Annotated in this window: 53 protein-coding genes, 1 pseudogene and 1 riboswitch (1 of these 55 running past the window's edge); of the genes and pseudogenes, 28 read left to right on the forward strand and 26 right to left on the reverse strand. The window is 63.8% G+C overall.

Translation table 11 applies throughout. From position 1 onward, the window contains the following. A pseudogene (locus tag EWV37_RS07665) lies at positions 1-122 on the forward strand (rRNA methyltransferase); the annotation flags it as partial. 364 nt (positions 123-486) lie between these two features. Then, on the forward strand, positions 487-2,730 hold the full coding sequence (gene helR, locus EWV37_RS07670) for an RNA polymerase recycling motor ATPase HelR (RefSeq protein ID WP_129700981.1): 2,244 nt from the start codon (positions 487-489) through the stop codon (positions 2,728-2,730). 81 nt (positions 2,731-2,811) lie between these two features. Here the strand turns inward: helR and EWV37_RS07675 are convergent, their stop codons facing one another. Then, entirely contained in the window at positions 2,812-3,993 is a 1,182-nt protein-coding gene (locus EWV37_RS07675; RefSeq protein ID WP_129700843.1) for a cytochrome P450, read from the reverse strand. Between the two features lie 124 nt (positions 3,994-4,117). Then, positions 4,118-5,077 (reverse strand): LysR family transcriptional regulator, encoded by a 960-nt coding sequence (locus tag EWV37_RS07680; protein WP_202976196.1) that lies wholly within the window; start codon positions 5,075-5,077, stop codon positions 4,118-4,120. Between the two features lie 157 nt (positions 5,078-5,234). Between EWV37_RS07680 and EWV37_RS07685 the strand changes: the two genes are divergently transcribed. From EWV37_RS07685 to EWV37_RS07705, 6 genes are all read left to right on the forward strand, one after another. Continuing rightward, positions 5,235-5,423 (forward strand): ferredoxin, encoded by a 189-nt coding sequence (locus tag EWV37_RS07685; protein ID WP_016997135.1) that lies wholly within the window; start codon positions 5,235-5,237, stop codon positions 5,421-5,423. A 29-nt stretch (positions 5,424-5,452) separates the two neighbouring features. Beyond that, positions 5,453-6,628 carry an NAD(P)/FAD-dependent oxidoreductase gene (locus EWV37_RS07690; protein WP_129700845.1) on the forward strand — a complete coding sequence of 392 codons (1,176 nt, stop codon included), beginning with the start codon at positions 5,453-5,455 and terminating at the stop codon, positions 6,626-6,628. Between the two features lie 63 nt (positions 6,629-6,691). After that, positions 6,692-7,273, forward strand: a complete 582-nt coding sequence (pyrE, locus tag EWV37_RS07695; RefSeq protein WP_095798783.1) for an orotate phosphoribosyltransferase — start codon at positions 6,692-6,694, stop codon at positions 7,271-7,273. Continuing rightward, the gene (locus tag EWV37_RS07700; protein ID WP_238663141.1) at positions 7,266-7,916 is read left to right on the forward strand and encodes a TrmH family RNA methyltransferase; all 651 of its coding nucleotides are present in this window, start codon (positions 7,266-7,268) and stop codon (positions 7,914-7,916) included. Before pyrE ends, EWV37_RS07700 begins: the two co-directional genes overlap by 8 nt. 324 nt (positions 7,917-8,240) lie before the next feature. Next, positions 8,241-8,483, forward strand: a complete 243-nt coding sequence (locus tag EWV37_RS15680; RefSeq protein ID WP_238663143.1) for a hypothetical protein — start codon at positions 8,241-8,243, stop codon at positions 8,481-8,483. A 39-nt stretch (positions 8,484-8,522) separates the two neighbouring features. Continuing rightward, positions 8,523-9,599, forward strand: coding sequence for a lipase family protein (locus EWV37_RS07705; RefSeq protein ID WP_238663144.1), 1,077 nt, complete (start codon positions 8,523-8,525; stop codon positions 9,597-9,599). Positions 9,600-9,714: 115 nt separating this feature from the next. Here the strand turns inward: EWV37_RS07705 and EWV37_RS07710 are convergent, their stop codons facing one another. Continuing rightward, on the reverse strand, positions 9,715-10,317 hold the full coding sequence (locus EWV37_RS07710; protein ID WP_165189321.1) for a TetR/AcrR family transcriptional regulator: 603 nt from the start codon (positions 10,315-10,317) through the stop codon (positions 9,715-9,717). A gap of 114 nt (positions 10,318-10,431) precedes the next feature. Between EWV37_RS07710 and EWV37_RS07715 the strand changes: the two genes are divergently transcribed. From EWV37_RS07715 to ald, 9 genes are all read left to right on the forward strand, one after another. Beyond that, positions 10,432-11,859 carry an FAD-dependent oxidoreductase gene (locus EWV37_RS07715; protein ID WP_193554309.1) on the forward strand — a complete coding sequence of 476 codons (1,428 nt, stop codon included), beginning with the start codon at positions 10,432-10,434 and terminating at the stop codon, positions 11,857-11,859. Positions 11,860-11,956: 97 nt separating this feature from the next. Beyond that, positions 11,957-12,595: a TetR/AcrR family transcriptional regulator gene (locus EWV37_RS07720; protein WP_238663145.1), complete on the forward strand. Its 639-nt coding sequence runs from the start codon at positions 11,957-11,959 to the stop codon at positions 12,593-12,595. Further along, on the forward strand, positions 12,592-13,368 hold the full coding sequence (locus EWV37_RS07725; protein WP_095798786.1) for a VC0807 family protein: 777 nt from the start codon (positions 12,592-12,594) through the stop codon (positions 13,366-13,368). The genes EWV37_RS07720 and EWV37_RS07725 overlap by 4 nt, the downstream gene beginning before the upstream one ends. Next, positions 13,365-14,075, forward strand: a complete 711-nt coding sequence (locus EWV37_RS07730; protein ID WP_129700851.1) for an alpha/beta hydrolase — start codon at positions 13,365-13,367, stop codon at positions 14,073-14,075. Before EWV37_RS07725 ends, EWV37_RS07730 begins: the two co-directional genes overlap by 4 nt. Positions 14,076-14,185: 110 nt before the next feature. Further along, entirely contained in the window at positions 14,186-15,208 is a 1,023-nt protein-coding gene (gene fbaA / locus EWV37_RS07735; protein WP_016995989.1) for a class II fructose-bisphosphate aldolase, read from the forward strand. A gap of 133 nt (positions 15,209-15,341) precedes the next feature. Continuing rightward, a complete protein-coding gene (locus EWV37_RS07740) occupies positions 15,342-16,730 on the forward strand; it encodes an amidohydrolase (RefSeq protein ID WP_380098137.1) in 1,389 nt (462 codons plus the stop codon). Between the two features lie 62 nt (positions 16,731-16,792). After that, complete coding sequence (locus tag EWV37_RS07745) at positions 16,793-18,427, forward strand: AbgT family transporter (RefSeq protein ID WP_095798789.1); 1,635 nt, start codon at positions 16,793-16,795, stop codon at positions 18,425-18,427. A gap of 91 nt (positions 18,428-18,518) precedes the next feature. Next, positions 18,519-18,941, forward strand: coding sequence for a DUF3151 domain-containing protein (locus EWV37_RS07750; protein WP_095798790.1), 423 nt, complete (start codon positions 18,519-18,521; stop codon positions 18,939-18,941). Positions 18,942-19,302: 361 nt separating this feature from the next. Further along, positions 19,303-20,391 carry an alanine dehydrogenase gene (ald, locus tag EWV37_RS07755; RefSeq protein WP_095798791.1) on the forward strand — a complete coding sequence of 363 codons (1,089 nt, stop codon included), beginning with the start codon at positions 19,303-19,305 and terminating at the stop codon, positions 20,389-20,391. Positions 20,392-20,495: 104 nt separating this feature from the next. On the opposite strand, the gene EWV37_RS07760 is transcribed toward ald, so the two are convergent. Beyond that, positions 20,496-21,905, reverse strand: coding sequence for an amino acid permease (locus EWV37_RS07760; protein ID WP_095798792.1), 1,410 nt, complete (start codon positions 21,903-21,905; stop codon positions 20,496-20,498). A gap of 251 nt (positions 21,906-22,156) precedes the next feature. On the opposite strand from EWV37_RS07760, the gene EWV37_RS07765 reads away from it, so the two are divergent. Further along, positions 22,157-23,446, forward strand: coding sequence for an adenylosuccinate synthase (locus EWV37_RS07765; RefSeq protein WP_129700855.1), 1,290 nt, complete (start codon positions 22,157-22,159; stop codon positions 23,444-23,446). A gap of 123 nt (positions 23,447-23,569) precedes the next feature. Here the strand turns inward: EWV37_RS07765 and EWV37_RS07770 are convergent, their stop codons facing one another. Beyond that, the gene (locus tag EWV37_RS07770; protein WP_095798794.1) at positions 23,570-23,833 is read right to left on the reverse strand and encodes a hypothetical protein; all 264 of its coding nucleotides are present in this window, start codon (positions 23,831-23,833) and stop codon (positions 23,570-23,572) included. A gap of 489 nt (positions 23,834-24,322) precedes the next feature. On the opposite strand from EWV37_RS07770, the gene EWV37_RS07775 reads away from it, so the two are divergent. Next, positions 24,323-25,750 carry an amino acid permease gene (locus EWV37_RS07775; protein WP_095796614.1) on the forward strand — a complete coding sequence of 476 codons (1,428 nt, stop codon included), beginning with the start codon at positions 24,323-24,325 and terminating at the stop codon, positions 25,748-25,750. On the opposite strand, the gene EWV37_RS07780 is transcribed toward EWV37_RS07775, so the two are convergent. Together EWV37_RS07780 and EWV37_RS07785 are read right to left on the reverse strand one after the other, a co-directional pair. Next, a complete protein-coding gene (locus EWV37_RS07780; RefSeq protein ID WP_095796170.1) occupies positions 25,747-26,079 on the reverse strand; it encodes a DUF202 domain-containing protein in 333 nt (110 codons plus the stop codon). The genes EWV37_RS07775 and EWV37_RS07780 overlap by 4 nt on opposite strands. Positions 26,080-26,082: 3 nt before the next feature. Then, complete coding sequence (locus EWV37_RS07785; RefSeq protein WP_095796171.1) at positions 26,083-26,475, reverse strand: YidH family protein; 393 nt, start codon at positions 26,473-26,475, stop codon at positions 26,083-26,085. Between the two features lie 170 nt (positions 26,476-26,645). Between EWV37_RS07785 and EWV37_RS07790 the strand changes: the two genes are divergently transcribed. Beyond that, positions 26,646-27,089 (forward strand): DUF4190 domain-containing protein, encoded by a 444-nt coding sequence (locus tag EWV37_RS07790; RefSeq protein WP_129700859.1) that lies wholly within the window; start codon positions 26,646-26,648, stop codon positions 27,087-27,089. A 60-nt stretch (positions 27,090-27,149) separates the two neighbouring features. Here the strand turns inward: EWV37_RS07790 and EWV37_RS07795 are convergent, their stop codons facing one another. Beyond that, a complete protein-coding gene (locus EWV37_RS07795) occupies positions 27,150-29,138 on the reverse strand; it encodes a M13 family metallopeptidase (protein ID WP_129700861.1) in 1,989 nt (662 codons plus the stop codon). Positions 29,139-29,213: 75 nt separating this feature from the next. Here EWV37_RS07795 and EWV37_RS07800 point away from each other — a divergent pair, with 75 nt between their 5' ends. Next, a complete protein-coding gene (locus tag EWV37_RS07800; protein ID WP_095796615.1) occupies positions 29,214-29,591 on the forward strand; it encodes an MmcQ/YjbR family DNA-binding protein in 378 nt (125 codons plus the stop codon). 49 nt (positions 29,592-29,640) lie between these two features. On the opposite strand, the gene EWV37_RS07805 is transcribed toward EWV37_RS07800, so the two are convergent. From EWV37_RS07805 to paaA, 7 genes are all read right to left on the reverse strand, one after another. Beyond that, complete coding sequence (locus tag EWV37_RS07805; RefSeq protein WP_095796616.1) at positions 29,641-30,510, reverse strand: formate/nitrite transporter family protein; 870 nt, start codon at positions 30,508-30,510, stop codon at positions 29,641-29,643. Positions 30,511-30,938: 428 nt separating this feature from the next. After that, a complete protein-coding gene (locus EWV37_RS07810) occupies positions 30,939-31,712 on the reverse strand; it encodes an enoyl-CoA hydratase/isomerase family protein (protein WP_095796174.1) in 774 nt (257 codons plus the stop codon). Between the two features lie 114 nt (positions 31,713-31,826). Continuing rightward, positions 31,827-32,996, reverse strand: a complete 1,170-nt coding sequence (gene paaE, locus EWV37_RS07815) for a 1,2-phenylacetyl-CoA epoxidase subunit PaaE (protein WP_095796175.1) — start codon at positions 32,994-32,996, stop codon at positions 31,827-31,829. 1 nt (position 32,997) lies between these two features. Next, a complete protein-coding gene (gene paaD, locus EWV37_RS07820) occupies positions 32,998-33,576 on the reverse strand; it encodes a 1,2-phenylacetyl-CoA epoxidase subunit PaaD (RefSeq protein ID WP_193554307.1) in 579 nt (192 codons plus the stop codon). A gap of 5 nt (positions 33,577-33,581) precedes the next feature. Continuing rightward, positions 33,582-34,418 (reverse strand): 1,2-phenylacetyl-CoA epoxidase subunit PaaC, encoded by an 837-nt coding sequence (paaC, locus tag EWV37_RS07825; protein WP_129700863.1) that lies wholly within the window; start codon positions 34,416-34,418, stop codon positions 33,582-33,584. Beyond that, positions 34,415-34,711, reverse strand: a complete 297-nt coding sequence (gene paaB, locus EWV37_RS07830; protein WP_016995969.1) for a 1,2-phenylacetyl-CoA epoxidase subunit PaaB — start codon at positions 34,709-34,711, stop codon at positions 34,415-34,417. The genes paaC and paaB overlap by 4 nt, the downstream gene beginning before the upstream one ends. Before the next feature lie 2 nt (positions 34,712-34,713). After that, on the reverse strand, positions 34,714-35,748 hold the full coding sequence (gene paaA / locus EWV37_RS07835) for a 1,2-phenylacetyl-CoA epoxidase subunit PaaA (RefSeq protein WP_129700865.1): 1,035 nt from the start codon (positions 35,746-35,748) through the stop codon (positions 34,714-34,716). Between the two features lie 202 nt (positions 35,749-35,950). Here paaA and paaI point away from each other — a divergent pair, with 202 nt between their 5' ends. The 3 genes from paaI to EWV37_RS07850 all read left to right on the forward strand — a co-directional run bounded on the left by paaI (position 35,951) and on the right by EWV37_RS07850 (position 38,444). Beyond that, positions 35,951-36,361: a hydroxyphenylacetyl-CoA thioesterase PaaI gene (gene paaI, locus EWV37_RS07840; RefSeq protein ID WP_129700867.1), complete on the forward strand. Its 411-nt coding sequence runs from the start codon at positions 35,951-35,953 to the stop codon at positions 36,359-36,361. A gap of 4 nt (positions 36,362-36,365) precedes the next feature. After that, positions 36,366-37,703 carry a phenylacetate--CoA ligase family protein gene (locus EWV37_RS07845; RefSeq protein ID WP_129700869.1) on the forward strand — a complete coding sequence of 446 codons (1,338 nt, stop codon included), beginning with the start codon at positions 36,366-36,368 and terminating at the stop codon, positions 37,701-37,703. 111 nt (positions 37,704-37,814) lie between these two features. After that, the gene (locus EWV37_RS07850; RefSeq protein ID WP_095796180.1) at positions 37,815-38,444 is read left to right on the forward strand and encodes a TetR/AcrR family transcriptional regulator; all 630 of its coding nucleotides are present in this window, start codon (positions 37,815-37,817) and stop codon (positions 38,442-38,444) included. Positions 38,445-38,692: 248 nt separating this feature from the next. On the opposite strand, the gene paaZ is transcribed toward EWV37_RS07850, so the two are convergent. Further along, entirely contained in the window at positions 38,693-40,804 is a 2,112-nt protein-coding gene (gene paaZ / locus EWV37_RS07855) for a phenylacetic acid degradation bifunctional protein PaaZ (protein ID WP_129700871.1), read from the reverse strand. A 167-nt stretch (positions 40,805-40,971) separates the two neighbouring features. Here paaZ and EWV37_RS07860 point away from each other — a divergent pair, with 167 nt between their 5' ends. Beyond that, a complete protein-coding gene (locus EWV37_RS07860) occupies positions 40,972-41,469 on the forward strand; it encodes a hotdog fold thioesterase (RefSeq protein ID WP_095796182.1) in 498 nt (165 codons plus the stop codon). A gap of 494 nt (positions 41,470-41,963) precedes the next feature. On the opposite strand, the gene aceA is transcribed toward EWV37_RS07860, so the two are convergent. Beyond that, positions 41,964-43,250: an isocitrate lyase gene (gene aceA / locus EWV37_RS07865; protein ID WP_129700873.1), complete on the reverse strand. Its 1,287-nt coding sequence runs from the start codon at positions 43,248-43,250 to the stop codon at positions 41,964-41,966. A 164-nt stretch (positions 43,251-43,414) separates the two neighbouring features. Here aceA and EWV37_RS07870 point away from each other — a divergent pair, with 164 nt between their 5' ends. Both EWV37_RS07870 and rraA read left to right on the forward strand, forming a co-directional pair. Continuing rightward, complete coding sequence (locus tag EWV37_RS07870) at positions 43,415-44,959, forward strand: XRE family transcriptional regulator (protein WP_129700875.1); 1,545 nt, start codon at positions 43,415-43,417, stop codon at positions 44,957-44,959. 138 nt (positions 44,960-45,097) lie between these two features. Continuing rightward, complete coding sequence (gene rraA / locus EWV37_RS07875; RefSeq protein ID WP_095796185.1) at positions 45,098-45,565, forward strand: ribonuclease E activity regulator RraA; 468 nt, start codon at positions 45,098-45,100, stop codon at positions 45,563-45,565. A 27-nt stretch (positions 45,566-45,592) separates the two neighbouring features. On the opposite strand, the gene EWV37_RS07880 is transcribed toward rraA, so the two are convergent. The 9 genes from EWV37_RS07880 to EWV37_RS07920 all read right to left on the reverse strand — a co-directional run bounded on the left by EWV37_RS07880 (position 45,593) and on the right by EWV37_RS07920 (position 56,217). Next, positions 45,593-46,870, reverse strand: a complete 1,278-nt coding sequence (locus tag EWV37_RS07880; protein ID WP_095796186.1) for a type II toxin-antitoxin system HipA family toxin — start codon at positions 46,868-46,870, stop codon at positions 45,593-45,595. Beyond that, positions 46,867-47,397 (reverse strand): helix-turn-helix domain-containing protein, encoded by a 531-nt coding sequence (locus EWV37_RS07885; protein ID WP_095796187.1) that lies wholly within the window; start codon positions 47,395-47,397, stop codon positions 46,867-46,869. The genes EWV37_RS07880 and EWV37_RS07885 overlap by 4 nt, the downstream gene beginning before the upstream one ends. Positions 47,398-47,620: 223 nt before the next feature. Then, entirely contained in the window at positions 47,621-48,406 is a 786-nt protein-coding gene (locus EWV37_RS07890; RefSeq protein ID WP_095796188.1) for a hypothetical protein, read from the reverse strand. A gap of 312 nt (positions 48,407-48,718) precedes the next feature. Beyond that, positions 48,719-49,585, reverse strand: a complete 867-nt coding sequence (locus EWV37_RS07895; RefSeq protein WP_129700877.1) for a 3-hydroxyacyl-CoA dehydrogenase family protein — start codon at positions 49,583-49,585, stop codon at positions 48,719-48,721. Next, positions 49,582-50,409 carry an enoyl-CoA hydratase/isomerase family protein gene (locus EWV37_RS07900; protein ID WP_095796190.1) on the reverse strand — a complete coding sequence of 276 codons (828 nt, stop codon included), beginning with the start codon at positions 50,407-50,409 and terminating at the stop codon, positions 49,582-49,584. Before EWV37_RS07900 ends, EWV37_RS07895 begins: the two co-directional genes overlap by 4 nt. 7 nt (positions 50,410-50,416) lie before the next feature. Continuing rightward, entirely contained in the window at positions 50,417-51,640 is a 1,224-nt protein-coding gene (locus EWV37_RS07905) for a thiolase family protein (RefSeq protein WP_129700879.1), read from the reverse strand. 232 nt (positions 51,641-51,872) lie between these two features. Further along, the gene (locus EWV37_RS07910; RefSeq protein ID WP_095796192.1) at positions 51,873-53,303 is read right to left on the reverse strand and encodes an MFS transporter; all 1,431 of its coding nucleotides are present in this window, start codon (positions 53,301-53,303) and stop codon (positions 51,873-51,875) included. A gap of 355 nt (positions 53,304-53,658) precedes the next feature. Next, entirely contained in the window at positions 53,659-54,639 is a 981-nt protein-coding gene (locus EWV37_RS07915) for a hypothetical protein (protein ID WP_129700881.1), read from the reverse strand. Positions 54,640-55,005: 366 nt separating this feature from the next. After that, a complete protein-coding gene (locus EWV37_RS07920) occupies positions 55,006-56,217 on the reverse strand; it encodes a cobalamin-independent methionine synthase II family protein (RefSeq protein WP_129700883.1) in 1,212 nt (403 codons plus the stop codon). Positions 56,218-56,230: 13 nt separating this feature from the next. Continuing rightward, positions 56,231-56,321, reverse strand: a riboswitch (SAM riboswitch). 93 nt (positions 56,322-56,414) lie between these two features. Between EWV37_RS07920 and EWV37_RS07925 the strand changes: the two genes are divergently transcribed. Beyond that, positions 56,415-56,618, forward strand: the beginning of a protein-coding gene (locus EWV37_RS07925; protein ID WP_129700885.1) for a 3-hydroxybutyrate dehydrogenase. It continues 549 nt past the right edge of the window; only the first 204 of its 753 coding nucleotides appear in the window; it begins with the start codon at positions 56,415-56,417; its stop codon lies off the right edge, out of view.

A 56,618-nucleotide genomic window follows, 5' to 3' on the forward strand; every position in this document is an offset into this window, starting at 1 on the left:
TCGCGGACGGTTACCGCTACTGGGCCATGGACGCGATCATCGCGGACTTGGACACGCGGCGTCATGAATTCCACGTGGCGGTGGAGAACTGGGAACACGACTTCAACATCGGTTCCGTAATCGGTGCTGATCGAGATGATCGACCTACTCAAGAAATGCGTTCTGGTGTTCGGGAGGTAGGGTCTGATGGCGTCGAAGTCACCTACGAGTCCTTTTGTGGCCAGTGCTACCTCACCGAATCCGGCGGCCGCCTTGGCTGACGGCTTCCGCCCAGCTGACGGAGCGCGTTCAACGGTCAATCTCGATCGCGAAATACCAAAGTTGCGCGGACACGACAAAAGGGGCCTCGCGATGTCGAATTCCGAAGCGCGCGTGTGCCCCTCTACTTCCAAGGCATAGCTCACCCCGGGGCTTGCGGCAAGACCCCCGGAGAGCGGGATGATCAAGCTCCTTCCCCACCCGATTTCCGCTTTCGGAGCTGATGACATGCATCCCGTGGCCACTTCCATCTTCACCCTGCCCGATCACCTGGCCGCCAAAGCCGATCCGCAGCTCATTGCCCGCGACGAGCAGCACCTGCGCGCCGTGGCGACTGCACTCCAGGACTACATCTCTGAACTGACCGCTCGGCTCGACGCCGCTCGCAAAGCCCCCGGCGGGGCAGGCCAGGCCGCTCTGGACCGGGACCAGGACATCCACCGCCTCACGGGCCGCCTCCGCGTGTTGCGCCGCTTCAACTCCGACCTGTGCCTGGGCCGCATGGTGGCCGGCGATTCTGATGCCGACGACGCCGCCGAACCCACCTATATCGGCCGGCTCGGGTTGACCGACCGTTATAGCCAGCGGCTCCTGGTCGATTGGCGGGCGCCGGCCGCCGAACCGTTCTTCGCAGCAACCCACGCCAACCCGATGGGATTGATCAGTCGCCGCCGTTATCGCTGGACCAGCGGCCACATCACGGACTTCTGGGACGAGGTGTTCACCCCGGAGGGCCTGGAAGGCAACGCGGCACTCGACGATCAGTCCGCCTTCATCGCGAGCCTGGGTGGCAGCCGGTCGGAGGCCATGCGCGATGTGCTGGGCACCATCCAGGCCGATCAGGACGCCATCATCCGTGCCGGGTCGCGGGGCGCCCTGGTGGTGGATGGCGGTCCGGGTACCGGCAAGACCGTGGTGGCCCTGCACCGCACGGCGCACCTGCTGTATTCGGACGCGCAGGTGAGCGAACATCGCGGGGGCGTGCTTTTCGTGGGCCCGCACCGCCCCTATCTGGCCTACGTAGCGGATGTCCTTCCCAACTTGGGCGAGGACAGCGTGCGGACCTGCACACTCAACGATCTCCTGCCCGAGGGACTCGCCGCCACGGAAGAATCCGATCCGGAGGTGGCTCGGCTGAAGTTCTCAGCCGAGATGGTCAACGCGATCGAACCCGCGGTGGCCCTGTACGAGAACCCTCCGACCGAAGGGATGGAGATCGACACACCATGGGGCGAAGTGTGGCTCAGTTCGTTCGACTGGGCCGAGGCCTTTTCGGCCCCGGACCCCGGGACGCCCCACAATGAAGCGCGCGGGCTGATCTGGGAATCGGTGGTCGAGATCCTCACGGACAAGGTGCGGGACCTCGGGGAGGACGCGAGCGACGTCGGCGTAGACCCGAACGAGGATGTGGACGGTGAATTCAACGCCTACGGTCTCACTCGTGAGGATTCCGCGGCCCCGTTCCGCCGTGCGATCAGCCAGAACCCCGAACTGAAGCGAACGTTCGGCCGCGCCTGGCCGCTGCTCCATGCCACCGACCTGGTGGGTGACTTGTGGGAGGTTCCGGCGTACCTGCGCATGTGTGCCCCGTGGCTCGAGCCGCGCCAGATCCAACTGTTGCGACGTGCCGACCCGCGCGCCTGGAACACGGCCGACCTCCCCTTGCTCGACGCCGCACGCCAGCGGTTGGGTGACCCGGATACAACGCTGCGCGCCGAACGGCGACGCGCAGCCGAGGAGGCAGAAAGCACCCGCATGGCGGACGTGGTTGATCAACTGATCGAATCCGACGATTCGGTTATGAGGGTCATGCGGATGCTGCGCGGCCAAGATCTGCAGCACGCTCTGTTGGAGCACGCGGCACCGCCCGAGATCAACCAGGACGCGCTCGCGGGACCGTTCGCTCACATCGTGGTGGACGAGGCGCAGGAGCTGACCGATGCGCAGTGGCAGATGCTGCTTCGCCGTTGCCCGTCGCGTAGTTTCACCATCGTGGGGGACCGGGCCCAGGCCAGGCACGGTTTCACGGAAACGTGGGAGCAGCGCCTGGAACGGGTGGGCTTCGACCGCGTCATCCACTCCACCCTCACGATCAACTACCGCACCCCGCGAGAGGTCATGATCGAGGCTGAGCCGGTGATCAGAGCGGCAATACCGGATGCGAACGTTCCCGTCTCGGTCCGCAGTAGCGGGGTGCCCGTGAAGCACGGGGTCGCGGCGGATCTTGAGGAGATCCTCGACCAGTGGGAGGTCGGCCACGATGACGGCGTCGCGTGCGTGATCGGCGCTCCGTACTTCACGCCCCGCGACCGGGTGCAATCGTTGCCGCCCGCGCTGGCCAAGGGGCTCGAGTTCGACCTGGTGGTGCTGCTCGACCCCGAGCGTTCCGGCGGTGGGATCGCGGAGGCGGTGGACCGCTACGTGGCCATGACCAGAACCACGCAGGAGCTCGTTCTTCTCGAACGCCCCTGAAGGCTTGCTTTAAGAGGCCGACGCCGCCCGGGCACCTTGCGTGGGCAAGGCGCCCGAGCGGCGTCGTCGAACCGCGATGGACTAGGCGCGCACGATGTCCGTCACCAGGATGCTCTCGCAGGAGCGCGTGGTGTTAGTGATCTTGCGCGTGAAGTCGCTGACCGAGTAGCTCTTGATGTACTTGGCGAGTGAGCCGAGCGCCGCGTAGGCCTCCAAGCGCGCCAGTCCCTGACCCGCGCAACCGTGGATTCCGTACCCGAAGGTCAGGTGATCCACGGGATTGCGGGTGACATCGAAGGTATCCGCGTTGGGGTAGTGGCGCTCATCGCGGTTGCCGCCGGCGAGCAGTAAGGCAACCTGGGAGCCTTCCGGGATCACGACGTCGTCCACTTCGACGTCCCGCATCGTCTTGCGGCCCGTGGCGGGCAGCGGGGAGTGCATGCGCAGCACCTCGTTGAACGCGGAAGGGACCAGCGCGGGGTCCTCGCGAACCTTGGCGTACTGCTCCGGGTGCTCGGCGAACAGCATGATGGCGTTGCCGATCGAGGCGATTGTGGTGTCCATACCCGCGGCGACGTACTGGTGGATGATCATGCCGCAACTTTCGTAGGCGATGTCGCCTCGCTCTGCTGCGGCGAAGATGCCGTGGCCCATACTGCCCTCGGTGAGATCCGAGACCTGGATGTTGTGGGTCCAGTCGAAAAGCTCTTTGGCCACCGGAAAACTGTTCTGCGCGCGTTCATTCATGGGGCCGAGGAGGTTGAACGCTGCCTCACCCCACGTGAGGATCTTGGCGCGGATCTCCGGATCCTTGATGCCGATCATGTCCACGATCACGTTGAGCGGAAGGGCGCGGGCGAGGTCCTGCATGCCGTCGAACTCGTCCCGCTCCGCCAGCTCGCGGACCATGGTGTCCGCCTTGGTCTCGATGTCAGCTTTGACCGAACGCAGCGCACGCGGGGACAGGTTCTGGGACAGCACCTTGCGCAAGTGCTGGTGATCCGGCGGATCCGTGGCCAGGGTGGTGCCCTTGAGCACCTCGTTCATCTGGGGGTTGAATGCCACCGCAGTGGAGGAAAACGTCCCCGGATCGCCCAGCGCCTCGCGGACCGCCTCATAGCGGGTGACGGCCCACAGCTCACGAGCCGGGATGTACACGGCAGCGGCCTGATCCCGAAGGCGCCCGTAGGCCTCGTACGGGTTCTCCAAGACTTCGTCGGCAAAGATGTCCACGCTGTCCTGAACAGCCGTTTCCGTTGTCATGATTGACCTTTCGGGTCTGAGTCACAAATGCTCACTCACCCTGGAATCGAGGGGTGTGTGGTGCATCACAGTCAACGGCGTGGGGCCCTATCCGGCAAGTGAATTATTCTTATGGCCAGCATTCTTAGTGTGCATACCCACTGGCGGTAGCGGTCTTGAGGGTGCCCCCGAGCCACTGGCGGAACGGGTCGTCCTGGAGCCACGGATTCCAGACGATGTCCACTCCGAGTGAGGGGATTTCCAGCGGAAACTCTGCCACGTGTATGTCCGTGACCGGGTCCATGAGTTCGGCAGTGCTCCTGCGGTGCAGGGCGATCAGATCCCGCCCCGAAACCAGGTGGGGGATCAGCAGGTTGTCGTTGATGCGCGTGCGCACCGAGTACTCGACGCCGTGTTCGTGGAGTGCTTGATAGGGCCGCGAGATGCGCGGGGCGTCGAACATCACGTGGGGCAGGGTGGCCAGCAGCTCCAGCGCATTCTCGTTGGTGAGAGCAGAGGAGCCGGAAATCACCACCCAGCGATCGTCGTAGAGGCGCTCGCGCGGATGACTCGTCGTGAAGGCCTCGGGGAGCAGGATCGCGTCCACGTTGTCCTGGGTGAACAGCGAGTCGGACGGATTGGCGGTGGTGATCATCCGCAGAGTGCAGTTCGGCGCCCGTTCCGAGATCCCACGGCAGATGTCCGACCCGGCGACAAGAGCTGTGCTCGTGCTCAACGCGAGCGTGATCTCCCGATGACTGGTGCCCGGTTCGAAGGTGGCTTCATGGACGAGGGTGGTGCTCTGACGCACGAGGTGCTTGAGCGGACCCAGGAGTTCCTTGGCGCGGGGCGTCAGCAGGGACTCGTTGCCCCGACGAATCAAGATGTCGTCCTTGAGCATGCGACGAATCCTGCGGAGCGCGTGGCTCATGGCCGGTTGGGACAGGCCCACTCGCTGCGCCGCGCGGGTCACCGATTGTTCCTCGATCACCGCCAGGAGCGGGACCAGCAAATTGAAGTCCATGGCGGCGGCCCGCGCGAGTTCCGTGTCCTGCGGTTCGGTTTCGGCGGGGTTCGACGACGTCGCTCCGGCTGATTTTTTCACGGCTCTCCTTCTGTGGGTAGCACCCGGGGTTATTCACAACGTGAATGCAACTAATGATATCTATGCATTGGACGCACTGTGTGATCTGGGCAACACTCGAAAGGAGTCGCCGGTTGGCGGCCCATGGCAAGACAGCACGCGAGTAGGAGGACACCTCATGCGGATTGAACTGGATCAGGCCCGTTGCGAAGGTCACGGATTGTGTGAAGAAGCGGCACCGAATCTCATGCACCTGGACGACGATGCCGAACTGATCATCGACGTTCCCGAGGTCGAGGGTGACGACTTGGCCAAGGCCCAAGCTGCCGTGCGCGTGTGCCCCGTGGCCGCCCTGCGATTGGCGTGATCCCTATGGTCCAGCACGCTCCCGCGGACATGAACCGAATCGTGGTGGTCGGCCACGGCATTGCCGGTGTGACCGCCTGTCACGCCCTACGCGACGCGGGCTTCACCGGCCACCTGACAATCGTGGGCGATGAGAGTCATGCACCGTACAGCCGACCGGCACTGTCCAAGGCGGCGCTCGTGGACGGGCAGGACCTTTCGGCTCATCTTCTGCCGGAAGCCACTCATGGTGGATTGGAATTACAAGGTGTCCCGGCCCGTAGCGTGGACTTGTTCGAACGCACAGTCACTCTGGAGGACGACACCAAGGTGGCCTTCGACGGTCTGGTCATCGCAACGGGTGCTGGCGCTCGAAAGCTGACGGACAGTGCCCACGAACTGACTCTCCGCACCATGAACGATGCGGAAAATGCGCAGTCCCGTTTCGTCCCGGGCCAAGACGTGGTGGTAGTCGGCGGCGGGGCACTCGGCATGGAACTGGCCTCCGGTGCGGTGGAGCGTGGCTGCCGTGTGAGCGTGGTGTGCTCCGGAACTCCCATGAGGCGTCACCTCGGTGAGTACCTGGCCTCGGAAATCACCGCCATTGCCAGGGACATGGGGGTGCGGTTCATCGACGCGACTGCCGTATCCGCCACCGTGGATGAAGAATCGACGGTTGTGGAGCTCAGCGATGGGTCTCGCATCACCGGCGACGTATTGGTCACGGCCATCGGCGATCATGCCCATGACCGCTGGCTGGAGGGATCCGGCCTGCTCAGTGGCGGCCGCGTGGTGACCGATTCCCGAGGCCGCGTTCTCCACGAGGACGGCACGGTGTTGCCGCATGTCGTAGCAGCCGGCGATATCGCGCACTGGGAGGGTGAACGTCAGCCACTGTGGACCACCGCGATCGAGCACGCCAAGGTTGCTGCTCTCGCGCTACTGCGTGGTGATCTGTCGGAGCCGCTGAACTTCGTCCCGTATTTCTGGACCGAGCAGTTCGGGCTGACCATTCGCGTCATGGGACGAGTGCCCGTCCACGGTGCTCCCGAGGTGATCGACAGTGGCGCATCCAAGAGCGCGCCCGATGACCAAGCCGTGGACCCGCACCGAGCGCTGTTGCGCTGGCAGTCCGAGGACGGATCGGGCACCGCTGTGGCCGTGAATTACAAGATTCCGATTCCCAAATTGCGGAGGCTGACCGAGCGGAAGGCGACCGCCGCGTGAAGTCTCTGAGCGGCGTCGTCCTTCACCATTTCTAATTCCCTGCGGACACGTAAGCTGGACGCCATGAGCACCAATTTCTCCCCCGTGGATCTGGACACCGCTCGCGAGCGACTGCGCGACCTCATCAAGGGTCTGGCCATCGTGCGCGGAAACGTGACGTTGGCCAGCGGAATCCAAGCCGATTACTACGTGGACCTGCGACGTGTGACCCTGCACCACGAGGCCTCGCGCTACGTCGGTCAGGTCATGCTCGGCCTGCTGGACAAGGCAGGTATCGAGTTCGACGCCGCCGGGGGCCTCACCATGGGTGCCGACCCGGTGGGGCACGCCATCATGCGCACCGCCGGTGATCAGGGTCGCGCGATCGACACGTTCGTGGTGCGCAAGGCGCAGAAGTCCTACGGCATGGGCCGTCAGGTGGAAGGTCCCAGTGTGGTGGGCCGCAATGTGGTGGTCGTGGAGGACACCTCGACCACCGGTGGTTCCGCGCTCACCGCGGTGGAAGCCCTGCAGAAGGCCGGCGCGAACGTTGTGGCTGTGGCCGTGATCGTGGATCGCCGCACGGGTGCCAAGGAGCGCATCGAAGATTATGCGGGAGTGCCTTGCCTGTACGCCTATTCGAAGGACGAGCTGGGGCTTGACTGACCCGGCTACCACTTCTGAATCCAATGTCGAACACGTGGTGGGCGTGGGCCCATGGGAAGGTCCGTGGCCGGAAGGCGAGCACTGGGACCGTGAGTTACTCGAGAACGGGGACCGTCGCAACGTCGCGGACGGTTACCGCTACTGGGCCATGGACGCGATCATCGCGGACTTGGACACGCGGCGTCATGAATTCCACGTGGCGGTGGAGAACTGGGAGCACGACTTCAACATCGGTTCCGTGGTGCGCACCGCCAACGCGTTCCTAGCGCGCGAGGTCCACATCGTCGGACGACGCCGCTGGAACCGTCGCGGAGCCATGGTCACCGACCGCTATCAGCACGTTCGCCATCACCCCTCCGTGCCGGACTTCATTGAGTGGGCAAAGTCCGAGGGGTTGCCCGTGTTGGCCATCGACAACGTTCCGGGTTCGGAGCTGATCGAGACCTTTGACCTACCCAAGAAGTGCGTTCTGGTGTTCGGGCAGGAGGGCCCGGGAGTGTCCCCGGAGATCATCGAGGCCGCAGATGCGGTAATCGCCATCGAGCAATTCGGCTCCACCCGCTCCATTAACGCCGGGGCCGCGGCGGCAGTGGCGATGCACGCGTGGATCCGCCGACACGTGTTCGAGCAGCGCGTGAACTGAGTCTTTCCGGTGCGACGCGGGCGGTCCGACGCGTGTGATCTGCTGCGTACCGAATAACCACCGTGAACATCTGAGCACCGGTTTGTTGGCGAAAACCTTTCGGGCAGAGGTTCGCACGAGAATGGCATCTTTTTCGCGAACTCGCGCCTTAAATGTCGGGGTTCACGGCCGGTGCTCGAAACCTTGACGTAAATCTTCGACAAATCGCGTTCCGCCGTCTCACTACCGGAAACACCTCTGAGCCGTGCACCATTTGAGGGGACATCCCCCTAGTTACTCATCGGTTACTGTGGGCCGTATCACATTTTGATAACGGAGGTTCTTGTGGCTCACAGACCCAGTTCGACCCGCGCGTCCATTCATTGGAAAGGTGCGCTCGCCGCCGTCGCGGGTGCGTGTCTGATCCTGGCCAACATGGCGCCCGCCCACCCTGCCGAGGACGGACTGGCGGAGATGCCACCGGCCGAGCAGGCTCAGATCCTGGAAGAAGCCGGGGTCGACCAGTCCGATCTGGAGCGCGATCGCGCGTTGAAGGAACTCTCCGAGACCACGGATACCGACTTCTAGTCGACGCCCGCGCAACTGCCCGCCAATAACGGCGATCTGGTGCGGCAGGAGCCCGCCAAGTTCTACCTGGATCCGGTCAAGCTGATCCAGCCCAATGCCAAGGCCACCCGGATCATGTACCGCACCACCAACAGTCATGGTCAGGCGGTGGGAACTACCGGAACGGTGCTGGCCTCCAACGCCACGTGGCCCAAGAAGGGGCCGCGTCCCCTCGTGGTGTTCTCACCGGGCACCCAGGGTATGGCCGACCGCTGCGCACCATCCCGGCAGATGGCGCTGGGTATGGAGTATGAGGGCTTTTCCCTGATAGGTCTGATCAACGCCGGCTACTCGGTGGTGGTCCCGGACTATATCGGCCTGGGTACCGAGGGGCCGCACACCTACATGAACCGCGTGGATCAGGCTCACGCCGTGCTCGACGCCGGCCGCGCCGCTCAGCGGGCGGGGATTCTTGGCATTGCCGCCGAGACTCCCGTAGCCATGGTGGGCTATTCGCAGGGTGGCGGCGCCACGGCGTCGGCGGCGGAAACCGCGCCCACGTACGCGCCGGAACTGAAGGTCAAGACCGCATGGGCCGGTGCCCCGCCGGCAGACCTGTCGGCCACCGGCAAGCACATTGATTCCACGCTGTTCTCCGGGCTGGCGTTCTACGTGATGGGTGCGGCCACGGAATCGGGCGCGGACGCTCGCGGTGATCTCAATGCCGATGGCCTGGCCCGCTACGCCAAGGCACAGGATTCCTGCATTATCAACGGGGTGCTGGACCACGCCTTGGTGCCCACCAGCTCGCTCACCAAGGACGGCAGCACGTTCACCCAACTCTTGGGTAAGCCGGAACTGGCCGGCTACCTTGCGCAGCAGACCAACGGCACCGAAGGTAGGCACCCGGCCGTTCCGGTGCGTATCGCGCACGGCCCCGCCGACGACGTCGTGCCCTACCGTGCCGGACGCGAACTCGCCCAGCGCTGGTGCGCCTCTGGTGCGAATGTTTCGTTCCAGACCCTGGTCACCCCGACGCACTTGGGCGGCTACCTCGAAGGCGTGCCGGCCATGCTGACCCACTTGGATGCCCGGTTCAATGGTTTGCCCCAGGTGAGTTCGTGCTGGCGCTTGTGAGCGGGGCTCCTGGCACCGCGCGATGTCGCTGACCGGCTGGCCAGTTCGCCAACTGTCGAGTCAGCCGTTGGCGGCGTGACGCGGTAAAAGGTGCGTCAGGCCATGGGTCGTGGCGTCACGTGAGGTCAAGCGCCGCGCGCGCCGTGCGCAGGGCGACCCGGGCGTAGTCCGGATCGCCCGTTCCTGCGGCGGTCGAGATGGCGCCTTCCATGAGCACGAACAGTGAACTGCCGGCTTCGGTCGAGCCACCGATCCGGTCCATGTAGGACCGCACATGGCGATCATGGTCCCGGATGACTCCCTGGGCTTCTTCACTTAGCCGCTCGCCGCGGGTGTTGCCGATCCCGCAGCCCACGAAATCGGGCGTTGCGAACCAGTCGCCCAGCCAGGTGAACAGCGCGGTAACGGCGGCAGTGCGAGCGGACTCGTCCAGAGCGCCGTCGTTGAGAATGTCAGGAACTGCAGCGGTTACGAATTCTTCCAGCAAGCGGGTCCATCCCGCGTGGGTCGACCGAAGGTACGCCGTGACCAGTGATTCCTTGGACGGATAGCGGGCATAGAGGGCTTTGAGGCTCACGCCGGCCAGCTGGCGGATGTCCTGAATCGAGACGTTGCCGATTCCGCGGCGATAGAACAGGTGCGCGGCCGCGCGGAGGATGGGGTCATCCGTGAGCTCCGCGTGGGCGGCAAGCGGGGCGAGGTCGGCTGTCTCGGTCACGGTTCTGATGTGCCCCTTTGCATGGAGAATGGTGATTCTCTATGCTAGCTGGAGAACGACCATTCTCCGAACGATTCGGTTCGGGCCGAGAGAAGAAGGAACCCCGTGAACGCCATGCCGTCCGTATCCACCACCGACACCTCCGAGCTGGAGGCGCAGGAACCCCGCCGGCTGGACGTGGACGTTCTGGTTATCGGTTGGGGCAAGGGTGGCAAGACGTTCGCCGGGAAGATGGCCGCCGCCGGTAAGAGCGTGGTCATGGTCGAGCAAAGTGCCGCGATGTACGGTGGCACGTGCATCAACATCGGCTGCGTGCCCACCAAAACGCTGATCCACTCGGCTTCCGAGAAGCGCGCGGCGGACGGCGATCAGAAGTTCTTCGAGGATGCCGTCGACTACCGGGATTCCCTGATCGGCAAGCTCAACGACGTGAACTTCCACATGCTCGCGGATCAGGACACCGTGACCGTGGTGGACGGCCGCGCCTGTTTTGTGGGCCCCCGCGAAGTTGAGGTCACCCCGTCCGTGGGTGGTCGTGGCCTGGCCGAACACTTGCGCATCACCGCCGAAACCGTGGTCATCAACACCGGAGCCACGCCTGTCATGCCTCCCATCGAGGGCATCGACCTGCCGGGAGTTTACGACTCCACCTCCATCCAGCACGCGGAGCCATTCCCGCAGCGACTGGCAATCATCGGCGGCGGGCCTATCGGCCTGGAGTTCGCTTCGATGTTCACGAACTTTGGATCAGAGGTCACCGTGATTGCCCGCGGCGAGACGATCTTGCCGAGCGAGGACCGCGGCGTGCGCGGCGTCGTCGTCGACGTGCTGACCGACGCGGGAATCACGCTACGGACGAACGCGTCCGCGGAAGCGATCGAGACCCGCGACGGCGGATTGGCCATTACCTTGTCCGGCGGCGGGTCCATCGAGGCCGACGCCGTTCTGGTCGCCACCGGGCGCAGGCCCGCCACCGAGGGGCTCAACTTGACCGCGGCCGGGGTCGAGGTAGACGAAAAGGGTGCGGTCATCGTGGACGATCACCTGCGCACGACGGCCGAAGGCGTCTATGCCATGGGCGATGTGCACGGCGGCCCGCAGCAGACCTACCTGTCGCTGGACGACAGTCGCGTGGTGATGAGTGCGCTGACCGGGGATGGTTCGCGGCGCGTGTCCTCGCGCGTGGCTGTGCCGACCACCACGTTCCTGACGCCGCCGCTGTCGGCCGTGGGTATGACAGAAGATGCGGCCCGCAAGGCCGGGTGCGCAGTGAAGGTCGCGACGGCGATGGTGGCCGACATCAAGGCCATGCCGCGCCCCAAGGCCGTGCAGGATCCGCGCGGCGTGATCAAGTTTGTCGTCGATGCCGAAACCGACCTGGTGCTGGGCGCCCGGTTGTTCCATGTGGACTCGCAAGAGGTCATCAACCTGGTGGCACTGGCCATGCGCGCCGGAGTGACCGCGAGCGAACTGCGTGACGGTATCTGGACGCACCCCTCTTCCACTGAAGCCCTGAACGAGGTTCTGGGACAGCTGGAGTAAGACCGGGCGCCCCCGCGGTCGGGCGGGGGCGTTCCTGCTTGATTTTCGGACAGAACTCGTTCTATCCGTTTCTGACCGATTGGTCTATGATTAGACCATGCGGTCAAACAGTGTGCAGACGAGTTCGAATCCCACCTTCACCGAGTCGGCTCGCCGGACTCAGATCATGAAGTGCGCCATCGAGGTGCTGGCGGAATCCGGGTACTCGGGCGCGTCACTCGCGGAGATTGCGCGGCGGGCGGGCATCAGCAAGAGCGTGGTGCTGTACTACTTCTCCGGCAAGGACGATCTTCTCTCCAGCGTGGTGTTCGACGTGTACGGACGAGCGGGTCAAGCCATTACTGAAGCGCTGTCCCACGAAGCGAGCCCCGGCGAAAAAATTGCGGCCTACGTGCGGACCAACCTGCATTTCTTGGAAGAGCACCCGGCCGACATCCGGGCCGTGGTGGAAATCGTCTCCAATGCGCGCGGCTCGGACGGTACCCACAGTTTTGTTCCTCAGGGCGAAGACCCGGTGCTCGCACACTTTGAGCAACTCTTGCGTGAAGGCCAGGACGGCGGGGAGTTCCGAGAGTTCGACCCGCATCACTTGGCGATCATCATCAGGAGCGCCATCGACACCGCATCCGGGCGATTGGTCGCTGATCCGTCATTCGACCTGGCCGCGTACACTCGCGAACTTCTCTCCGTGGTGGAGCTCGCGACAGGTATCCACCGAAGCGAGGAATCATCATGAAACGCGTTGCGAAACCACCGCCGGTAAATCGTCAGTCACCGGTTGTCGATCATCAACCGCCCACTCCGGACAAGCCGCCACCGGACAAACTGCCTGCGCAGGAACGATCCACGGGCCAGGTGCCTCCGGAGAAGCGCAAGCGGGCCGTGGCCGGGATGATCGGGATCGACCTGGTTCTACCCTTCGCCATCTACTACGGGTTGCGGTTAGCCGGCGCGGATCCGTGGTTGGCACTCATGCTCGGCGCGGTGGGGCCGCTGGTGCGCATCGCAGTCACCACCGTCCGCACCCGCCGGATCGACCGACTTGGTGTCTTCACCCTCAGCGTCCTGGCCATCGGAACGGCCGTGGGGATGTTCAGCGCCGACCCCCGGCTACTTCTGGCCCGGGAAAGCTGGCTCACCGCGCTCATCGGTTTCTGGATCTTGATCTCACTGGCCGGCCGACGCCCCATTCTGTTCGAAGCCACCATCGCCGTGATGCCGGCCGACGCCGCCACCCAGTGGGAACACGACTGGGACACCAACCCGTTCTTCCGGAAAATCTTTCGCACCATGACCCTCGCCTGGGGTATCGCCTTCATCCTGGACGCTGTGGCTCGCGTAATCATGGCCTATACGTTGCCCATTGATGTGGTTCCTATCGCGAGTATCGGTCTGCTTCTGGTCATGCTCTTCGCGATCGTCTACGGGACCAAGTTCTATGCGGGGCGCAAGCTGGCCGCAGACGGGCCGCAGCAGTCTTCCTCGGCTGAAACGAGAGGTGCGTTATGAACGCCCCAGAGAATCCGTCACCCACAACAACCTTCGCTCTCATTCCACCCGCCGCGAGCACGCCCTGGTACTGGCACCTGGTAGCCGATGAACTGCGTGAAAGAGGCCACGGCGTGATCACCGTCGATCTTCCGTGCGCCGACGACTCGGCCGGTCTTGAGGCATATGCGGACATTGCAGCGCAGACCATCGGCGATGCCCGGGACGTGGTCATCGTCGCCCAGTCGCTAGGCGCCTACACGGGGACGCTCATCGCCGACCGGGTAAACGCCCAACTGCTCATCCTGTTGACGCCCATGATCCCCCTCCCGGGGGAGTCGCCGGGCGACTGGTGGGAGAACACCGGATATGCGCAGGCCAGGCAAGAGCAGGTCGCGCGGCTCGGATGGGCACCGGAGCAGGATGACGATCCACAGAATGTCTTCTTCCACGAGCTCTCCGATCACATGGTCGAAGAGGTTACGGCGCACGCGGTCGGCCAGTCAGGACATCCGTTCCAGGACCCACTGCCGCTCGAGACGTGGCCTAACACCCCAACTCGGGTGCTGATCTGCCGGGACGACAGGTTCTTTCCCGTAGATTTCCTCCGGAAACTGACCCGGGAACGTTTGCAAATCGATCCGGACGAAATGGGTGGCGGGCACCCCGTCGCGCTCAGTCGGCCGGTGGAACTCGCGGACAAGCTCGAGGGGATCTGGCGGAAGTGATGTCCCAGTGACTCCCACGAAAGTGTGAATCGCCCGTCCACTAGACTTGAGAACAGGCCCACAGGCCACGGCTCAACCGTGCATCGGGAATCCAGTAGAAGGAGCACTTCATGCCCATCGCAACCCCTGACGTTTACGCCGAGATGATCGACCGGGCCAAGGAAAAGGGCTTTGCCTACCCGGCCATCAACGTGACCTCTTCCCAGACCTTGAACGCCGCAATCCGTGGCTTCGCCGAGGCGGGTTCGGACGGCATCATTCAGGCCTCCACCGGCGGTGCCGCCTACTGGTCCGGTTCCTCGGTCAAGGACATGGTGACCGGTTCGCTGGCCATGGCCGCGTTCGCCCGCGAGGTGGCCAAGAACTACGACGTCAACATTGCTCTGCACACCGACCACTGCCCCCAGGACAAGCTGGAAGGCTTTGTGCTGCCGCTGTTGGCAGAGTCCGAGAAGGCTGTGGCTCGCGGCGAGGACCCCATTTTCCAGTCGCACATGTGGGACGGTTCCGCGATCGAGCTGGATGAGAACCTCAAGATCGCTCAGGAGCTGTTGGAGCGCACCAATAAGGCCAAGATCATTCTCGAGGTCGAGATCGGTGCCGTGGGTGGCGAGGAAGACGGCGTGGTCGGCGAGATCAACGACACCCTCTACACCACGGTCGAGGACGGCATGAAGACCATCGAGGCGCTGGGCGCCGGCGAAAAGGGCCGCTACATCACCGCTCTGACCTTCGGTAACGTCCACGGCGTGTACAAGCCCGGCAACGTGAGCCTGCGTCCGGAACTGCTCAAGCAGATCCAGGACGAGGTGGGCGCCAAGATCGGCAAGGATCGCCCCTTCGACCTGGTCTTCCATGGAGGTTCCGGCTCCAGCGCCCAGGAGATCGCGGACGCGGTCTCCTACGGCGTGATCAAGATGAACGTTGACACGGACACCCAGTACGCGTTCACCCGCCCCGTCGCAGGCTTCATGTTCGACAACTACGACGGCGTCCTGAAGATCGACGGCGAGGTCGGCAACAAGAAGAAGTATGACCCCCGCGTGTGGGGCGCCGAGGCCGAGACCGGCATGGCCACCCGCGTGGTGGAGGCCTGTCAGAACCTCGGTTCCGCAGGTACCTCCATCAAGTAAGTTCTGTTTCAGCACACCGGTGCCCCGCGCGTTCTCGCGCGGGGCACCGCGTCGTTTAAGGCCGACGCCGCCGCCGCGCCGCCTCATTCCCGCCGGTGATCCGAATCACTTGTTACGCTCCCTAAGCATGGGAATGAGCCACGCAGCCAACGAGACTCCTGACCGCAACCCCCGTGATCTTACGGTCAGCCCGGAACCGTCACGCGCGTACCTGGAGCAGCTCGAACGGGACACCGAGCGACGCAAGAACGAGCTGGAGCATCACCTGGCCGACCACGCGGGCGCCTCAGACGAACTGCACGAGCGCCTCGAATCCCTGGTCGACGATCAAGCCACCGACCTGCACCGCGTACTGCACGAACTGCACGAAAACCCCGAGACGGCGTTCCAGGAACACTTTGCCGTGCAACAGATTCTCGCCCATCTCAAGGCCCACGACATTCCCGCGGAGAATCCCGCGTTCGGCTTGGACACCGCCATCCACGCGGAGATCGCCTCCGAAGACTTTGATCCGCAAAGCCACCGCACCATCGCGATCATGTCCGAGTACGACGCACTGCCCGGCATCGGCCACGGCTGCGGTCACAACGTGATTGCCGTGACCGGACTGGGCGCGTTCGTCGCACTCGTCGAGCTCATCCGCGACAACCCTTCCGCGTTTTCCGGTCGCGTGGTCTACCTGGGCACCCCCGCGGAAGAGGGCGAGGGCGGCAAGGAGATCATGGCCCGGGCCGGCGCCTTGGAAGGCATCGACGCGGCCGCCATGGTGCACTCCTACGTCACGGATCTCGTGGACCAGGTCTGGCTCGGACGCCGCCAGTGCACCGTGCACTACCGCGGCCGGGCGGCCCACGCCTCGTCGCACCCTTTCATGGGACGCAACGCGCTCGACGCCGCCGTGCTCGCCTACCAGGGGCTGGGGCTGTTGCGACAGCAGACCCCGCCGACCGATCGCATCCACGCCGTGCTGCCCGAGGGTGGGGAACGGCCGAACATCATCACCGAAACCGCCACGCTGCAGCTGTACGTGCGCTCGCAGCGACCGGACACGCTCAAGGCCCTGTCGGAACGCGTCACCGAAATCCTGCAGGGGGCGGCACTGATGGCCGGAGTGGGGGTGGACATCGACTGGGATTCCTCGCCGGCCACGCTGCCCGTGCTGGGCAACGCGCCGCTGTCCGATCGCTGGATCCTGGCCCAGCGGCGTCGTGGGCGCGATCCGTTCCCGGCAGGCACGGTGTCCGAGGTGCTGGCGGCCTCCACCGATTTCGGCAACGTCAGCTACCGCATCCCGGGCATCCACCCGTTGATCAGCATCACGGACCAGGACATGGGGCTGCACACCCGAGATTTCGCGGCCGCGGCGGCCACCCCACTCGCCGAGAGCGCCGGGGTCGACGGCGCCTACGGCCTGGCCGCGGTGGCCCTCGACTACCTGGTCGATGACACCCTCGCCCAGCACGTCACCGAAGATTTCGAGGCCAACGGCGGCGGAATCGCCGTGGAGAACTACTTCGACTGAGCCGACCCGGCCGGTCACCACCAGGAAAAGATTCATCGATCACTGACCATCATGGAGTGCACATGAACGCCACCGCGACCAAGACATCGAATCTGGGGGACAGGCTTCTCACGGGCATCGAGCGGGTCGGCAACAAGCTGCCCGAACCGTTCGCCCTGTTCACGATCCTCTTCCTGATCACCGCGATCGTGTCCACGGCCATGGCCTGGGGCAATGTGATCGTCACGGTCCCGGGAACCGATGAGCCGCTAGCCATCAAGGGTCTGTTCACCGGCGAAGGCATCGCATGGTTCACGTCCACCCTGGGTGACAACTACATCGGCTTCCCGCCGCTGGTCACCGTGGCGACCATCTTGTTGGCCATCGGTATCGCTGAAAAGTCGGGCTTCCTGGCGGCCGCGATCCGCTACACGATCGGCAGTGCGCCCCGCTGGCTGCTGCCCTACACCGTGGGCTTCGTGGGTGTGGTCGGCTCCATCATGGCGGACTCCGCGTTCGTGGTGATCCCGCCGCTGGCCGCGCTCGCTTTCAAGGCTGCCGGCCGCCATCCGGTGGCCGGCCTACTGGGTGGTTTCGCCGCTGCGGGTGCCGGGTATTCGACCAATATCTTCCCGACGTCGCTCGACGCCCTGTTCGCGGGTATCACCAACGCCGTGATCCCCACCGTCCCCGCGCTCGCGGAGAACGCGACCGAGGTCAACCCGATCTCCAATTACTACTTCAACATCGTTTCGGCGCTCGTGCTCTCCGTGATTGCCGGCTGGGTGATCGACAAGATCGTGGAGCCGCGCGTGGAACGCGCCAAGGTTTCTCGGGAAGAGGTCAACCCGGAAACAAGCCAGCTCATGACCGACACCCGATCCATGCGGATCGTGGGCGACGAGCAAACCGTGACCGAGTCCCAGGAGCCCAAGACCGAAGCCGAACTGTCTCCTCGTGAGAAGAAGGCACTGATCTGGGCGTGCATGACGTTCGTGCTCATCGCCGTGGTGCTGACCGTATTCGCGCTGCTCCCCAACTCGCCGTGGCGCAATGAGGAGGGCAACTTCCTCCCGGCCTCCCCGCTGCTGGCCTCCATCGTGTTCATCATCTTCGTGTTCTTCTCCGTGAGCGGTTACGTCTACGGCCGCATTGCGGGCTCCATCCGGGGCTTCAAGGACGTTCCGGTCATGATGGGGGAGGCGCTCAAGGACATGACGTCCTTCCTGGTGCTGGCGTTCATCCTGGGTCAGTTCATCGCACTGTTCAACTGGTCCGGCATCGGCTCGTGGATCGCCGTGACCGGTGCAACCGGGCTGCAGAACGCGGGTGTGACCGGATTCCCCGTGATCATCGGCTTCATCATCCTGTGTTCACTGCTGAACCTGTTCATCATTTCCGGTTCGTCCATGTGGACCCTGATGGCCGCAGTGTTCGTGCCGATGTTCGGCATCCTGGGATTCGAACCCGCCTTCATCCAGGCAGCCTTCCGCGTGGGCGACTCCGCCACCCAGGTGATGACCCCGCTCAACCCGTACATGGTGGTGCTGTTGGCCATGCTCCGTAAGTACGAACCCGAGGCAGGCTTGGGCACGGTCATGGCCCGGATGATTCCGTTCGTGGTGCCCTTCTGGGTCGCGTGGACGATCATTCTCATGGTCTTCTACTTCTTCAACCTGCCACTGGGACCGGGTGTGGGAATCATGATCGAGCAGTAAGTCACGCCGGGCGCGAAAGGCCGCGAGCGGCGTCGTCGAGCCTGCGTAGAGTGGGCAGCAGACCCCATGACGATCGTGGAAAGGAACCATCGTGGCACTCATCGGCAAGAATCTCCTGGACGGACCGGAGCCCACCTACCTGGAGGAGAACCCCCAGCTGACCGCGCGTCTCGACGCCGGGGACGAGGCCGAGGATCTCGCGGCTGCATTCCCCAAGGAGCAGCTACCGTGGGCCATCCTCGCGGAGGAGGCGCTCGCGGACGGCCGCACCCTGGAGGGCTACGCGTACGCTCGCGTGGGTTACCACCGCGGCCTGGATTCGCTGCGCGGCCACGGCTGGAAGGGCCACGGACCGGTGCCGTACTCCCACGAACCGAACCGTGGGTTCCTGCGCGCACTGGCTGCACTGGGTAAAGCTGCCGCGCAGATCGGTGAGATGGACGAGGCCGCCCGTATCGAGAAATTCCTGGATGACTCGGACCCGGAGGCCGCGGGGCAGATCGCGCAGCGCTAACGCCGGTGGAATGACCGGGTGAACATTCGAGGCAGAGATCAGCACCAGGATCTCTGCCTCGAGCATCTGTGGTAGAGGAACGTAGCGTTATCGCACTTGAAGCGGCGATGCTCTGCCCAGAATGTTCGGGCCGCGAACCTATGCCTGAAATGTGCCACTCCGATGGTTCCCTCGTGACCTCCCACTCCAAAAGGTGAAGTGCGAGTGTCCCTCCCCCCGACCGCTGGCGGCATCGAGCCCGCCTGTGTCGCGCATCACTGCCGAGCGTGCACAATGGAGGGACACCCCGGGGTTCGATGCAGAGCCATGAGCGCAACCTGCCAGGCTCGCGCGCCCCATCTACGGCAGGAGCGTGGCAGTCATGCGGATTTCGGTTCCCCGCGAAGTCAAACCCGAAGAGGCTCGAGTCGGGCTCACCCCGGCCGTGGTCACGGCGCTGACGGGTCGAGGCCATGAGGTGCTCGTGGAGCGCGGGGCCGGCGAGGGGTCGGGTTTCGACGACGCCGCCTACGAGACCGCCGGGGCCCGCATGGTCAGTGTTGACGACGCCTGGAATAACGCCGACATGGTGGTCAAGGTCAAGGAGCCGATTGCCCAGGAGTACGGCTACCTCCGCGAAGACCTCACACTGTTCACGTACTTGCACCTGGCGGCCAGTCGGGATCTGACCGAGGCACTGCTCACCAGCGGCACCACGGGTATCGCGTACGAGACGGTCCGCGTGGGGCGCACTTTGCCGCTGCTGCGACCCATGTCCGAAATCGCCGGGCGGCTGTCGATCGGCGCGGCAACCCGCTACATGCTGCACCACGAGGGTGGCCCCGGAATTCTCATGGGCCGCGTCCCTGGTGTGGTTCCGCCGGTGGTGTTGGTCATCGGCGGTGGCACCGTGGGTGAGCACGCGGCACGTGCGGCCGTAGGGCTCGGCGCGGACGTCACCGTGCTGGATGCCAGTGGTGACCGCATCCGCGAGCTGGATCTCATGCTGCCGGGCGCCCGCATTCTCATGAGCGATCCCCACCGGATCGAGGAAGAACTGCCCAAGGCGGACGTGGTGGTGGGTGCCGTACTGATCCCCGGCGCAGCGGCTCCCAAGCTGGTGCGGCGAGAGCACCTGAAACTCCTCAAGCCGCACGCACTTCTCGTGGATGTGGCCGTTGACCAGGGTGGTTGCTTCGAAACAACTCGCCCCACGAGCTACGACGACGCCACATATTACGTTGACGGCATACGTCACTACTGCGTGGCGAACATGCCCGGAGCGGTCCCTGTCACCGCCACCCAGGCGCTGACCAACGCCACCATGCCGTACGTGCTCAAGCTGGCCGGGGGCATCGAACAAGCGCTGGTAAGTGATCCGGGACTGGCCGAGGGGCTGTCCACGTTCCAGGGTGTGTTGCGCTCCCCGGGGGTCGCGGCCACGTTCCCGGATCTGCCGGCGGAGGTCTAGTCGGCAGCGTTGGTTCCTCGAGATCCGGCCGCAGTCAGTAAGGATCGCGGCCGGATTTTGAAAGCCGAATCCGGAGCGACTGAGCCGTCCGGGTGGCAGAAGCGTTAGGTGCGCGGAGCGGCGTCGTCGGCGGAGACCGAACCCGCCCGAGGCTTGATGAAGACCTTGCAGGCCAGGGCGATCAGGCACACCAGGATGAAGGTGGCGATCAGCTGGAACCGGACCACGGAATCGAGCAGGCCCAGGATGATGATCGCGGCCAGCAAGGCCAGAGCGAAGTAGGACAGCCACGGGAAGAGCCACATCTTCAGCGGTGATTCCACGCCGGCGCGGTCCGCGCGCTTACGCAGGATGATCTGGGAGATCAACGCCAGGCCCCAGACCACCAGGCACGTGGAGCCGATCACGTTGAGCATGATGTTCAGGATGGTTTCGGGCCACAGGTAGTTCAGCACCACCGCGATGAAGCCGAACAGCACCGAGATCACCACGGCGGCACGGGGGACTCCTCGTGAAGAAGTGCCCGCGAGGGCGTTGGGCGCGGAACCGCGTCGTGCCAGCGAGTAGAGCATGCGCGAGCTGCCATAGACGTTGGCGTTGAGCGCGGACAGCAACGCCAGGATGATCACGATGTTCATGAGAACGTCCGCGCCGGGGATGCCCGCCACGTTCAACACGGCCACAAACGGGCTGGAGGAAAGTTCGGTGTTGTTCCACGGCAGCACCAGGACCATGACGGTCACGGCACCCACGTAGAAAACCAGGATGCGGATCAGAATGGTGCGAATCGCCGCGGCCACGTTGCGCTGGGGGTCTTCGGTCTCGGCTGCCGCGATGGTGACCAGCTCGGTGCCTCCGAAGGCGAAGATCACCACGAGGAGCGCCGCCGCGACACCCGTGATGCCGTTTGGCATGAACCCGCCGTGTTCGGTGAGGTTACTCAGGCCGGGGGAGGGTGCGGGAAGCACACCGATCAGCAGGAGAACGCCCACCGCCAGGAACGCGACCACCGCGGCGACCTTGAGGAGCGCGAACCAGAACTCGGTTTCGCCCAGGGTGCCCACGCGCACCAGGTTGATGGCGGTGAAAACGGCCATGAAGATCAGTGCCCAGACCCACTGGGGCAGAGACGGCCACATCTCGGTGACCAGTTGCGCGGCCGCCGTGGCTTCGGCCGCGACGACCACCACGATCTGTGCCCACCACAACCAGCCGAGTGCGCGGCCCACGGTGGGTCCCATCGCCTTACCGGCATAGGTCGAGAACGCACCCGATGAAGGATCTGCTGCGGCCATCTCACCCAGTGCACGCATGACCAGCACGAGCAGCAGACACGCCACCAGGTAGGAGATCAGCACGGCGGGGCCGGCGGTCTGGATGGCGGCACCCGTTCCCACGAACAAGCCGGTGCCGATCGCCGAGCCCAGGGCCATCATCACCAGGTGGCGCGGCTTGAGATAGCTGCTCTGCGCCTTTTGGGCGTTCTGGGTGTTGCTGTGGGGAGTGTGCTCCACCGGTCCGTCGTGAAAAGTACTGCTCCCCGTTCCCTGGACTGGCGCGGAGGGAGCGGAGGTGGGACGCGAATTCGACGGACTCATAGCCATCAACGTTACCCCCGTTCCGGGCCCGTCCAGGCACCGTGAAAGGTCACGAGGCTGTGGTTGTCGTCGCACCCCGTTAGAATCGGGAGGTACGTGCTCGTGGTGCGTACACCTCAACTGTTGTCGTGCCAAATGGGTTCGCGCCCGGGCAGGAGAATTCTGCAATGCCAGCAATCGTGATCGTCGGAGCCCAATGGGGCGACGAGGGTAAAGGCAAGGCCACGGACCTCCTGGGTGGTCGAGTGGACTACGTGGTCAAGCCCAACGGCGGTAACAACGCCGGGCACACCGTAGTGGTGGGCGGCGAGAAGTTCGAGCTCAAGCTCCTTCCCGCGGGCATCCTCAGCCCCAACGCAACCTCGGTGATCGGCAACGGTGTGGTCATCAACCCGCAGGCCCTGTTCGAGGAGATCGACGGTCTCGAAGCCCGCGGAGCAGACACCTCCCACCTGCGCATCTCTGCCAACGCGCACCTGGTGGCTCCGTACCACCAGACCCTCGACCAGGTCACCGAACGGTTCCTGGGCAAGCGGGCCATCGGCACCACCGGCCGCGGTATCGGACCCACCTACATGGACAAGGTGGGTCGCCTGGGCATCCGCGTTCAGGACGTGCTGGACGAGTCGATCCTGCGCCAGAAGATCGAGGGCGCGCTGCGCCAGAAGAACGAGCTGCTGGTCAAGCTGTACAACCGCCGCGCGTTCGAGGTGGACGAGATCGTGGAGTACTTCATGGGCTTCGCGGACCGCCTGGCACCCATGATTGTGGACTCCACGCGTCTGCTCAACGAAGCCCTTGATCGTGACGAAGTGGTGCTCATGGAAGGCGGCCAGGCCACGTTCCTGGACGTGGACCACGGCACCTACCCGTTCGTGACCTCGTCCAACCCCACCGCAGGCGGCGCGTCCGTTGGTTCGGGTGTGGGCCCCACGCGTATCACACGCGTGATCGGCATCCAAAAGGCGTACACCACCCGCGTGGGGGCCGGCCCGTTCCCCACCGAGCTCTTCGACGACATGGGCGAGCAGCTGCGCAAGACCGGCGGCGAATTCGGCGTGAACACCGGCCGCCCGCGCCGCACCGGCTGGTACGACGCCGTCATGGCCCGCCAGGCCTCGCGCATCAACGGCTTCACGGACCTCTTCATCACCAAGCTGGACGTGCTCACCGGCCTGGACGAGATCCCGGTGTGCGTCGCCTACGACGTGGACGGTCAGCGCTTCGACGAAATGCCCATGACCCAGTCCGACTTCCACCACGCCAAGCCCATTTACGAGAACTTCCCGGGCTGGAAGGAAAACATCACCGGCGCCCGCAGCATGGAAGACCTCCCGGCCAACGCCCGCGCGTACATCAAGGCGCTCGAGGGTATATCCGGTTGCCGGATCTCCGCGATCGGTGTGGGCCCCGACCGCGAGGACACCATTGTGGTGCGGAATCTGATCGAGGGCTGACCTCCCGGTCGAACTTACTGACACGCCGACGCCGCTCCAAGCCTTGGAGCGGCGTCGGCGTGTTTTTCTAAGGTGTTTGACCCCGAGGCAGCTGCATTTCTTGGAGTCCTGACTCACATTAATTTAGTGATCACTTGCTGTGGGTTCATCGGGTCGAAGATCATTCGGATCAAGCGGTTCCCGGACCCCGAAAGCGTCGACAAAGAATTCCTCGCCCGTGTCAGGGTCGGTTTCGATGTGAGGCCACCCCTCGTAGCTCGGCCATCCTGTTTCCTCTCGCAGCGCGTCCACGGCCTGAAGAACAACTACGACGATGAGAACGGCCAGAATAATCCAAATGATTGGGTTTTTGAGGATGACTGCCGCAATCACGAACACGATCATCATCAGACATCTTGACCGAAGATTTGAAACGGTCGCTGGTTTCAGCTTGAACAAGGCCCTTCGTTTCACTGAGGGCACCTCGTTGTGCGGTCTCGGGTGACTGGTGCGAAAAGAGGCGGATCGAACATCACAGCCGCGCCCCCCCAACTTCAAATCCACGTGAGTGAACGTCAGCGTACGCTCCTACGGGCGGGCCTCGGAATACCGAGACACGATCCGTTATCCCCCAAAATAGGGACCTACCGGTCTGGTGAGGCACGATGCCGGGCCGGAAAGCGGCAGAAATTCCCTGCTGGAGGGGAGGGCCCCGTGTTGGCGGAGGGTGTCCGCTAGGCTCGCTCATTATCATTATCGTTCAGCTCCAGCCCCCGTGGAGCCCCCCGGAACGTGTAACGCCAATAGAGAGGCACGTCCGTGTCCAAGGAAACCGCTCCCGCTGTGAGCACTGAAGCCGAGGGTCAGGGGCTGCGCCGCAGCCTGGAAACCCGGCACATGACCATGATCGCGATGGGTGGCGCGATCGGTACGGGCCTGTTCGTGGCCTCCGGTAATTCGATCGCCACCGCTGGGCCTGGTGGCGCATTAGTCGCGTACATCGCGATCGGGCTCATGGTGTACCTGTTGATGCAGTCATTGGGTGAGATGTCTGCATGGCGGCCCACGTCCGGCTCCTTCGGTGATCACGCCGCCAACTACGTCTCGCCGTCCTTCGGGTTTGCGATTGGTTGGAATTACTGGTTCAACTGGGCTATCACCCTGGCCGCGGAACTCGTGGCCGCCGCGCTGGTGATGCGCTATTGGTTCCCGGACGTGCCGTCCTGGATTTGGTCGGCGTTGTTCCTGCTCACGGTGTTCTCCCTGAATGCGCTGTCCACGCGCGCCTATGGCGAGGGCGAGTTCTGGCTGGCTGCCATCAAGGTGGCCGCGGTGGTCGTCTTCCTGGGACTGGGCGTTCTGATGATCTCCGGAATCATGGGCGGGGAGCCGTCCGGGTTCGACAACTGGACTACGGGTGAGGCGCCGTTCGTCGGAGGACCCATCACCATTCTGGCGATCTTCATGGTCGCGGGCTTCTCCTTCCAAGGCACCGAGCTGGTCGGTGTGGCCGCCGGTGAGGCCAAGGATCCCGAACGCACGGTGCCCAAAGCCATCCGCACCGTGTTTTTCCGCATCCTGCTGTTCTACGTAGGCGCGATCACCGTGATCGGCTTCCTGCTTCCCTACACACACCCGAATCTGCTCGCCTCGGACATCGAGGACATCGCGATCTCGCCCTTCACTTTGGTGCTTGAGAATGCTGGTGTCGCCTTCGCGTCCTCGATCATGAACGCGGTGATCCTCACGGCCATCCTGTCCGCGGGCAACTCCGGCTTGTATGCCTCGACACGTATGTTGTGGTCGCTGGCCATGGACGGCAAGGCCCCCAAGTTCCTGCGCAAGCTCAACAAGCGCGGCATCCCCATGCGAGCGCTGCTGGCAACCTCCGCCTTCGGGTTGCTCGCCTTCGGTACTACCTGGTTCGGCGACGGTGCCGTGTACACCTGGTTGATCAACGCGTCCGCGCTGGCTGGCTTCATCGTGTGGGCCGGTATCGCCTGGACGCACTACAAGTTCCGTCAGGCGTTCAAGGCGCAGGGTCGTTCGGTCAAGGAGCTGCCGTTCCGCGCCAAGTTCTTCCCCGCGGGGCCGATCATCGCGCTGGCCATGTGCTTGCTGGTGATCGTGGGCCAGAGCTACGAGGCGTTCATCAACGACACCGTGACCCCTCTGTCCTTGCTTACCTCGTACATCGGGCTGCCACTGTTCCTGGCGTTCTGGTTCGGTCACAAGTTCGCCACCAAGTCCCACGCCGTGGATCCGGCTCAGGCTGACCTGTCACGGAATCCCCAGATCGTGGATCGCCGCAGCGACCTGGTCTAGAACACCACCACGGTGACCAGGCCCAGGACCCCCAGGGCCACCACGGCCGTCGAGGTCACCACCACGGCTACCGCGTCCGGCTCCACGTGCTCGTTGCTGATCCCCACGGAGCCGCGGCGGTACCGTGCCTGCTGAGTAGTGTAAATGCCGATTGCGGTACATGCTGCCAAACCGAAAAGCGCCAGCACGAACGGGCCGTGGGTGGGCAGCCACCGCAGGAATATGGCGGCAGCAGTGCACAGGGCCAGCATGGTGCGACCCCAGGACAGCACCGTGCGTTCAGGCTGCAGCCCCGGGTCTTCGTGGAAACGTTGCGCAGTGCGTGGCATGGCTCAGCGGGTCAGGACGACAACGACCAGGACGCCGGAGGCAATGGCCCCGCCCACGGCCACCAGCGGTGCAATGATCGGCAGCGGTAGAGGTGCCTTGTGGCGCATGGAGCGCTCCACGCCCAGCCAGCGGAAGGTTGCCCCCGCGCTCAACAGCATGCCCAGGAGCAGCAGCACGGTGGCCAGGAATTTGCGGATGGCTAGGTCGAAGATATCGCCCGTGAACGCCTCGATGGCGATGCCGCCGGCCAGGAACGCGAGTGAGGTGCGGATCCAGGCGAGGAATGTGCGTTCATTGGCCAGGGTGAACCGGGGGTCGGGCTCGCTGCCGCCCTTCAGCACGCGTTCGCTGAACGAACTACGACGCCGCTCGGCCGGGTCTTCTGCGGAACTCACCTGGTCTCCTTCGACAGGATTTCTACGATATTTGTCGCAGGTTACTAAGGAAGCTTCCCGGGCGACACACATTGTCTCGGTGCAATGAATGGCTCCTAAAGCATGGGTTGCCCTTGCTCTGTGCGCCAGGATGACACCAACTGCACGCTACGACCTCGCGGAGGCACCTTATGAGTTCCACCCATTCTTCGGGCAACGATCCCACGAACTACCGGGACTCCACTCAAGAGTATGCACCGAACGGAGGCGCACAGGGCGGGAATCCGTCAGTACCCGCCAACCAAGTCTCCCCGTACGGCCAGCCTCCCGGCCGTTGGGAGTATGTGCCGGTCAGCGCTCAGGACGCGCAGCAGCAGGACCAGGCAGCCAGGAGTTCCGAGGCATCTCTGGTGCTGGGCATTTTGGGTGTGGTGATACTTCCCATCCTCGCGCCGTTCGCCCTGTGGCAGGCCTATAAGTCCGAGAAGCTGGGTGGCCGAGCAACCGCCGGTAAGGTCCTCGGCTGGGTGGGTGTTGCCCTGCTGATCCTGGGCATCCTGTGGGCGATTGCGTTCTTCGCGTTCTTCGGAGTGGTGATGAGCGAGTTCGAGACAGTCACGAGCACCAACATCTGACCTGATCACCCTCAACGGGATCGCCCCTTTCCGGGGCGATCCCGTCAGGACCTCAACACGTCACCAAATCGCGACGCGCTCCTGCTGTGGAAGCCACATCTGGTCCGATTCCTGAACGTCGAAGGCCTCGTAGAAGGCGTCCACGTTGCGCGGGGTCTGGGCGGCGCGGAACTCCGCGGGGGAGTGCGGGTCTGTGGCGATGCGGGTCTTGAGCGCCTCGTCGCGGGACTTCTCCTGCCACACGTAGGCCCAAGACACGAACAGGCGCTGCGCCGGGGTGAACCCATCAATGGGCTCGGTATCCGGGGCGGCCTTCTTGTCCTGCGCGGTTCGCCAGGCCTTGTACGCGATGGACAGCCCGCCCAGATCGCCGATGTTCTCGCCCAGGGTCAGTTCACCGTTGAGCTTGGGGGCGTTCTCGGAACCGTCGAACTGCGCCGGCGACAGCGCCGCGTACTGGTCCACGAGCCGTGCCGTGCGGGACTCGAAGGCCTCGCGATCGGCGTCGGTCCACCAGTTGCGCAGCTTGCCCTCACCGTCGCACGTGGAGCCCTTATCGTCGAAGCCGTGGCCGATCTCGTGACCGATCACCGCGCCGATACCCCCGTAATTGACGGCATCGTCCGCGTCCTGGCTGAAGAACGGGGGCTGCAGAATGGCGGCGGGGAACACGATTTCGTTACGCAGCGGGTGGTAGTAGGCGTTCACGGTCTGCGGGGTCATGAGCCATTCGTGCTTTTCCACGGGCTGGCCTGCCTTGCGGGCGATCTCGTCCACCGCGAACTGCGAGGTGCGCACCACATTGCCCACCAAGTCTTCGCCGTCCATGTACAGCGCCGAGTAGTCCTTCCACTTCTCCGGGTATCCGATCTTGGGCGTGAATCCGGAGAGTTTCTTGAGTGCCTCGGCGCGGGTGTCCTCGGTCATCCAGTCGAGGGTCTCGATGGAATCGCGGTATGCGCCCAGCAGGTTGTCGACCAGCTCGTCCATGCGTGCCTTGGCCACGGGCGGGAAGTATTCCTGCACGTACAGCTCACCCACGGCCTCGCCGAGCGCGCTATTGACCAGGGCGACGCCGCGCTTCCAACGGTCCTTGAGTTGCGGAGTTCCGGACAGCACCGTTCCGTAGAACGCGAAGTTCTCGTTCACGAACGCTTCCGGCAAGTAGGACGCCCGAGCGGAGACCACGTGCCAGCGGGCCCAGGACTTCCACGCGGGAAGCAGTTCGTCCGTGATCAGCTCGTCCAGCCCGGTGAAGAAGCTGGGCTGCGCGTTGACCACGGTGGCCAACTGATCTTCGGTCAGCCCCACGCCCAACAGTACGGAGTACCAGTCCAGGCGGGACACTTGCCCCGCGAGTTCGGTGAAGGTCATGGGGTTGTACATCTTGGTCAGGTCCCGAACGGTGACCTTGTCCCAGTGGTGGGATGCGATGCGCGTCTCGAGGCCCATCACGGCCTGAGCCTGTTCAGCTGCATCGTCGAAGCCAGCGAGTGAGAGCATCTTCTCCACGTGGGCCACGTACTTCTCGCGGATCTCCTGGTACTGGTCCTCGCGGTAGTACTCCTCGTCCGGCAGGCCCAGTCCGGACTGACCCACGAACACCATGTTGCGCTGGGGATCACCGGGATCGGAGTCCAGATCGATGTCCAGGGCACCGCCGATGCCCCGGCGCAGGGCCGTACCGAACCAGCGTGAGAGGGATTCGGTGGAATCCACGGCCTCGACCGCGTTCAAGTCCTCGCGCAGTGGTTCCGTTCCGAGCGCCTCAATGCGCTCGGTGTCCATGAAGGAGGCGTAGAGCAAGGCGATCTTCTGCTCGGAACTCTGCCCCGCGGCGGCGTCGTCAGCGTCCGGCTTGGCCTGCCTGATGATGTTCCGCACGGCCTCCTCGGCCTGATCGCGCAGCTCGATGAACGCGCCCGTGGTGGCCTTGTCATCCGGGATGGTGGCGTTGGCCAGCCAGGTCCCGTTCACGAATCGGAACAAATCGTCCTGGGGACGCACGGAGCGGTCGAATGCTTGCAGATCAAACACGGAAGTGGTCATGCAGCCACGCTACTGAACCGCGGTGACGCGCACTACAGAGCCCTCGAGCTGTTCCCGGAGGGCAGAATGGTTGCCATGGACGGAGAACAGATCCAGGACTACGCCGCTTCGGTGGCAGCTGAGCTACCCTCGGCCGAAAAGGACTTCCCGTTCGGGGACGAGACCACCGTGTACCGGGTGGCCGGCAAGATCTTCATTCTCGTGGCATCCCCGTACGGCAGGCCACTGGTGAACCTCAAGGTGGATCCCGAACACTCCGTGGCCCTGCGCCAGACCGTGGCTGGCATCGAGCCGGGCTGGCACATGAACAAGAAGCACTGGATCTCACTGGCTGGTTCCGAACAGATCACCGAAGACCTGGTGACGGAGCTGGTGCACGAGTCCTACGAGCTGATCGTGGAGTCCTTACCCCGAAAGAATCGACCGGTGGAGTACCGCTTCCGAGCCGACTGACGCCCAATTCATGGGAATCGTCCCCAACGAATCCCGGCCGAGCTGCCAGCTACTCGTTCTGGTCGCCTTTTTCGTCTTCCACGGTGGCCTCGGAAATGCGCTCCCCGCGTCGCTCCGCCATGAGCAACTCCCACGTGCGGAGCAATCGCGGCAGCGTGATGATCACCAGACCCCCCACCATGTTCAACGGGATCACCCACGCGAACCACACGAACCAGTCGGTGTAGGAATACTCCCAGCCCGCGTGCATGGCTCCGAACATGACAATGGAATTCAAGGCCCCGTGAAGCATGCCCATGCCCACCACGAGCAAACCGCCGATGAGCGAGATGACCGCCGTCATCACATCGTTTCCCGTGCCCTGCTGCATGCGCGTCATGAGCGTGATGGTGGAACCCGCGAGCAACGCCAGGCATACGGTTTCGAACGTCAGGCCGTTTTCCACGTACCCGCTCGACACCTTGATCAGGGAATCGGTCATGTCCGGGAAGGCCGCCACGACCACCCACATGAAAGCCCAACCGCCGGCCAGGTTGGTCACCAGGGTCACGGCCCACAGTCGAACGAGCGACAGCCACGAGCCATGTCCCGCCACCACCGCATTGATGGGCAGCAGAAAGTCTTCCGTGAACAGCTCGGAATGAGCGAGTCGCAGCGCCAACAGGCCAATGCCGAACGCCATGCCCGCCAGAAGCTTGGAACCCGTGGCGTCCATGACCGCAATCATGGCCATGATGCCTAGACCCACATCGATGCCGCCGAACAGGCCCGTAATGATCAGGGCCCGCCACGTGCGATGCAGTCGGTCGGTGCCCTCCTGGACGGTGTTCTGGAACTCTTCGACCAGTTCGTCCTCGAGGGGCTGGTCGGTGCGCCCGGAGGCTCGGCGCTTGGATTCACTGCTCGAGTGATCTGACATGAGCACAGCGTAGGCGAAAGTTTCTCGCCCCGAGGCTGTGCCGTTCGAGCACGTCACAAGTCTGCTTTGCTGATGGGCAGAAATTCGTGACACCCACCCTCTGTTCGTGCGCAAAGGATTAATGCTTTTATTTCTGTTACAACACTTGAAAAAGCGTTAGAAAGGGTGCTTACTATATATATGGAACGTGGTTCTGAGCATTGCCCGTTCGGCGCTATCAGGGGGAACCAAAGCGCCGGATGGACCACGGTTCCAAGACGTCACTGCGGCGCCCGTTCATGGCCCACCACGTCGAGCTGCACCTTAGCTCGGTGCAACGGCGGTTCACCGGGACATCATCCATGAACGGAAGGGGCGGGTACCGGCGCGATCATTCGGGGAGAAATTCGCGTCAGTACCCGCCCCGTTGGCTCAGTGACGTCCCCTGGTCAGCCCTTGCCGGTGAACTCCGGCTTGCGCTTCTCCTGGAACGCCGCAAAACCTTCCGCGTAATCCTCGGTTGAGCACAGCGCCGCCTGAGCCTTGTTCTCGGCGGCCATGGAGTCCCACAGACCCACCTTGGCATCGCGTACCTGCGCCACGAGTTTCTTGGACGCCAGGTACGCTTGAGTGGCACCCTTGGCGGCCTTGGAGACGCGCTTCATCGTGAAGTCCAGCAGTTCATCGCCCGGGACGGCCCGCGAGAACAGGCCGGCGGCCACCGCCTCCGCGCCCTTCATCATCTCCGCCGTGTAAATCAGATCCAGGGTGCGATGGGCCCCGAGCCGCTCCGTGAACAGCGCGTGCCCGCCCGAATCGAGTGTGGCTCCCAGGTTGGCGAACGGCGATCCGATGGTGGCGTCCTCGGCCACGTAAACGACATCCGTGGCAATGGCCAGCCCCAGCCCAACGCCCAGGCACGCGCCGTGGACGGCCGCGAACGTGGGCGCCGGGAAATCGGCCATCTGCTGCAGTAGCGGCTGCACCTTGCCGGTCAAGTACGCGTCGGTGTCATCGGTCGCCGGATCCACCTGGGAGATATCACGGCCCGCGCAAAACGCACGGCCCTCACCGCGCAGCACCAGGGCGCGCACCCCCGCCTGCTCAGCCTCCGTATACGCCTGCGCCAGCGCGTCCAGGGCGGCTGCGTCCAACGAATTCAGCTTCTTGGGTGCGTTGAGCACCACGTGGGCAATGTTGTCCTCGATCGTCAGGTCAATCATGGGGTTCTCCTTGCGATTCGGTTCCTACGCCCGGTTTCGACCGAGGCGAGTGGGCACATACGACGACGACGCCGCGCGGGTCCCAGCGCGGCGTCGTCGGCAAAGCACGCGAATTCAAGCGTCGAAGTCGACGCTCAGTTCCTTGGAGGTGGGGCGGGTCTGGCAGGTCAGTACGTAACCGGCGTCCACCTCGTCCTTCTCGAGCGCGAAGTTCTCTTCCATCTCGAACTCGCCACCGGTGACCTTGGCGCGGCACGTGCCACACACACCGCCGGCGCACGCGAACGGAACGTCCGGGCGAACGCGCAGCGCTGCGTTGAGCACGGTCTCGTTCGCGGACATCGGCGACTCGACCTCGCCGCTGGCGCCGTCGAGATTGAAGGTGATCTTGTAGTTGTCACCCTTGGGATCGGCCTTGACCACGCGGCCCTGCTGACCCTGCGGAGCAGCAGGCTTGCCCGTGGTGAACAGCTCGAAGCGCACCTTGGACTCGTCCACGCCGCGTTCCTTCAGAGTGTCGCGGCACAACTGGACCAGCTCGAAGGGCCCGCACAGGAACCACTCGTCCGCGGAATTCACCTGGATCACGTGATCCAACAGCTCTTCCAGTTTGTCCTGGTCGATTCGGCCGGACATTAGCGGGGAAATGCGCTGCTCACGCGAGAGCACGTGGTGGATAGCCACGCGGGACGGGTACTTGTCCTTGAGGTCACCGAGCTCCTCGGCGAACATCACGTCCATCGACGAACGGTTGGCGTAGACCAGGTCCATTGATGCCGTGTCCGAGGCGCGCAGGATGGCGCGGGCGATGGACATGATGGGGGTGATACCGGAACCTGCGGCGAAGGCGACCAAATGAACGTTCTTGTTCTTGGCCACCTCCTGGCGCGCCAGTTCCTCCGGGTTGTTCATGGAGGTGATGTTCACCTTGGAGGTGAAGGCACCCTGCGGGTTCATCACGTCCAGGACATCGCCGACCTTGAGCTGCTCGTTGGCCCACGTGGAGAAAACGCCGCCCATGTCCTTCTTGATGGCCACGCGGATCTCACCCGGTTTGGGGTCCGCGCAGATCGAGTAGGAGCGGCGCACCTCGTGGCCGTTGATCTGGGCGCGCACGGCAACGTACTGGCCCGGAAGGTAGTCGTAGTCGTCCACGAGATTCTCGGGAACCGCGAACGTCACCTCCACGGAATCGGAGGTGAGCTTACGCACCTCGGACACCTCGAGGGTGTTGAACGCGCCCCGACGCTTGGCGACGGGCTTGGCCTCAATGGTTTCGCTCATGTCAGTGCACCTTGAAGTAGTCGAAGGGTTCCTTGCAGTCGTTGCAGACCCACAGGGCCTTGCACGAGGTGGACCCGAAGCGGGTCATCTCGCGGGTGTTCAACGAACTGCAGCGAGGACATTTGACGGACAGGGCCAAGCGGACCGGTCCCGAATTGTGCCCGGCGGCCGTGCGGCCGGTGGGTGGGGCAATGCCGTACTCGGTGAGCTTGGCCTGACCGGCCGGACTCATCCAGTCCGTGGTCCAGGCCGGGCGCAGTACCTGCACAACGCGCACGTTGCGGTAGCCGGCGGCCTGAACCACGGTCTCCAGATCAGCGGCCATGGTGTCCATGGCCGGGCAACCGGAGTAGGTGGGGGTGATCACCACAACGGTCTCGTCCTGGCCCGCGTACGCATCGCGCAGCACACCCAGATCCTCGAGCGTGAGCACGGGGATCTCTGGGTCGCACACGGTAGCGGCGACATCCCACAGCTTGGCGTCCTCCTCGTTGGAAGGGCGCTGGGACGGGCCCAGCGGCAACTCGCGGGGAGCGGCGTCGTGACGAAGTACGGAATCGGAAGAAACGCGAGAGGACATCTAGATCACCACTTGGCCCCGGGATGCTTGCGCGCGAGCGACTGCATTTCGGCCAGGATGTAACCGCGGTACTCCGAGTACTCGCCGTCGCGCGGGGCATCGGACAAGCGTGCCTGCGTGACTTTGGGGACCTCGAGCTCGGCCTCGGCCAGCAGGGCCTCGATGCGCTTCATGGTGTTCTCGCGCAGCGTGGACGGGCGGACCGCGATGCCCTCGAGCTCGTCGTGCAGCGGTTCGTCCGCGAACAGCTCGTCCAGGTACGGCCACATGTAGTAGAGGCCTTCCTGGATGCGACGCTTGGACTCGTCGGTGCCCAGGCCCAGGCGCAGAATCCACTGTGCCGCGTGGTCCTGGTGGTACTCGACCTCCTTGACCGCCTTGTCCGCGATGGCGGCCAAGGTCTGGTCCTGGGAGGACTGCAACGCCGAGTAGAGCTCGTACTGGTAGAAGGAGAACAACAGCTGGCGGGCGATGGTCTGCCCGAAGTCACCGTTCTCCTGCTCGACCAGGCGGACCGAGCGGAACTCCTCTTCGTCGCGGAAGTACGCGAGGTCGTCCTCGGACTTGCCCCACGCGGAACCCGCGTAGGTCAGGAGGAAGCGAGCGTGACCCACCATGTCCAAGGCGATGTTGCCCAGGGCGATGTCTTCCTCGAGCTCGGGAGCTCGAGAGATCCACCAGCCCAGACGCTGAGCCAGCATCAGGGAATCGTCCCCGAGGCGCAGGGCATACTGGGCGACCGGCTCGGACGCCTTGCCACCGGAGCCCGCGATGTCCTCAGCGGTGATCGCATTTCCGGCGGACTGCTTAGTCGCGGAGTCGTGTGATGCGAAAGCGCTCACAGGTGCTTCACCCCTTCACTCTTGGTGTAGTAGGTGGCGTGGCGGTAGCTCTTGCCCTGAGCGGACTCGAAGTAGCCACCCTTGGAGTCCGGATCGGAGGAGGTAATCGCGTCAGCCGGGACGACCCACACGCTGGTGCCTTCATTGCGGCGGGTGTACAGGTCGCGTGCATTACGCACGGCCATGGTGGCGTCCGGGGCGTGCAGCGAACCCGCGTGCACGTGGGACAGGCCGCGCGAGGAGCGCACGAAGACCTCCCACAGGGGCCAGTTACCGGTGGTGTTTTCGCTCATGTTCAGGCTCCGATGAGTTCGGCGGACGCGCGGCCCGCAACAATGCTGACTTCTTCGTTGTCGTTGGCTGACTCTGCTGCCTCGGCAGCGGCCTGCATCTGACGCTTGGCGTAGGCCTCGGCTGCTTCACGGACCCAGGCGCCGTCGTCGTGGGCCTTGCGGCGGCGCTGCATGCGCTGCACGTTGCACGGGCCGGAGCCCTTGATCACGGACATGAACTCGTCCCAGTCCAGCTGGCCGTAGTCGTAGTGACCGCGCTCCTCGTTCCACTTCAGATCGGCATCCGGCAGGGTCAGGCCCAGGGCCTCCGCCTGCGGCACGATCATGTCCACGAAACGCTGACGCAGCTCGTCATTGGAGAAGCGCTTGATGTTCCACTCCATGGACTGCTGGGAGTTGGGGGAGTCGGCATCCGGCGGGCCGAACATCTGCAGGGCGGGGCCGTAGGTGCGGTTCACAGCGTCCTGTGCCATCTGCTTCTGTTCCTTGGAGCCGTGGGAGAGCTCGTAGAGGATCTCCCAGCCCTGGCGCTGATGGAAGGACTCTTCCTTGCAGATGCGGACCATGGCGCGGCCGTAGGGTCCGTAGGATGCGCGGCACAGGGGAACCTGGTTGCAGATGGCGGCACCGTCGACCAGCCAGCCGATGGCTCCCATGTCAGCCCAGGTGCGTGCCGGGTAGTTGAAGATCGAGGAGTACTTGGCCTTGCCGGAGAGCAGCTGCTCGTTGAGGACCTCGCGGGGAGTGCCCAGGGTCTCGGCGGCGGAGTACAGGTACAGACCGTGACCGGCCTCGTCCTGGACCTTGGCCATCAGAATGGCCTTGCGCTTGAGGCTCGGTGCGCGGGTGATCCAGTTGGCTTCCGGCTGCATGCCGATGATTTCCGAGTGCGCGTGCTGAGAAACCTGACGGGTCAGGGTCTTACGGTAGGCCTCGGGCATCCAGTCGCGGGGCTCGATGCGGGAGTCGTCCGCAATGAGCGTGTCGAAGTGCTGCTGGTCCACGGAGTTCTCGGTGGAAGTGGTTTGTTCAGTCATGGTGTCCCTCAGTTCACGGATGAGTTGGGGCGGAGCAAGCTGCCGCGGACTCCGCTTCGATAATAACTGACCGCTCGTTCAGAATATAGCCGTAGAATGTGGTCGTCAACACAAACCTCGAAAAAATGTGATCCACTTGACAGGACATCACATTCTGCGATTCCCTACTGACCATTCGGTCATATAATGTGAGGGAGACAACATGCCGGACCATCCGATTCTCCGCGGGGACAAGACCTCGGAGTGGCTGGGGATCACCGTTCATCGGGCGGACCCGGGTCACGCCATAATCAGCATGACCGTGCGGGAAGAGATGCTCAACGGATTCGGCATCGTCCACGGGGGCATGATCTTCAGCCTGGCTGATTCATGCTTCGCCATGGCCTGCAACGACCCCACCGGGGACGGCAGCACCATCACGGTGGCGCAGGGCGTGGACATCAACTTCATCAGTTCAGCTCGGGTCGGTCAGACACTGACCGCCGAGGGTCGTGAGATCGCCACCACCGGTCGCAGCGGACTCTACGACATGCGCGTCACCGCCGAAGACGGCTCAGTGATTGCTCAGTTCCGCGGCCGTAGCCGTACCGTGCCCAACCGTCAGAAAGCGTAAGGTCATGACCACCTGCTCCGTTCCCAATCCGTACAAGCCCACCAAGTCCGCGGATCCCTCGCAGCCGGATCCCGAAGAGACCATGACCCGGGACCAGATCGAGGCGTTGCAGACCGAGCGTCTCAACTGGACCCTGCACTACGCCTACGAGAACGTTCCGGCGTACAAGGAGCTCTTCGACGAGCACGGCGTGCACCCGGATGACTTCAAGGAACTCGAGGACTTGGCCAAGTTCCCGTACACGGACAAGGAATTCCTGCGGAAGTCCTACCCGTTCAAGTCTTTCGCCACGCCCATGTCCGAGATCCGCCGCATCCACGCGTCGTCCGGAACCACCGGTCAGCCCACCGTGGTGGCCTACACCGAGGACGACCTGGAAACCTGGGGCACCCTGGTGGCCCGCTGCTTCCGTATGTCCGGTGTGAAGCCCGGCGACAAGGTGCACAACGTGTACGGCTACGGCCTGTTCACTGGCGGCCTGGGTGCCCATTACGGTGCCGAGCGTCTTGGCTGCGCCGTGATTCCGATGTCCGGCGGCCAGACCGACAAGCAGGTGCAACTGATTCAGGACTTCCAGCCGGAAATCATCCTGTCCACGCCCACCTACCTGCTGACCATTGCCGACGGGTTCCGGAAGCACGGGATCGATCCGCGCGAGACCTCCCTCAAGCACGCCGTGCTCGGTGCCGAGCCGTGGACCGAGGAAATGCGCCACGAGATCGAGAAGACCTTCAACATCACCGCGTGCGACATTTACGGCCTGTCCGAGGTTATGGGCCCCGGCGTGGCCGGCGAGTCCGTGGAGACCAAGGACGGTTCCCACATCTGGGAGGACCACTTCCGCCCGGAAATCATCGACCCGTTCGACGATCGCGTGCTGGACACGGGTGAGCCCGGTGAGCTGATCTTCACGTCACTGACCAAGCAGGCGTTGCCGATCATTCGTTACCGCACCCACGACCTGACACGTTTGCTGCCGGGTTCGGTGCGCCCGGGGCACCGCCGCATGGGCCGCATCACGGGCCGTTCGGACGACATGATCATCCTGCGCGGCGTGAACCTGTTCCCGTCCCAGATCGAGGAACTCGCCCTGCAGATCCCAGAGCTCTCCCCGCACTTCACGCTGGAGATCACCCGGCCCAAGCGCATGGATCAGATGACCATCCACATCGAGCGTCGCGAGGGGGCCACGCTCGAGGAGGCTCAGGAGGCCGGCAAGAAGCTCGTCCACGAGATCAAGACCAAGATCGGTTCGTCCGCCGCGATCAACGTGGTGGAGCCCGGCTCGCTGGAGCGTTCTTCCGGCAAACTGCGCCGCATCTACGATCACCGTGACAAGTAGGCTCTGATCAGTCATGACGCCGAGCACCGGGGGTTTCCTCCGGTGCTCGTTGCGTTCGGCTCGCGGTAGCCTGTAGTGATTGCTCAGTAACAGAAAGTAGAGTCCGGTTTCATGCCAGCTCAGCCACGCTCCCTCACTCACGACGACGCCGCTTCGGCGCCTCGTCGCGGTCGTCCCGGCTACGACCGGGAGACCTTGCTGGCCGTGTGTGTGGAGGTGTTCAACCGCCACGGTTATGACGCCACGTCCATGGGGACTCTGTCTTCTCACCTGGGCATTTCCAAGTCTGCGATCTACCACCACGTGGCCTCCAAGGAAGAGATCCTGGAACAGGCGCTCAACCGCGCGCTGGATTCACTCGAGGCCGTTTTTGAGCACGTCCAGGCCACCGATTCCCGCGCCGTGAACAAGCTCGAGATGATCATTCAGGGCTCCGTGCGGGTGCTGGTGGATCAAATGCCCTACGTGACGCTGCTGCTGCGACTGCGCGGGAACTCGCCGGTCGAGCTGAAGGCGCTCGAGCGGCGTCGGCAATTGACGCGGATGGTCGAGAACCTGGTGCGCACCGCCCAGGACGAAGGCGACCTGCGCACCGACATCTCCAACAAATCCGCGCCCCGTTTGATGCTGGGCATGGTCAACTCGATCGTGGACTGGTACCAGCCCGAACGCTCCGGAACGGTGGACCAACTTTCCGACACCGCGGTGAAGATGATCTTCGCCGGCCTGCGGGCGATGTAGCGGCAGCTTTCGAGTTGCCGCCGAGATCTGAGACATCCTTAGGCCGCCGCCAAGATTCCAGACACTTTCACGCCACCCATAACGGCTCTGAATGGCTTTAGAGTGCCAGGAATCTGCCCCGGCCGTGCCGAGTGGCCTAGAGTGACTGAGTTCTGGCTCCTAGTCAGGTGGCAGTAACGCAACGGCGGTGGTGGGGACTCGAATCGAGTCCCCACCACCGCCGTTTTCAGTTGCTTGGCCAGCCCGGGTTACTCAGTGTCCTCCGGCATCGGCCAGGTCTTGGAGACCAGAGTCAGCACGTCGTAGGTGGCGACGATCTCGTCGTTCTGGTTGGTCAGACGGGCGTCCCAGGCGACCTCGCCGTATTCATCGGTCACGCGCGGGGTGATCTTCTTGGCGGTCAGGGTCACGCGGATGGCGTCGTCATAGGTGACCGGAGTGATGAAGCGCAGGTTCTCCAGGCCGTAGTTGGCCAGCACGGGTCCCGGGGCGGGCTCCACGAACAGGCCGGCGGCCCAGGAGACCAACAGGTAGCCGTGGGCCACGCGGCGCGGGAAGAACGGGTTGGCCATGGCGGCCTCCTCGTCCGTGTGCGCGTAGAAGGTGTCGCCGGTCTTGTCCGCGAATTCCAGGATGTCGTCGAGCTTGACGGTGCGCAGGTCGGAGATGAACTGATCGCCGATGCGTAGCATCTCCAGCGACTTGCGGAACGGGTGCTCGCCCGTGCCGTTCTCAACGTCCTCCCGGGTCACGGTGTTGGCCGTCGCGCCCCAGTGCCACTGGCCGGTGATGCCGGTGAGCAGATCCGGGGAACCTTGGACGGCGGTGCGCTGCATGTAATGCTTCACCGCGCGGATACCACCGAGCTCTTCACCGCCGCCGGCGCGACCGGGTCCACCATGCACCAGGTGCGGAACGGGGGAGCCGTGACCCGTGGAGGTCTTGGCGTCGTCGCGGTCCAGGAACAATACACGGCCGTGGTGGGAGCCGATACCTGCCGCGAATTCACCGGCCAGTTCTGGCGAGTGCGTGCACACCGTGGCCACCAGGGAGCCGCCGCCGAGTGCCGCGATCTCCACGGCGTCGGACACAGAACCGTCGTAGCTGATCACGGAAGTGACGGGGCCGAAGGCCTCGACCTCGTGCACGGCGGGGGTGCGAGCGTCGTCGAAGGACAGCAGGGTCACGGGGAAGAATGAGCCCTCGGACGGAACTGAGGACAGCGCCTCCGGGCCGCCGAATTCCACGACCGCGCCGGCGTCGATCAGGGCGCGTACGGAGCGAGAAACCTCTGACTGCTGCTCGTCGGAGGCCAGGGCACCAACGGTGGTGTCAGAGGAACGAGGATCGCCCACCTTCGCGCGTTCGGACACGCGGGACTCGATGGCCGAGATGACCTCCGAGCGGATGTTCTGCGGGACGATCACGCGGCGCACGGCGGTGCACTTCTGACCGGCCTTGGCGGTGATCTCTAGGACCACGGACTTCACGAACGCCTCGAACTCGGGCGAATCGGCGGTGACGTCCGGGGCCATGATCGCTGCGTTGAGGGAGTCGGTCTCCGCGGTGAAGCGCACGCCCTTGTCCTGCACGTTCGTGTGCGAGCGCAGGGACTTGGCGGTCGCGGCTGAGCCGGTGAACGCCACGTGATCGCGGGCGTCCAAGTGGTCGAGCAAGTCACGGGCCGAGCCGGAGATCAGCTGCAGCGAACCTTCAGGCAGCAGGCCGGAATCCAGCATCAGGCGCACGCACGTCTCGGTCACGTAACCGGTGGGCGTCGCGGGCTTCACGATGGACGGCACGCCGGCAATGAACGCCGGGGCGAACTTCTCGAGCATGCCCCACACCGGGAAGTTGAACGCGTTGATCTGCACGGCCACACCGGGAATGCGGGTGTAGATGTGCTCGCCCAGGAACGAGCCGTCACGCGACAGCTGCTCCACGGCGCCGTCGACGATCACGTTTGAGTTGGGCAGTTCGCGGCGACCCTTGGAGGAGAACGTAAAAACGGTGCCGATGCCGCCGTCAATGTCGATCAGGTGATCCTTGGCGGTGGAACCCGTGGCGTAGGAGATCTCGTAGAGCTCGTCCTTGTGCTCGGTCAGGTATTGCGCGAGCTGCTTGAGGATCAGCGCGCGGTCGTGAATGCGCAGTTTGCCCAGGTTCTCCTGGCCCACGGTGCGGCCGTATTCGATGGCGGCGGCGGTGTCCAGGCCGTCGGTGCTGACGCGGGCCACGAGCTCGCCGGTCGCGGCGTTGTTCACGTCCGCGACTCGCTCCGGGTTCTCCGGCTGCCACCACTGGCCGCTCACGTAGCTGGGGAGGATCTCGATGTCCTGGGTTTTGGTTTGGGTGCTCACGCGCCGGTCCCTTCTCAACACTTCAAGCCGAACGATCGGTCAGTATTTAGTCCAGGATAACCTAGGTCACAACAGCGCACCACCGTTTTTCGGGCAACGACGCCGCTCGGGTACCTCGCGCACGCAACGCACCGCGGCGGCGTCGGACGCCAAGTTAAGGAGGAACCATGCACGAGGACCCCACCCCGGCGGACATCCGCGCGGACCAGGACCGGAAGAACCGCGAGAAGCTCCCCTTCGAGGACGCGGACGGCCAACCCTACGAGCCGTGGACCATCCAGCTGGGCGAGTTGGACAACAAGATGGGCGTGGTGATCGAGGAGCAGTCCGCCGAGCGCGTGGTCGCGACCATGCCGGTGGAAGGTAACCGTCAGTCGCTGGGCCTTTTGCACGGCGGTGCATCCGTGGCCCTGGGCGAGGCGCTCGGTTCGTGGGCCGCGGTAATTCATGCCTCCACGTTCGGCAAGGTGGCCGTGGGCGTGGACATCAACGCGACCCACCACTCCTCCGCACGCTCCGGCATGATCCGCGGCGTGGCCACAGCCATTCACCTGGGCCGCTCGGCCACAACTCACGAAGTGGTCATCAGCCACATCGACACCGGCAAGCGCCTCTGCACGATTCGCATCACCAACTTCCTCAAGGACACCAAGAAGAAGTCCTGACGGATTACCCCGCGCACGGAACAGCACTGCGGCCCGCACACTCACTGACGAGTGTGCGGGCCGCAGCGCTGAGGGGCCTGGTGCGACGGACGCGAGCGAGCGGCGTCGTCGATAATTGGTCGAGAGAGCGGTTGGCCGTCGGGCAGTCCATGTGCAATCTCAGGTGAGGTAACAGCATTCGGATGGCCTTATGTGAGGACAATGCAGTTTCGGGGCCCGGAATCTGCATCTTCCTCACATCAGGCTGCACCCTGCGGTTTCCTCACATCACGCTTGCCAGAGCACCATGCGCCGACAATTTCGCGTGAGGGAACGGCAGGCGGGAAGCGCAGCTCTCTTTTGCCAACGCCCTTCGCCTGATCGAGAGTGCTCAGGCGCGAGGGGGAAGGTGGCGCGATTCGCCAGGGTGAATCCTGACATAACGGTCGCCCGGAGGATCATGCCCTCCGGGCGACACGACTACTTCTACTTGGAGGCGACTACTCGCGCATCGCTCAGAACTGCGCGGTCTCCGTGGAGCCGGCCAGAGCGGTGGTCGAGGAGTTGGGGTTCACAGCCTGGGAGACCAGATCGAAGTACCCGGTGCCCACCTCGCGCTGGTGCTTGGTGGCGGTGTAGCCGCGTTCCTCGGCGGCGAACTCGCGCTCCTGCAGCTCGACGTACGAGGTCATCTGGTTGCGGGCGTAACCGTGGGCCAGGTCGAACATCGAGTAGTTGAGGGCGTGGAAACCGGCCAGGGTGATGAACTGGAAGCGGTAGCCCATGGCGGAGAGTTCGCGCTGGAACTTGGCGATGGTCTCGTCGTCCAGGTGCTTCTTCCAGTTGAAGGACGGCGAGCAGTTGTACGCGAGCATCTGGTCCGGGAAGTCCTCGTGCACGGCGTCTGCGAACTTGCGAGCGAGCTCAAGGTCCGGGGTGCCGGTCTCCATCCAGATCAGATCCGAATAGGGAGCGTAGGCCTTGGCGCGGGCCACACAGGGCTCCAGGCCGTTGCGGACCTTGTAGAAGCCTTCGGAGGTGCGCTCGCCGGTGATGAACTCGGCGTCCTGCTCGTCCACGTCGGAAGTGATGAGGGTGGCGGCCTCGGCGTCGGTGCGGGCAATGATCAGGGTGGGAACATCCTCGATGTCCGCGGCCAGGCGGGCGGCGTTCAGGGTGCGCACGTGCTGCTGCGTGGGAACGAGTACCTTGCCGCCCAGGTGACCACACTTCTTCTCGGAGGCCAGCTGGTCCTCCCAGTGCACACCTGCGGCGCCGGCGTTGATCATGGACTTCATCAACTCAAAAGCGTTGAGCGGGCCGCCGAAACCGGCCTCCGCATCCGCGACGATCGGGGCCATCCAGTTGTCGACCGTTTTGATGCCCTCGGAGTGCTCGATCTGATCCGCGCGACGCAGTGCGTTGTTGATGCGCTGGACCACCTGCGGCACCGAGTTGGCGGGGTACAGGGACTGATCCGGGTAGGTCTGCCCGGCCTGGTTGGCGTCACCGGCGACCTGCCAACCGGAGAGGTAGATGGCCTTGAGGCCGGCCTTGACCTGCTGAACCGCCTGGTTACCGGTCAGAGCGCCCAGAGCATTGATGTAATCCCCCGTGTTGAGCAGCTGCCAGAGCTGGTCTGCACCGCGGCGTGCGAGGGTGTGCTCCTCTCGAAAGGAACCCTGCAGACGCAGGACCTCCTCGGGCGTGTAATCACGGGTGATACCGAGCCAGCGGGGATTCTCGTCCCAGTCCTGCTGAATCTCCTGGGCGCTGCGCTGATTGCTGTTCGTGGGGTTCATGACGGTCTCCTTCGTCCTTGTGATGCGACGGTTGTGCGATGAAGTTCCGCCGCTCTGTGCCTTGTGACTACTACTTTGGCGGGTTTTCAGCCGGTTGCACCCAGAAAATTCTGTGAAGAAATCAAGTTCTTCACGTTTCGGCATGTTTTCCGTAAGCTCGTGCCATGGCACCTCGTTCGACGACGCCGCAGGGCCAACGCACCCGCGCGAGCGCACCTTCTGCCCCGCCCGCCGATTCGGTCTTCGACGGCGATCCCGCGGACCCTATCGCCGTGGGTCGCCGCATCCGCTACCGCCGTAAGAGGCTCCGCGTGACCCTGGGGCAGCTGGCCGATCAGGTGGGCATGGCGGCGTCGGCGTTGTCGCTGATCGAGAACGGAAAGCGCGAACCCAAACTCTCCACGCTGGCGGCCATCGCCAAGGCGCTGGACACGTCCGTCGAGCAGCTCATCGGTGCCAAGACGCAGTCCAAGCGCATGGAGCTGGAGATCGAGGTGGAGCGCGTGCAGCGCGGGCCCATGTACTCCTCGCTGGGACTGCCGTCCGTACGCGTGGGGCCGGGGCTGAGTACCGAGGCGCTCGAGGCCATCGTCGCGCTGCAACGTCAGCTCGCCCAGCGGCTGGATGAACAGGCAGCCACTCCCGAGGAAGCCCGGCGCGCCAACACCGACCTGCGGGCGCGCATGCAGAAACTCAACAACTACTTCGAACGCATCGAGACGATGGCCGGGGAGCTGCTGGCGGCCATCGGGCACGGCGGTGGGCCACTCTCTGAGCACCACATTTCGTCGCTGGTCTCCCACGTGGGGTTCGAGATCCACCAGGTCCCGGATCTGCCGCACTCGACTCGGTCGGTCACCGACCTGCGCAATCAGCGGTTCTACCTGCCGGCGCGCTCGAGTATCGGCTCCACCTGGTCCGTGTTGCTGCAGGCCGTGGGGCATTTGCTGCTGGACCACAAGCGTCCCGAGAACTATGGGGAGTTTCTAGAGCAGCGGGTGGAGACCAATTACTTCGCGGCCGCGCTCATGATTCCGGAGTCCTCGGCGGTGAAGTTGCTCGCCGAGTCCAAGGCCCGCCGGGAGCTGTCCGTGGACGACCTGCGCGACGCGTTCGCCGTCTCCCACGAGACCGCCGCGCACCGCATGACCAACTTGATGACCCAGCACTTCGGGATCCCCACGCACTTCGAGAAGGTCCATTCCTCCGGGATCATTCACAAGGCCTGGTCCAATGACGGCATCGCATTCCCCACCGACCACACCGGCGCGGTCGAAGGCCAGCGCGCGTGCCGCTACTTCTCTGCACGGCAGGCGTTTTCGGCGACCAACCGGTTGCTCTCGCACTTCCAGTACACGGATACCCCCGGCGGCACGTTCTGGTGTTCGGCGCGGGTGGAGCGGTCCACGGACGGCGAGTTCTCCATTGCGTTCGGGGTGCCTTACGAGCACGTCAAATGGTTCCGCAACAGGGACACCGCCGTGCGCAAGCAGTCCACCTGTCCCGACCCCGCGTGCTGCCAAGAGCCGCCCGGCGCGCTCGCGGATACGTGGGACGGGCAGTCCTGGCCCTCGGCAAGGCCCGCGACCCACATGCTTGCGGCGATGCCGGCCGGTGCCTTCCCGGGGGTGGACGAGACCGAGGTCTACCGCTTCCTGCAGCGGCACCAGCCCGCGCCCACCATTGATCCGGACGGTGACCTCACGTAGCCTCCAGAACATTCCCGCCGACGACGCCGCTCACGCGCCTCGAAGCCGGAGCTCACGTTTTCGTGACCTCGGCACCCGCGAGTAGAGAGCCGTCGGAGACCCGTGTTTCACGTAATTTCTGCCGACGAAAGGCGACCCATGAGCTTTGCGACCGCTGACCTGTACGACGAGCACGGCGAGGACCTGCAGTCCGTGACCACCCAGATGATCTCGGTGGGCGGTGTGCATCGGTTCACCGGCCCCATCCGTACCGTGCGCTGCTTCGAGTCCAACGTGGAGGTCAAGAAGCTCGTGGCCACCCCGGGCGACGGCGCAGTGCTCGTGGTCGACGGCCAAGGATCCATGAACCGCGCACTCCTGGGCGACAACGTGGCCCGCACCGCCATGGAGAACGGCTGGGCCGGTGTGATCGTCAACGCCCCCGTGCGCGACCGCGTGGAACTGGGCACGCTGCAGATCGGCGTCAAGGCGTTGGGCACCAATCCCCGCAAGTCGGAGCCCAATGACTCGGGCGAGACGGACGTGATTGTGAACTTCGGTGGGGTGACCTTCCGCCCCGGCAAGACCGTGTGGGCTGATGAGGACGGGATCCTCGTGGAGCGGTGATCTGAGACTCAGGCCTCAGTCGTGGAGCTAGCGATCGAGAAGGGTGATCGTAGTTTCACACAGTGACCTGACCGTTGGAAGTAGTCGATCAGGCAGTTGACTGCCGGTAACCGCATGACGTTCTTCGGAGATGACTTCTTCTAGAGCATCAGGAATCATCATTGCGAGCACCCGCACAGTTGCCAGGAGCCATTGCCCATCAACTTTGGCTTCTGCGGCGAATTTGGCCCAGTGTCTGTGTGCAACTCGTCCGAACCGCCGCTCACCGCCTATGGCCATGGCAGCGTTTCGTAGCCCGTCCTTTTTATCGGGGAATCCGTTTTCATTCTTGTACTCGTAAGGTAAGCCAGAGGCTACGTCGTATAGCGGGGCAAGGGCCACTACATCCGGTGCAAGAATTATCGAATAGTTCTTTGCGTGCGCATCTGGCGCACCGATTAGATAGTTCCCTATCAACCCTTCGATGAACCGCAGGACCTCGCTTTCCTCTGCACCCGCCCGGCGTAGGGTTCGGACAATTGACAGTGCGCTTGGACCCTGTTGAGCTTCGTATTTCTTGGTGGGTAGGGTCGATGTTGCCTGACAGAAGTCTTCTTGATGGATGCGAAGCACTCTGCCATCGATTGTCATCCGGTCGTAGCGTTCCACAACAATGGCATTTGTGCCGTCGAATTGCATATACCTTGAGTTGGCAACCGTGAGCCCAACTTTCGAGAGTGTTCGGAGCGAAAGATGCTCATTGAGCGCTTGGTCTCGAAAATCATGAATGCCAGGTTTAAAAATGTGAGTGGTTGGCTCCGCCCCCGTTGCTTCGAACCACCCGTCGTCCCAGCGCAAGGCAAACTTCGATTGTGCTCCTGCTAACGACCAGCGTTCTCTGTCAACAAGCCAGGACCCCTTGGGCTGAGAGATTAGTGCGCGTAGGCGCTCACCAACCTCGCGTTCTGTGCACGGAATCAAGTTACCTTTACTTTGCCGAGCTGAATCCAGTTCATCTGGGCGTGCAAACTGGATAGCACCTGCGCACTCCAATCCAATGTGTTCCAGGAGCGCGAACGGATTTCCAGAAGAGATACCGAAATTGTGGGCTAGAGCCTCCCTTACGCCTTCTCCTTCTGGCAGAAGACCCTCAATGAACGCGTCAGTCGCCCGTCTCGGGTATGGGGCCAGGCGGTACGGCAATGCCACGGAGACCTCTAAGGCGGGGTCCGAGTCTTTGAGGTATTGGAACGTTCGGTTCCCTTGCGGGCTTTGAATCAGAACACCGACTACTTCTCCATGGAGCAGCACAAGCAATTCTTTCATCCTGCATCATCCTGCTTCGGATGATCGTCAGGAAGTGTGTTGCCGGTGATCTTGGTCGCTTGGCGGATGGTTTCGAGGAGCTCGGGTGGGAGCTGGGCGGCTTGGCGCATGGTTTCGAGGAGCTCAGGCCGAACCTGGGCAGCTTGCCGCACGACGTCGAGTGTGGTGCGTGACGGCGCCGAATATTGACGCATGATGTTCAATGCTTTTCGAGCTTCAGATGTGGTTGAGTCTCTGATCTTTTGCGCAGATACGGTGCCCGGGGTGGAGGCCTTAGCTTGTGGTGATCCTGCCTCGTCTTGCTCTGGCTGCTCGATTAGCTGGATGGAGAGATCTAGGGCTCGCAAGACCGCGAGCACTTTGCTTAGCTCGGCTCCCGTCCGTGCCCCTTGTTCGAGGCCGATCAGCCACTTGCGGGAGACTCCGGCGCTTGTTGCCAGCGAGGCCTGAGTCAGTCCGGCACGGGTGCGAGCGTCGTGGATTGCTGCGCCTAGTTGGCGTCCTGTTGTGATAGCTCGGTTCCCCATGATGTGAACGTACCATCACATGATTATTTGTGTACACACCGTCACTTCTGGAGGGGTGCACGTATCGTCACATTCTGTAGTGTGAAGGTGCTGTCACATTATCCAATGTCCATGCAGTTGATTTTTGACGGCTGCTCCCCAGCCAAAATCAGGACTGCGGCCCCGCTTCGTGTGAAGTGGGGCCGCAGTCTTATTCGGGGGAGCGAGCTGCCGCTCAGCACATTTACTGTTCGGGAACCAGAGCCTGGCCGTCCCAGACGTAGTTCACGGTTTCCCCGGTCTCCCGGCCTTCGCCCTCCAGGGTCTTCTGAATCACAGTGGGTTCTCCGTCCTCACTGATTTTCAGATCAGCATTGGAGAACGGGGTCTTTACTGCACCCTCACCCGGGGGCATGGTGCCGTTGGAGTCGTAGCCCTGATCGGTGGGCGTCAACACGGTCACACCCTTGTCATAGGAGAGGTACACATTGCCGTACTTGTCCACGTTGGAGCCGTTGTTGAGCTCCCACTTCTGGCCACCCAGGGAGGGGGAAGTGCCGAAGGACACCACGGGGCTGCTGTCTTCCGATCCCACGTAACCCACGGGCTGACCGTTCTGGTACAGAGCGTATGAAGCCAGACCGGTGCTGGGCGCAGCGCCCTCGGGGCTCGTGACCTCGTGATAGGTCACGACCTCCATGGCACCGAACTTGGGGTGCTCCACGGGGATGCGTCCGGTTTCAGTGCACTGGCCAGCGCACGGATCGGCTACTGCAGGCAGCTGTTCTGCGCCGTCGGATTGCTCACCGGTTGCGGTTGAAGCCGGGTCTGCGCCGGGTGTCGCAGATTCGGTGCCCTGTGCGGGCTCCTCGGTGCCAGAACCGTGAGCGGTCTGAGCCGCGGGGCTGGTGGTTCCTTCCGCGCTGTCCGCTGCGGGGCTCGCGGTGGCCTCGGTATCGGCCTGGCCGCAGCCCACCAGCAGCGGGATGGAGAGAGCAGTTGCGGTGATGGCAGTAGCTTTCTTGTTCATGATCCTGACCTCCTTGGAGGTGGTTGCCGTTCAGGTCACAACCCACACTTCCCGGGGTGATTTGCGAATGCAATACGTCGTGACGGAATCGTGATCCGCTGCTCAGCCCCTCGGGCTGCCGTGTCGAGCGGGGGAATCCGCTTCCCCGCGCGGCTGACAGCAGCAGCTAACTATTAACCAATGCAAACGAAAAGCCCCGGTGGATAGTTCATGTATGAACTATCCACCGGGGATGGTGCGATGTGCCCGTGGGGCGGGCCGAGCGGCGTCGTCGGGCGGGAACCCAGCTATGCCGGAGAACCCGAGACGAGGCTACGAGTAGTCGTAGAAACCCTTGCCGGATTTCTTGCCCAGCTCGCCGCGCTCAACCATGTCGCGCATGAGCTGCGGCGGTGCGAAGCGGGGGCCGAGCTTGGATTCGAGGTACTCCGCGATGCCCAAGCGCACGTCCAGACCCACGATGTCCGTGAGCGCGAGTGGGCCCATGGGGTGCTTGTAGCCGAGCACCATGGCGTTGTCGATGTCCTCGGCGGAGGCCACACCCTCTTCGACCATGCGAATAGCCTCGAGGCCCAGCGCTACGCCCAGGCGGGAGGAAGCGAAACCGGGGGCGTCATTCACGGTGACCGGGGTCTTGCCGATGCCGGCGACCCACTCGAGGGTCAGCTTCTGCAGCTCATCGCTGGTCTGCTGTCCGATCACGATCTCCACGAGCTTGGAGGCCGGAACCGGGTTGAAGAAGTGCAGGCCGCAGAAGCGTTCGGGGTGCTTGAGTTCGGCGGCCAGCCCGTCCACGGACAGCGAGGACGTGTTGGTGGCCAGCCAAGCGCTCTCGGAGAGGTTCGCCTCGACCTGCTGCAGCGAGGAAACCTTGAGGTCCCAGATCTCGGGAACGGCCTCAATGACCAGCTCGCACTCGGAGAAATCGGAGTGGTTCAGGCTCACGGAGAGGTTCTCGGCCCACTTGTCCAGGTTGCCGTCGATCTTGCCGCGCTCAAGCGACTTGGCAAGGTCGGATTCGATGCGCTCCTTGGCAGACGCGGCCGCCTGGGGATTCGCCTCGACCACGGTGACGTTGGAGCCGGAGATCAGGAACGCGTGCGCGATACCCGCACCCATGCGGCCACCGCCCAGCACGCCCACCTTGGCGGGAACAGTGCCCTTGGTCTCTTCGCTCATTTCTTGTTCTCCTTCTTCCGGTCCAGGAACGCCTGCATCCGGTCAAACTTGGCTTGGGATTCGAACAGGATCGCCTGCGCGAGTTCGTCCACGTGAGGGTGGGACTCGCGCGGCATGTGGAACACGCGCTTGGACACGCGCACGGCCAGCGGGTCCTGCTTGCCGATGCGGTCGGCCAGCGCGTGCGCGGCATTCACCAGTTCAGCCGGTTCGTGAATTTCGGTGATCAGGTGCGCGGCCAAGGCTTCTTCCGCGTTGAGAATCCGCCCGGCCAAAACGATCTCCTTGGCCACCGGTTCACCCGCGAGTTCCTTGATGCGCCACAGGGCACCCGCAGCGGCGATGATGCCCAGGCCGGTTTCCGGCTGGCCGATCTTCACGTACGGGGTTCCCAAGCGGAAATCCGCGGCCCACGCGAGTTCCGCACCGCCACCCAGCGCGTAGCCGTCCAGCGCAGCGATCACGGGCATGGGCAGTTTGGCGATCCGGTCGAAAATCTGCGAATTCACCCCGCGCAGCGCATCCTCACGACGCCGCTCGCGCAGCTGCGCGATATCCGCACCCGAGGCGAAAATCCCCTTGCCGTTCACTTCCGTGCCGGACAGGATCATGATCTTCGGGTTGCGTTCCAGGTAGCCGCACACGGTGTGCAGCTCGTCGACCATGGTCTGGTCGATCGCGTTGCGCACGTCCGGGCGGTCCAGGATCACGTGCAGGCGGTCCGGGGTTTCTTCCAGACGGATGGCGCTGAAGTCACCCTGCAGGATCTGCTGATTCGCTTCGGCTTGATTCTTACCGTTCGACGACGTCGCGTGCTCGCTCATGCGGGCATCACACCTTCTCCACGAGCATGGCAGCACCCTGGCCCACGCCGATACACATGGTGGCCAGACCCTTGTCCGCGTTCTCGCGTTCCATGCGGCCCAGCAGGGTGATCACGATGCGCGAGCCGGAGGAGCCCAGCGGGTGGCCCAGGGCGATGGCACCGCCGTCGCGGTTGACGATGTCCGGGTTCAAACCAAGACGGCGGATCGAGGCCAGGGACTGGCTGGCAAAGGCTTCGTTGATCTCGGCGGCCCCGAGGTCATCCACGGTCCAGCCCGCACGCTTGAGGACCTTCTCTGTGGCGGGGACCGGGCCCAGGCCCATAATCTCGGGAGCCAGCCCGGCGGAAGCACCGTCGATCACGCGGGCACGGGCCTTCAAACCGTATTTCTCGATGGCGCTCTCGGAGGCCACGATGATGGCGGAGGCGCCGTCGTTGAGGGATGAGGCGTTACCGGCCGTGACTACGGAACCGCCCTTGACTACGGGGCGCAACTTAGCCAGGACGTCCGGGGTGGAGCCGGCTCGAGGACCCTCGTCGGTGTCAACGGTGGTGACGGCACCCTTGCGGCCCTTGACCTCGACCGGCACGATTTCGTCCTTGAAGCGGCCGGCCTCAATGGCTTTGATGGCCTTTGCGTGGGACTCGGCGGCGAATTCGTCGCAGTCCTCACGGGAGATGTTGTCCACGCGGGCCACTTCCTCTGCAGTTTCCGGCATGGAGTAGGTGGCCTTGCCGTCGCGGGAGAGCGGGCCGTCCTCGAACTTCTCGTTCACGAAGCGCCAGCCGATGGAGGTGTCGAAGGCTTCGCCGGGCTTGGCGAACGCGGTCTTGGGCTTCTCGACAACCCACGGGGCACGGGACATGGACTCCACGCCACCGGCAATCACGATGTCAGCCGCGCCGGACTTGATCATTTGGGAGGCGATGGTGATCGCGGACATGCCGGACGCGCACAAACGGTTCACGGTGATGCCGGGCACGGTGTCCGGGTAGCCGGCCAACAGCCACGCCATGCGGGCCACATTGCGGTTTTCTTCACCGGCGCCGTTGGCGTTACCGAGGATGACCTCGTCAACGGCTGCGGGATCGATGCCGGCGGCTTCGACCACGGACTTGATGCAGAGGGCGGCCATGTCGTCAGGGCGAACGGAGGACAGTGCCCCGCCGTACCGACCTACAGGGGTGCGGGCCCCTCCGACTAGAAAAGCTTGCGGCATCGTGGACATGCTGTCTCCTTCGCAGGGGCAATAACTGACCGATCGTTCATCTAAAGATTCCACGACTTTGTGACCTACGTCAATACACTCGGTCGGGATTGCGGGATTCGGACTTTTTCGGCTCCAATGCGTTCGGTTTCATGCTGAGGGTCGGAGCTGAATGACCTGCGAATGCGATGTGGCCGGACCCGCGAAGGATCCGGCCACATCTGTGATTCAGTTGCATGCACTGCGCGGAGCTTTACCGGCGGTGCTGCGGGGCATTGCTGTCCATGTCCTCGGGCAGTACCGGGGGAACTTCTTCGCCCGGGTGCTTGGCAATGAATTCCTCGTGCACTTCCTCGATGTGCAGGTCGCGGCCCTGGTCCGACTTGCGGACGAAGCACACGGCCGTGAAGGACACGACGGAGAGCAGAGCGATGTAGAGGCCAATGGTCCAGGACTGGCCAGTTTCGTTCAGCAGCAGTTGGGCGATCAAGGGGGCAAATGCGCCGCCAATGATGGATCCGAGTGCGTAACCGATCGAGATGCCGGAGTAGCGGACACGAGCCGGGAACATCTCCGCGTACATCGCGGACTGAGGGCCATAGGACGGGCCCAGGCCGATGGTCAGGATGAAGATCGCCGCCGCGAACAGTGGCAGCGATGCCGTATTCAGCATGAACCACATGGGGATGGCCCACAGGATGATGAACGCGTAACCCAGCTGGAACGTCAGTTTTCGTCCGATCTTGTCTGACATCCAGCCGCCGAGCATCGTGAAGATCAACCAGCCGATGCCCCCGATCAGGGATGCGACCAGGGTTTCGGATCGGGGCATACCCAGGACCGTGGCACCGTAGGACGCGAAGAACGCGATCACTAGGTAACCGGCGGCGTTGTTGGCGGCAAAGATCAGGGCGGCCAGGGTTACTTCGCGCTTGTTGGTGCGGAACAACTGGCCCAGCGGAGCTGAAGACTCCTTGGCGCGCTGCTGCATGGCAACGAACACGGGAGACTCATCCACCGCGCGGCGAATCGCGTAGCCAACACCGATCAGCACGATCGAGAACAAGAACGGAACGCGCCAGCCCCAGGACTCGAACTGCTCGGGGGTCAGCAGGGATGTCACGCCGAACATGAACAGGGTGGCCATCAGCATGCCCAAGGGCACGCCGATCTGCGGGTAAGCCCCGAACAGGCCGCGCTTGTGGTTGGGGGCGTGCTCCACAGCCATCAGGGCCGCGCCTCCCCACTCGCCACCGGCTGAGAAGCCCTGCAGGACGCGCAAGCAGAGCAGAATAATGGGCGCCGCAATACCGATCTGTTCGTAGGTGGGAAGCAGGCCGATCAAAGTGGTGGCCGCGCCCATGCCGAACAGCGTCAGCACGAGTGTGATCTTACGACCGTACTTATCGCCGATATGGCCAGCCACGATGGCGCCCAGCGGACGGAACAGGAAGCTGATGCCCAGGGAAGCCCAGGCGACGATCTGTCCCACAGCCGGATTCTCAGCGCCTGCCGGGTTGAAGTAGTGCGTGGCCAGGATGAAGGCCGCTGCCTGAGCGTAAATGAAGAAGTCGTACCACTCGATGGTTGTGCCCACCAGGGTGCCGGCGAGAACCTTGCGCTCTTCGCGGGACATGGTGTGCGCCTGCTGCTGTGCGGGCGGGGAAGCTGCGTTTGTAGCCATGGAAGCTCCAGGATCATGAGTTGCGCGGTCCGGGCCCGGCAAGATCTGTGATTACTGACCGAATGGTCGTTGGAATAGATAGTACTGATGATCGTGACTCGCGTCACTACCTCCGCGCAAAATTATCAAAGGTTTGAGGAAACACGTGTGAAGCTCTGTCTCGGGTGCCGTGCTGACCAGTCTCTTCCCCTGGGCGACGACCTTCCCTCGGGCGTCCAATGAGCCATTTCATTCGGTCTTACTGTGTGGTAGACCCGGTTACTCTGCAGTACGGTCGCATCAAATGGTTGCGCGGGGGCTGGTCCCGCGTTCCGAATTTCGCAACCAGGCTCAGCAGCGCGGATCAACCGGTCACCTAGCGCAACTGCTGATCCAACCAGCACATCCACTGGGCTCGACGGTCTGGGTGCCTGAGGTCGTCCCAGGTCAGCACTCGCACCTTCCATCCAGCATCACGAAAGCGTTCGAGCCTGTAGTTCTCGTCCCGGTAGATCTGAGTGTCGATTGCGTGGTCATTGCTGTTGTATTCGAGGGCCGTCCGCTTGGCGACCCATGCGAGGTCGGGGAATCGTTCCCGGCCATCCAGCATCACCAGTGGGTTCATGCTGGGCGGCGGGAAGCCGTTCTTGAGGACCAGCAATCGAGTCAACGTTTCGGGTGAAGACCACGTGCGTTCCACCGCGTGGCTCAGAAGTCTGGCGATTCGACAGGCGGAGCGTGAGCGTGGGGGAAGCAGGGCGAGAGTCCGCGAGATTTCTTCACGGTCGAACGGTTTCAGCCAGATCTTGTTGGTGACCTGGATCCGGTGCGCCAGCAGGTAGTCCAAACAGGCAATGATTCGCCACGCGGACAGGTAAGGGGCGGCCACGGTCAGTGCTTCGATCGGATGGGTGAGGGCGCACTCCGATGGACCCAAGTACGGGTTCAGCCCATAGGACTTGGTCATTGTGGCACCACCCAGCTCTGACGTGGGGCGGTAACGGTTCCAGGCCAGGTGGGGTGAGCCCATGGCGCTCACAAAGGCGCGTGCTCGCGGAGCGGGTTCGTGTCCGAGCGTCGGATTGATCCAGTGTTGAGTGGAGTCGACGGGCACCTTGTACAACCGCAATGCGTGGAGGCCGGTGATCGGCAAGCCGCTCATGTTCCGCCGGAAGTGTCGGTGCAGCAGCACGGAGAGCATCGCGGGTTCGTAATGCTCTGGCTTGTGGAACCAGTATCCGCGGGTCAGGCGCACCATGGCGGGGTCCGCGTTGAGCTGAGGAGCGCGCAGACCCCAGTCGACCGTCGGCAACACATCTGGCAACGGGTCGAAACTCAGTACTCGAGCGGCTTTCATGACCGCGACTGTAGGCGGTCTCGGGGTCGGTCAGTTCGAGTTATCCACAGGCACTTCTGCCGACTGTGCTAACTCTCCGGTTGAGCCCCACCATTTCATCCTGCCTTACTGCCCGGTAGGGCGGGTTACTTTGCCGTAAGGCGGCATCAGATGGTCGGCCGCGATGGCCGGCTGAGCTGCGACGCCGGCCGGACCCGGCGGACCCGGCGGGCGGGGAGGCGGCGTGGCCCTAGGCGGCAGCGGGGGCACTAGCGGTGGGGTGGGGAGGATGAGCCAGGGTGATGGGGGCGGGAAATGAGGGGGCAGAGGCGGGTGGCGCGAGCGGCGTCGTCGTCGATTGATTGCCGACGCCGCTCGCGAACCTTGCTAGAACAAGCGCTCGGTCGCGAGGCGCGCGCCTTCGACCAGGGAGCCGAGCTTGGCCAACGCGATCGAGGGGTGGAGGCGACCGCCCAGGCCACAGTCAGTGGAGGCGATGACGTTCTCGCGACCCACCACGGACGCGTACTGCTCGATGCGGTCGGCCACGAGCTCCGGGTGCTCCACCACGTTGGTCGAGTGGGAGACGAAACCGGGGTAGACCACCTTGCCCTCGGGGAGCGTGTGGTCCTTCCAGACCTTCCACTCGTGGCCGTGGCGGGGGCTGGACGCCTCGAAGCTGTAGCCGCCCGCGTTGATGGTGAGCATGAGGTCCACCAGGTACTTGAACTCGAGGTCTGTGGTGTGCGGGCCGTGCCACGAACCCCAGCACAGGTGGAAGCGGATCTGGTCCTCGGGGAGGTCGCGCAGGGCGTAGTTGAGGGCGTCCACGCGGATCTTGGTGAAGGCCAGGTAGTCCTCCACGGTGGGCTCGGGGTTGATCTGGTCCCAGGACTCGGCGATGGAGGGGTCGTCGATCTGAACGGTCAGGCCGGCATCGATGATGGCCTTGTACTCCTCGCGCATGGCGTCCGCGCAGGCGTACACGAGCTCTTCGTCGGTCGAGTAGTACTCGTTGCGGACACGTGCGCAGGAACCCGGGGACAACGCGGCCACGAAACCCTGCTGGGCTCCGGTCTCGACCATTGCGTCCTTGAGACGGCGGATGTCGCCGGCCACGGCTTCCTGACCGGCGTAGGTCAGCGGCCCGGTGATCTTGGGCTGGGCGACCGAGGCGCGGTGCGCGAGAACTCCGGCCGTGGGGTCCTCGTAGGCGTCGCGGAAACGAGCGCGGTCGCGGCGGTCCGGGAAGCTGGTCAGAACGATGTTGCCGGGGGAGGAGCGCTTGACCTCGGCGTCCTGCCAGCGGTCCTCGTTGGTGGGGGTCAATCCGCCCAGTCGGGAGAACGAGTAGTTCCACCACGCGCCGTAATCCACGGAGGAGGACATGGTGTGGCCGTATTCGCCGTCGTTGACGATGTCCAGACCGATCTCGCGCTGCTTGCGGACGATGTCGATCACGCCGTTATCGAGCGCGGCATCCAACTCCTGAGCGGTGGCTTCACCCTCCTGGAAGCGCTTGTTGGCCTCCAGCAAATCGGGGGTGCGGGGCAGCGATCCCACGTGGGTGGTCTGAATACGATCGGTGTTCTGAGGCATGAACTAGCAGTCCTTTCCATCGGTCCTGGCGGTAGCACCGTGGGCTCAATCCCGGGTTGCTGCGGCGTCGACGAGCCAGATCTCTCGGCCGCTCTGGATGGGTACTCACTCATCAAACAACATGCATGGGTGGTCGGGCCAATTGTGGCGCGCGTAATGTGTGGGACGTAGATCACCCATTACCGAGGAGTTGGGGCATGTCGGACAGCACTCTCAAGGGCAAGAAAGCACTGGTCACGGGCGGTGCGAGTGGCATCGGCGCGGCAGCGGTTCGGGCCCTCGCGCAACGCGGCGCCCACGCGATCGTGGCCGACATCGACCCCGCCGCCGCCGAGACCATGGCACAAGAAGTCGGCGGAGAGGCGTGGGCCGTTGACCTCACCGACACCGCAGCGCTCGCG

It is taken from the genome of Kocuria carniphila, assembly GCF_004136555.1.
Lineage (GTDB): Bacteria > Actinomycetota > Actinomycetes > Actinomycetales > Micrococcaceae > Kocuria > Kocuria carniphila.

What these genes read in the sequence shown, in the direction of transcription:
- EWV37_RS07775 (WP_095796614.1), top strand. Translation starts at nt 24,323, where the DNA reads ATGACCATGATCGCGATGGGTGGCGCGATCGGTACGGGCCTGTTCGTG.
- EWV37_RS07770 (WP_095798794.1), bottom strand. Translation starts at nt 23,833, where the DNA reads ATGATGATCGTGTTCGTGATTGCGGCAGTCATCCTCAAAAACCCAATC.
- fbaA (WP_016995989.1), top strand. Translation starts at nt 14,186, where the DNA reads ATGCCCATCGCAACCCCTGACGTTTACGCCGAGATGATCGACCGGGCC.
- EWV37_RS07690 (WP_129700845.1), top strand. Translation starts at nt 5,453, where the DNA reads ATGAACCGAATCGTGGTGGTCGGCCACGGCATTGCCGGTGTGACCGCC.
- rraA (WP_095796185.1), top strand. Translation starts at nt 45,098, where the DNA reads ATGAGCTTTGCGACCGCTGACCTGTACGACGAGCACGGCGAGGACCTG.
- EWV37_RS07730 (WP_129700851.1), top strand. Translation starts at nt 13,365, where the DNA reads ATGAACGCCCCAGAGAATCCGTCACCCACAACAACCTTCGCTCTCATT.
- EWV37_RS07780 (WP_095796170.1), bottom strand. Translation starts at nt 26,079, where the DNA reads ATGCCACGCACTGCGCAACGTTTCCACGAAGACCCGGGGCTGCAGCCT.
- EWV37_RS07885 (WP_095796187.1), bottom strand. Translation starts at nt 47,397, where the DNA reads ATGGGGAACCGAGCTATCACAACAGGACGCCAACTAGGCGCAGCAATC.
- EWV37_RS07880 (WP_095796186.1), bottom strand. Translation starts at nt 46,870, where the DNA reads ATGAAAGAATTGCTTGTGCTGCTCCATGGAGAAGTAGTCGGTGTTCTG.
- helR (WP_129700981.1), top strand. Translation starts at nt 487, where the DNA reads ATGCATCCCGTGGCCACTTCCATCTTCACCCTGCCCGATCACCTGGCC.
- EWV37_RS07850 (WP_095796180.1), top strand. Translation starts at nt 37,815, where the DNA reads ATGCCAGCTCAGCCACGCTCCCTCACTCACGACGACGCCGCTTCGGCG.
- EWV37_RS07675 (WP_129700843.1), bottom strand. Translation starts at nt 3,993, where the DNA reads ATGACAACGGAAACGGCTGTTCAGGACAGCGTGGACATCTTTGCCGAC.
- paaE (WP_095796175.1), bottom strand. Translation starts at nt 32,996, where the DNA reads ATGAGCGAAACCATTGAGGCCAAGCCCGTCGCCAAGCGTCGGGGCGCG.
- ald (WP_095798791.1), top strand. Translation starts at nt 19,303, where the DNA reads ATGCGGATTTCGGTTCCCCGCGAAGTCAAACCCGAAGAGGCTCGAGTC.
- EWV37_RS07910 (WP_095796192.1), bottom strand. Translation starts at nt 53,303, where the DNA reads ATGGCTACAAACGCAGCTTCCCCGCCCGCACAGCAGCAGGCGCACACC.
- EWV37_RS07790 (WP_129700859.1), top strand. Translation starts at nt 26,646, where the DNA reads ATGAGTTCCACCCATTCTTCGGGCAACGATCCCACGAACTACCGGGAC.
- EWV37_RS07685 (WP_016997135.1), top strand. Translation starts at nt 5,235, where the DNA reads ATGCGGATTGAACTGGATCAGGCCCGTTGCGAAGGTCACGGATTGTGT.
- EWV37_RS07860 (WP_095796182.1), top strand. Translation starts at nt 40,972, where the DNA reads ATGCACGAGGACCCCACCCCGGCGGACATCCGCGCGGACCAGGACCGG.
- EWV37_RS07740 (WP_380098137.1), top strand. Translation starts at nt 15,342, where the DNA reads ATGAGCCACGCAGCCAACGAGACTCCTGACCGCAACCCCCGTGATCTT.
- EWV37_RS07845 (WP_129700869.1), top strand. Translation starts at nt 36,366, where the DNA reads ATGACCACCTGCTCCGTTCCCAATCCGTACAAGCCCACCAAGTCCGCG.
- EWV37_RS07745 (WP_095798789.1), top strand. Translation starts at nt 16,793, where the DNA reads ATGAACGCCACCGCGACCAAGACATCGAATCTGGGGGACAGGCTTCTC.
- EWV37_RS07805 (WP_095796616.1), bottom strand. Translation starts at nt 30,510, where the DNA reads ATGTCAGATCACTCGAGCAGTGAATCCAAGCGCCGAGCCTCCGGGCGC.
- EWV37_RS07890 (WP_095796188.1), bottom strand. Translation starts at nt 48,406, where the DNA reads ATGAACAAGAAAGCTACTGCCATCACCGCAACTGCTCTCTCCATCCCG.
- pyrE (WP_095798783.1), top strand. Translation starts at nt 6,692, where the DNA reads ATGAGCACCAATTTCTCCCCCGTGGATCTGGACACCGCTCGCGAGCGA.
- EWV37_RS07905 (WP_129700879.1), bottom strand. Translation starts at nt 51,640, where the DNA reads ATGTCCACGATGCCGCAAGCTTTTCTAGTCGGAGGGGCCCGCACCCCT.
- EWV37_RS07715 (WP_193554309.1), top strand. Translation starts at nt 10,432, where the DNA reads ATGCCGTCCGTATCCACCACCGACACCTCCGAGCTGGAGGCGCAGGAA.
- aceA (WP_129700873.1), bottom strand. Translation starts at nt 43,250, where the DNA reads ATGAACCCCACGAACAGCAATCAGCGCAGCGCCCAGGAGATTCAGCAG.
- paaA (WP_129700865.1), bottom strand. Translation starts at nt 35,748, where the DNA reads ATGACTGAACAAACCACTTCCACCGAGAACTCCGTGGACCAGCAGCAC.
- EWV37_RS07870 (WP_129700875.1), top strand. Translation starts at nt 43,415, where the DNA reads ATGGCACCTCGTTCGACGACGCCGCAGGGCCAACGCACCCGCGCGAGC.
- EWV37_RS07810 (WP_095796174.1), bottom strand. Translation starts at nt 31,712, where the DNA reads ATGATTGACCTGACGATCGAGGACAACATTGCCCACGTGGTGCTCAAC.
- EWV37_RS07895 (WP_129700877.1), bottom strand. Translation starts at nt 49,585, where the DNA reads ATGAGCGAAGAGACCAAGGGCACTGTTCCCGCCAAGGTGGGCGTGCTG.
- EWV37_RS07765 (WP_129700855.1), top strand. Translation starts at nt 22,157, where the DNA reads ATGCCAGCAATCGTGATCGTCGGAGCCCAATGGGGCGACGAGGGTAAA.
- EWV37_RS07920 (WP_129700883.1), bottom strand. Translation starts at nt 56,217, where the DNA reads ATGCCTCAGAACACCGATCGTATTCAGACCACCCACGTGGGATCGCTG.
- EWV37_RS07900 (WP_095796190.1), bottom strand. Translation starts at nt 50,409, where the DNA reads ATGAGCGAGCACGCGACGTCGTCGAACGGTAAGAATCAAGCCGAAGCG.
- paaI (WP_129700867.1), top strand. Translation starts at nt 35,951, where the DNA reads ATGCCGGACCATCCGATTCTCCGCGGGGACAAGACCTCGGAGTGGCTG.
- EWV37_RS07720 (WP_238663145.1), top strand. Translation starts at nt 11,957, where the DNA reads ATGCGGTCAAACAGTGTGCAGACGAGTTCGAATCCCACCTTCACCGAG.
- EWV37_RS07800 (WP_095796615.1), top strand. Translation starts at nt 29,214, where the DNA reads ATGGACGGAGAACAGATCCAGGACTACGCCGCTTCGGTGGCAGCTGAG.
- EWV37_RS07915 (WP_129700881.1), bottom strand. Translation starts at nt 54,639, where the DNA reads ATGAAAGCCGCTCGAGTACTGAGTTTCGACCCGTTGCCAGATGTGTTG.
- EWV37_RS07795 (WP_129700861.1), bottom strand. Translation starts at nt 29,138, where the DNA reads ATGACCACTTCCGTGTTTGATCTGCAAGCATTCGACCGCTCCGTGCGT.
- paaD (WP_193554307.1), bottom strand. Translation starts at nt 33,576, where the DNA reads ATGTCCTCTCGCGTTTCTTCCGATTCCGTACTTCGTCACGACGCCGCT.
- EWV37_RS07725 (WP_095798786.1), top strand. Translation starts at nt 12,592, where the DNA reads ATGAAACGCGTTGCGAAACCACCGCCGGTAAATCGTCAGTCACCGGTT.
- paaB (WP_016995969.1), bottom strand. Translation starts at nt 34,711, where the DNA reads ATGAGCGAAAACACCACCGGTAACTGGCCCCTGTGGGAGGTCTTCGTG.